The organism is Actinoplanes campanulatus (assembly GCF_014647795.1).
In the GTDB taxonomy this organism is placed as follows: Bacteria; Actinomycetota; Actinomycetes; order Mycobacteriales; family Micromonosporaceae; genus Actinoplanes; species Actinoplanes campanulatus.
Genome location: NZ_BMPW01000028.1, coordinates 56,697 through 105,510 on the forward strand (window position 1 = coordinate 56,697; position 48,814 = coordinate 105,510).

General features: G+C 70.0%; 51 protein-coding genes and 1 riboswitch (1 of these 52 running past the window's edge). Of the genes, 31 read left to right on the forward strand and 20 right to left on the reverse strand.

The window, feature by feature from the left end; all coding sequences use genetic code 11:
• Positions 1-1,699 carry the 3' portion of a glycogen debranching protein gene (locus IEZ13_RS39575; protein WP_183226699.1) on the forward strand. 626 nt of this gene lie to the left of the window's left edge, so only the last 1,699 of its 2,325 coding nucleotides appear in the window; its start codon lies beyond the left edge, outside the window; it ends in the stop codon at positions 1,697-1,699.
• A 58-nt stretch (positions 1,700-1,757) separates the two neighbouring features.
• Here IEZ13_RS39575 and IEZ13_RS39580 read toward each other — a convergent pair whose 3' ends face one another.
• Positions 1,758-2,045: a chorismate mutase gene (locus IEZ13_RS39580; RefSeq protein WP_203834069.1), complete on the reverse strand. Its 288-nt coding sequence runs from the start codon at positions 2,043-2,045 to the stop codon at positions 1,758-1,760.
• Positions 2,046-2,155: 110 nt separating this feature from the next.
• Here IEZ13_RS39580 and IEZ13_RS39585 point away from each other — a divergent pair, with 110 nt between their 5' ends.
• On the forward strand, positions 2,156-2,665 hold the full coding sequence (locus tag IEZ13_RS39585) for a flavodoxin family protein (protein WP_183226697.1): 510 nt from the start codon (positions 2,156-2,158) through the stop codon (positions 2,663-2,665).
• Here IEZ13_RS39585 and IEZ13_RS39590 read toward each other — a convergent pair.
• Genes IEZ13_RS39590 through IEZ13_RS39610 form a run of 5 tightly spaced genes read right to left on the reverse strand, consistent with a single transcriptional unit; the run spans position 2,654 to position 7,921 of the window.
• Positions 2,654-3,460 (reverse strand): ABC transporter ATP-binding protein, encoded by an 807-nt coding sequence (locus tag IEZ13_RS39590; RefSeq protein WP_183226696.1) that lies wholly within the window; start codon positions 3,458-3,460, stop codon positions 2,654-2,656. The two genes, IEZ13_RS39585 and IEZ13_RS39590, sit on opposite strands and share 12 nt — an antisense overlap.
• On the reverse strand, positions 3,457-4,290 hold the full coding sequence (locus IEZ13_RS39595; protein WP_183226695.1) for an ABC transporter ATP-binding protein: 834 nt from the start codon (positions 4,288-4,290) through the stop codon (positions 3,457-3,459). Before IEZ13_RS39595 ends, IEZ13_RS39590 begins: the two co-directional genes overlap by 4 nt.
• A complete protein-coding gene (locus tag IEZ13_RS39600) occupies positions 4,287-5,231 on the reverse strand; it encodes an ABC transporter permease (protein ID WP_183226694.1) in 945 nt (314 codons plus the stop codon). The genes IEZ13_RS39595 and IEZ13_RS39600 overlap by 4 nt, the downstream gene beginning before the upstream one ends.
• Positions 5,232-5,243: 12 nt before the next feature.
• Complete coding sequence (locus IEZ13_RS39605) at positions 5,244-6,233, reverse strand: ABC transporter permease (RefSeq protein ID WP_183226693.1); 990 nt, start codon at positions 6,231-6,233, stop codon at positions 5,244-5,246.
• Positions 6,234-6,241: 8 nt separating this feature from the next.
• The gene (locus IEZ13_RS39610; RefSeq protein ID WP_183226692.1) at positions 6,242-7,921 is read right to left on the reverse strand and encodes an ABC transporter substrate-binding protein; all 1,680 of its coding nucleotides are present in this window, start codon (positions 7,919-7,921) and stop codon (positions 6,242-6,244) included.
• A gap of 227 nt (positions 7,922-8,148) precedes the next feature.
• Between IEZ13_RS39610 and IEZ13_RS39615 the strand changes: the two genes are divergently transcribed.
• Genes IEZ13_RS39615 through IEZ13_RS39625 form a run of 3 tightly spaced genes read left to right on the forward strand, consistent with a single transcriptional unit; the run spans position 8,149 to position 12,911 of the window.
• Complete coding sequence (locus IEZ13_RS39615; RefSeq protein WP_183226691.1) at positions 8,149-9,522, forward strand: cellulase family glycosylhydrolase; 1,374 nt, start codon at positions 8,149-8,151, stop codon at positions 9,520-9,522.
• A 33-nt stretch (positions 9,523-9,555) separates the two neighbouring features.
• Positions 9,556-11,490, forward strand: coding sequence for a hypothetical protein (locus IEZ13_RS39620; protein ID WP_183226690.1), 1,935 nt, complete (start codon positions 9,556-9,558; stop codon positions 11,488-11,490).
• A 38-nt stretch (positions 11,491-11,528) separates the two neighbouring features.
• On the forward strand, positions 11,529-12,911 hold the full coding sequence (locus tag IEZ13_RS39625; protein WP_183226689.1) for a glycosyl hydrolase family 18 protein: 1,383 nt from the start codon (positions 11,529-11,531) through the stop codon (positions 12,909-12,911).
• Between the two features lie 4 nt (positions 12,912-12,915).
• Here the strand turns inward: IEZ13_RS39625 and IEZ13_RS39630 are convergent, their stop codons facing one another.
• Positions 12,916-13,329: a hypothetical protein gene (locus tag IEZ13_RS39630; RefSeq protein WP_183226688.1), complete on the reverse strand. Its 414-nt coding sequence runs from the start codon at positions 13,327-13,329 to the stop codon at positions 12,916-12,918.
• Between the two features lie 114 nt (positions 13,330-13,443).
• On the opposite strand from IEZ13_RS39630, the gene IEZ13_RS39635 reads away from it, so the two are divergent.
• Entirely contained in the window at positions 13,444-13,782 is a 339-nt protein-coding gene (locus IEZ13_RS39635) for a hypothetical protein (RefSeq protein WP_183226687.1), read from the forward strand.
• 368 nt (positions 13,783-14,150) lie between these two features.
• On the opposite strand, the gene IEZ13_RS39640 is transcribed toward IEZ13_RS39635, so the two are convergent.
• Together IEZ13_RS39640 and IEZ13_RS39645 are read right to left on the reverse strand one after the other, a co-directional pair.
• Entirely contained in the window at positions 14,151-15,137 is a 987-nt protein-coding gene (locus tag IEZ13_RS39640; RefSeq protein ID WP_183226686.1) for an aldo/keto reductase, read from the reverse strand.
• Positions 15,138-15,158: 21 nt separating this feature from the next.
• On the reverse strand, positions 15,159-16,013 hold the full coding sequence (locus IEZ13_RS39645; protein WP_183226685.1) for a helix-turn-helix transcriptional regulator: 855 nt from the start codon (positions 16,011-16,013) through the stop codon (positions 15,159-15,161).
• 211 nt (positions 16,014-16,224) lie between these two features.
• On the opposite strand from IEZ13_RS39645, the gene IEZ13_RS47135 reads away from it, so the two are divergent.
• Together IEZ13_RS47135 and IEZ13_RS47140 are read left to right on the forward strand one after the other, a co-directional pair.
• Positions 16,225-16,374: a hypothetical protein gene (locus tag IEZ13_RS47135; RefSeq protein ID WP_203834068.1), complete on the forward strand. Its 150-nt coding sequence runs from the start codon at positions 16,225-16,227 to the stop codon at positions 16,372-16,374.
• A complete protein-coding gene (locus tag IEZ13_RS47140) occupies positions 16,332-16,526 on the forward strand; it encodes an Lrp/AsnC ligand binding domain-containing protein (RefSeq protein ID WP_203834067.1) in 195 nt (64 codons plus the stop codon). Before IEZ13_RS47135 ends, IEZ13_RS47140 begins: the two co-directional genes overlap by 43 nt.
• 195 nt (positions 16,527-16,721) lie before the next feature.
• On the opposite strand, the gene IEZ13_RS39655 is transcribed toward IEZ13_RS47140, so the two are convergent.
• Positions 16,722-17,675, reverse strand: coding sequence for a GlxA family transcriptional regulator (locus tag IEZ13_RS39655; protein ID WP_183226684.1), 954 nt, complete (start codon positions 17,673-17,675; stop codon positions 16,722-16,724).
• 169 nt (positions 17,676-17,844) lie between these two features.
• Between IEZ13_RS39655 and IEZ13_RS39660 the strand changes: the two genes are divergently transcribed.
• Genes IEZ13_RS39660 through IEZ13_RS39675 form a run of 4 tightly spaced genes read left to right on the forward strand, consistent with a single transcriptional unit; the run spans position 17,845 to position 20,356 of the window.
• The gene (locus IEZ13_RS39660; protein ID WP_183226683.1) at positions 17,845-18,471 is read left to right on the forward strand and encodes a DJ-1/PfpI family protein; all 627 of its coding nucleotides are present in this window, start codon (positions 17,845-17,847) and stop codon (positions 18,469-18,471) included.
• Complete coding sequence (locus tag IEZ13_RS39665; protein ID WP_183226682.1) at positions 18,468-18,911, forward strand: hypothetical protein; 444 nt, start codon at positions 18,468-18,470, stop codon at positions 18,909-18,911. The genes IEZ13_RS39660 and IEZ13_RS39665 overlap by 4 nt, the downstream gene beginning before the upstream one ends.
• A gap of 5 nt (positions 18,912-18,916) precedes the next feature.
• A complete protein-coding gene (locus IEZ13_RS39670) occupies positions 18,917-19,174 on the forward strand; it encodes a DUF3817 domain-containing protein (RefSeq protein ID WP_183226681.1) in 258 nt (85 codons plus the stop codon).
• Between the two features lie 30 nt (positions 19,175-19,204).
• Entirely contained in the window at positions 19,205-20,356 is a 1,152-nt protein-coding gene (locus IEZ13_RS39675) for a tetratricopeptide repeat protein (protein ID WP_183226680.1), read from the forward strand.
• 25 nt (positions 20,357-20,381) lie between these two features.
• Here the strand turns inward: IEZ13_RS39675 and IEZ13_RS39680 are convergent, their stop codons facing one another.
• Complete coding sequence (locus tag IEZ13_RS39680) at positions 20,382-21,578, reverse strand: benzoate/H(+) symporter BenE family transporter (protein WP_183226679.1); 1,197 nt, start codon at positions 21,576-21,578, stop codon at positions 20,382-20,384.
• Positions 21,579-21,599: 21 nt separating this feature from the next.
• Positions 21,600-21,685, reverse strand: a riboswitch (ZMP/ZTP riboswitch).
• A 34-nt stretch (positions 21,686-21,719) separates the two neighbouring features.
• Here IEZ13_RS39680 and IEZ13_RS39685 point away from each other — a divergent pair.
• Positions 21,720-22,721: a DUF4037 domain-containing protein gene (locus IEZ13_RS39685; RefSeq protein ID WP_183226678.1), complete on the forward strand. Its 1,002-nt coding sequence runs from the start codon at positions 21,720-21,722 to the stop codon at positions 22,719-22,721.
• On the opposite strand, the gene IEZ13_RS39690 is transcribed toward IEZ13_RS39685, so the two are convergent.
• From IEZ13_RS39690 to IEZ13_RS39715, 6 genes are all read right to left on the reverse strand, one after another.
• Positions 22,714-23,526 (reverse strand): carbohydrate ABC transporter permease, encoded by an 813-nt coding sequence (locus tag IEZ13_RS39690; protein WP_183226677.1) that lies wholly within the window; start codon positions 23,524-23,526, stop codon positions 22,714-22,716. The two genes, IEZ13_RS39685 and IEZ13_RS39690, sit on opposite strands and share 8 nt — an antisense overlap.
• Entirely contained in the window at positions 23,523-24,401 is an 879-nt protein-coding gene (locus IEZ13_RS39695) for a carbohydrate ABC transporter permease (protein ID WP_203834066.1), read from the reverse strand. The genes IEZ13_RS39690 and IEZ13_RS39695 overlap by 4 nt, the downstream gene beginning before the upstream one ends.
• Complete coding sequence (locus IEZ13_RS39700; RefSeq protein WP_183226676.1) at positions 24,398-25,699, reverse strand: ABC transporter substrate-binding protein; 1,302 nt, start codon at positions 25,697-25,699, stop codon at positions 24,398-24,400. Before IEZ13_RS39700 ends, IEZ13_RS39695 begins: the two co-directional genes overlap by 4 nt.
• Positions 25,700-25,712: 13 nt before the next feature.
• Complete coding sequence (locus tag IEZ13_RS39705; protein ID WP_229795613.1) at positions 25,713-27,728, reverse strand: alpha-galactosidase; 2,016 nt, start codon at positions 27,726-27,728, stop codon at positions 25,713-25,715.
• A gap of 13 nt (positions 27,729-27,741) precedes the next feature.
• Complete coding sequence (locus IEZ13_RS39710) at positions 27,742-29,898, reverse strand: CBM35 domain-containing protein (RefSeq protein WP_183226675.1); 2,157 nt, start codon at positions 29,896-29,898, stop codon at positions 27,742-27,744.
• Positions 29,899-30,088: 190 nt separating this feature from the next.
• Positions 30,089-31,102: a LacI family DNA-binding transcriptional regulator gene (locus IEZ13_RS39715; RefSeq protein ID WP_229795615.1), complete on the reverse strand. Its 1,014-nt coding sequence runs from the start codon at positions 31,100-31,102 to the stop codon at positions 30,089-30,091.
• Positions 31,103-31,152: 50 nt separating this feature from the next.
• Here IEZ13_RS39715 and IEZ13_RS39720 point away from each other — a divergent pair, with 50 nt between their 5' ends.
• Positions 31,153-31,446: a hypothetical protein gene (locus tag IEZ13_RS39720; protein WP_183226674.1), complete on the forward strand. Its 294-nt coding sequence runs from the start codon at positions 31,153-31,155 to the stop codon at positions 31,444-31,446.
• A gap of 112 nt (positions 31,447-31,558) precedes the next feature.
• On the forward strand, positions 31,559-32,134 hold the full coding sequence (locus IEZ13_RS39725; RefSeq protein WP_183226673.1) for a hypothetical protein: 576 nt from the start codon (positions 31,559-31,561) through the stop codon (positions 32,132-32,134).
• A 150-nt stretch (positions 32,135-32,284) separates the two neighbouring features.
• Here the strand turns inward: IEZ13_RS39725 and IEZ13_RS39730 are convergent, their stop codons facing one another.
• Positions 32,285-32,701, reverse strand: a complete 417-nt coding sequence (locus tag IEZ13_RS39730) for a PRC-barrel domain-containing protein (protein WP_183226672.1) — start codon at positions 32,699-32,701, stop codon at positions 32,285-32,287.
• Between the two features lie 738 nt (positions 32,702-33,439).
• On the opposite strand from IEZ13_RS39730, the gene IEZ13_RS39735 reads away from it, so the two are divergent.
• A complete protein-coding gene (locus IEZ13_RS39735; protein WP_229795617.1) occupies positions 33,440-35,212 on the forward strand; it encodes a diguanylate cyclase in 1,773 nt (590 codons plus the stop codon).
• A gap of 83 nt (positions 35,213-35,295) precedes the next feature.
• Here IEZ13_RS39735 and IEZ13_RS39740 read toward each other — a convergent pair whose 3' ends face one another.
• Positions 35,296-35,622 (reverse strand): STAS domain-containing protein, encoded by a 327-nt coding sequence (locus tag IEZ13_RS39740; protein ID WP_183226670.1) that lies wholly within the window; start codon positions 35,620-35,622, stop codon positions 35,296-35,298.
• 354 nt (positions 35,623-35,976) lie between these two features.
• On the opposite strand from IEZ13_RS39740, the gene IEZ13_RS39745 reads away from it, so the two are divergent.
• The 14 genes from IEZ13_RS39745 (at position 35,977) to IEZ13_RS39810 (ending at position 46,060) form a co-directional block, all read left to right on the forward strand.
• A complete protein-coding gene (locus IEZ13_RS39745; protein WP_203834065.1) occupies positions 35,977-36,870 on the forward strand; it encodes a carbohydrate ABC transporter permease in 894 nt (297 codons plus the stop codon).
• A complete protein-coding gene (locus IEZ13_RS39750) occupies positions 36,863-37,753 on the forward strand; it encodes a carbohydrate ABC transporter permease (RefSeq protein WP_183226669.1) in 891 nt (296 codons plus the stop codon). The genes IEZ13_RS39745 and IEZ13_RS39750 overlap by 8 nt, the downstream gene beginning before the upstream one ends.
• 14 nt (positions 37,754-37,767) lie before the next feature.
• Positions 37,768-39,081, forward strand: a complete 1,314-nt coding sequence (locus IEZ13_RS39755) for an ABC transporter substrate-binding protein (RefSeq protein ID WP_183226668.1) — start codon at positions 37,768-37,770, stop codon at positions 39,079-39,081.
• A 34-nt stretch (positions 39,082-39,115) separates the two neighbouring features.
• On the forward strand, positions 39,116-41,317 hold the full coding sequence (locus IEZ13_RS47780) for a rhamnogalacturonan lyase (RefSeq protein ID WP_183226667.1): 2,202 nt from the start codon (positions 39,116-39,118) through the stop codon (positions 41,315-41,317).
• 63 nt (positions 41,318-41,380) lie between these two features.
• Complete coding sequence (locus tag IEZ13_RS39765) at positions 41,381-42,049, forward strand: ribonuclease FAU-1 family protein (protein ID WP_183226666.1); 669 nt, start codon at positions 41,381-41,383, stop codon at positions 42,047-42,049.
• A complete protein-coding gene (locus tag IEZ13_RS39770; RefSeq protein WP_183226665.1) occupies positions 42,046-42,792 on the forward strand; it encodes a maleylpyruvate isomerase family mycothiol-dependent enzyme in 747 nt (248 codons plus the stop codon). Before IEZ13_RS39765 ends, IEZ13_RS39770 begins: the two co-directional genes overlap by 4 nt.
• A gap of 61 nt (positions 42,793-42,853) precedes the next feature.
• Positions 42,854-43,021 (forward strand): hypothetical protein, encoded by a 168-nt coding sequence (locus IEZ13_RS39775; protein WP_183226664.1) that lies wholly within the window; start codon positions 42,854-42,856, stop codon positions 43,019-43,021.
• Positions 43,022-43,031: 10 nt separating this feature from the next.
• Positions 43,032-43,409 carry a tetratricopeptide repeat protein gene (locus IEZ13_RS39780; protein WP_268240195.1) on the forward strand — a complete coding sequence of 126 codons (378 nt, stop codon included), beginning with the start codon at positions 43,032-43,034 and terminating at the stop codon, positions 43,407-43,409.
• Positions 43,410-43,454: 45 nt separating this feature from the next.
• Positions 43,455-43,841, forward strand: a complete 387-nt coding sequence (locus tag IEZ13_RS39785) for a hypothetical protein (RefSeq protein ID WP_183226663.1) — start codon at positions 43,455-43,457, stop codon at positions 43,839-43,841.
• A gap of 36 nt (positions 43,842-43,877) precedes the next feature.
• Positions 43,878-44,333: a hypothetical protein gene (locus tag IEZ13_RS39790; protein ID WP_183226662.1), complete on the forward strand. Its 456-nt coding sequence runs from the start codon at positions 43,878-43,880 to the stop codon at positions 44,331-44,333.
• Positions 44,321-44,740, forward strand: coding sequence for a hypothetical protein (locus IEZ13_RS39795; protein WP_183226661.1), 420 nt, complete (start codon positions 44,321-44,323; stop codon positions 44,738-44,740). Before IEZ13_RS39790 ends, IEZ13_RS39795 begins: the two co-directional genes overlap by 13 nt.
• A 129-nt stretch (positions 44,741-44,869) precedes the next feature.
• The gene (locus tag IEZ13_RS39800; protein WP_183226660.1) at positions 44,870-45,058 is read left to right on the forward strand and encodes a (2Fe-2S)-binding protein; all 189 of its coding nucleotides are present in this window, start codon (positions 44,870-44,872) and stop codon (positions 45,056-45,058) included.
• A gap of 54 nt (positions 45,059-45,112) precedes the next feature.
• The gene (gene bfr / locus IEZ13_RS39805; protein ID WP_183226659.1) at positions 45,113-45,595 is read left to right on the forward strand and encodes a bacterioferritin; all 483 of its coding nucleotides are present in this window, start codon (positions 45,113-45,115) and stop codon (positions 45,593-45,595) included.
• A gap of 78 nt (positions 45,596-45,673) precedes the next feature.
• Positions 45,674-46,060: a hypothetical protein gene (locus tag IEZ13_RS39810; protein WP_183226658.1), complete on the forward strand. Its 387-nt coding sequence runs from the start codon at positions 45,674-45,676 to the stop codon at positions 46,058-46,060.
• Positions 46,061-46,102: 42 nt separating this feature from the next.
• Here IEZ13_RS39810 and IEZ13_RS39815 read toward each other — a convergent pair whose 3' ends face one another.
• Complete coding sequence (locus IEZ13_RS39815) at positions 46,103-47,176, reverse strand: rhamnogalacturonan acetylesterase (RefSeq protein WP_203834064.1); 1,074 nt, start codon at positions 47,174-47,176, stop codon at positions 46,103-46,105.
• Between the two features lie 644 nt (positions 47,177-47,820).
• Between IEZ13_RS39815 and IEZ13_RS39820 the strand changes: the two genes are divergently transcribed.
• Positions 47,821-48,711, forward strand: a complete 891-nt coding sequence (locus tag IEZ13_RS39820) for a hypothetical protein (RefSeq protein ID WP_183226656.1) — start codon at positions 47,821-47,823, stop codon at positions 48,709-48,711.
• Positions 48,712-48,814: the final 103 nt, after the last annotated feature.

The following is a 48,814-nucleotide window of genomic DNA, read 5'->3' on the forward strand; positions in this document are numbered from 1 at the left end:
CTTCAAGGACGACATCGTGTACGAGGTGCACCTGCGTGGCCTGACCAGGAACGACCCCTCGATCACCTCGGCCTATCGAGGCACCTACCGGGGCGCCGGGCTCAAGGCCGCGTACCTCGCGTCGCTGGGTGTGACAGCGGTGGAGTTCCTGCCGGTTCAGGAGACACAGAACGACACGAACGACGTCGACGCCACCGGCACCTCCGGTGACAACTACTGGGGGTACATGACCCTCAACTACTTCGCCCCCGACCGTCGCTACGCCTACGACAAGTCCCCCGGCGGGCCCACCGCGGAGTTCCAGGCCATGGTGAAGGCGTACCACGACGCCGGTATCAAGGTCCTCGTCGACGTGGTGTACAACCACACCGCCGAAGAGGGGCCGCAGGGCGACAAGAACACCTACAACCTGTTCTCGTGGCGCGGCCTCGACAACCCCACCTACTACTCACTGACCGGCGACCGGCAGAGTCCGTGGGACAACACCGGTGTCGGCGGCAACTACAACACCGCCAACCCGGTCGCGCAGAACCTCATCGTCGACTCGGTGGCCTACTGGAAGAACACGCTCGGCATCGACGGTTTCCGGTTCGACCTGGCGTCCGTCCTCGGCAACACCTGCCAGCACGGATGCTTCAACTACGACCGCACCAACGCCGGCACGGCCCTCAACCGCCTCGTCGCCGAAATGCCCGCCCGCCCGGCGGGCGGAGGCTCCGGCGTCGACTGGATCGCTGAGCCGTGGGCCATCGGCGGCAACAGCTACCAGGTCGGCAACTTCCCGGCCGGCTGGTCGGAGTGGAACGGCATCTACCGCGACACCGTGCGCCGCGACCAGAACAAGCTGGGTGTGGACGCGGTCACGCCGGGCGAGCTCGCCAACCGCCTGGCCGGATCGTCCGATCTCTACGGCGACGACGGCCGCCGACCATGGAACTCGGTCAACTTCATGGTCGCCCACGACGGGTTCACCCTCAAAGACCTGTACTCCTGTGCGGCGAAGAACAACAACCAACCCTGGCCGTACGGGCCGTCGGACGGCGGTTCCGACGACAACATCTCCTGGGATCAGGGCGGAGCGGCTGCCGACCAGCGAAAGGCGGCACGCAACGGTCAAGCGTTGCTCCTGCTGTCGGGCGGCACGCCGATGATGACCGGCGGCGACGAGTATCTGCGCGGCGTCAACTGCAACAACAACCCTTACAACCTCGACTCCAGCGCCAACTGGCTCAACTGGGCGCCCGGCACCGACCAGACGAACTTCGCCACCTTCACCAGCCGGCTGCTCGCGTTCCGCAAGGCACATCCCGCCCTGCGGCCGGTGAACTTCTACGCCGCCACCGACACCAACGGGAACGGACTCGGCCAGTTGAACTGGTTCACCCCGGCCGGCACCGCTCCGGACGCCGCGTACTGGGGGAATGCGAACAACCACGCACTGGCCTGGCGCATCGACGGCAGTGAGTTCGGTGACTCCGCGCCGGGCATCTACGTCGCCTACAACGGCTGGTCCGGCGACGTCGATTTCACCCTGCCCCCACCACCCGCCGGCAAGCAGTGGTACCGGGTCACCGACACCTCCACCTGGGCCGAAGGGCCCAACCAGGTGGCCGGCCCCGGTGCGGAGGCCCTCATCGGCGGCGCCTCCACCACATACGCGCTGCGCGCCCGAGCCGTACTTCTCCTCGTCGCCAAGTAGCCCGGTGGCACCGCGGGACGGACGCCTCGACGCCCCGCGGTGCCACCGGCGCCCGCCGCTACTCGTCGGCGAGGTCCCGGTGTTCGGCGAGCTCCAGGTCGATGAAAGCGCCGATCATCGCCCGGTAGACCCGCTCGACCACCTCCGGTGACCCGCCGGCCGCGACGGCCAGGCCGCGCACCTTGGCGATGACCTCCTCGACCCGGGCGGGCGCCCGGACCGCCTGCTCGTCGGTCTTCAGCGCGGCGGCCCGCCGGACCAGCCGCTCCCGGGCGGCGAGCCGCTGCACCACCTCGGCGTCGATCGCGTCGATGGCCCGGCGGACTTCGGTGAGGTCGGCATCCATGCCGGCCATCGTGCCAGCGGGTGTCCACGCCAGGGTCGTCCGGCCCTGCCGTGGCCCACCGGGCCCGGTGTCTACTGGCTGCGATGGCACACCAACGGGAGGGATCGGCGATGAGAGCGCTCGTTGTCTACGAATCCATGTTCGGTAACACCGCCGCGGTGGCGCAGGCGGTGGCCGACGGGCTCACCGCCGGTTTCGAGGTGACGCTCACCGACGTGCACGAGCGGCCGCCGGTCGCGGGCGTGGATCTGTTGGTGGTCGGCGCACCGACCCACGCCTTCGGGTTGAGCCGGGTGTCGACCAGGGCGGACGCGGTCAAGCACGGTGAGGTGCGGGCCGGGGCGCAGGAGGCCGGCATCCGGGAGTACCTGGACGCCGCTCCCCCGCTGGCCGGCCTGCCGGTGGCGGCCTTCGACACCCGGATGGACACCCGGTTCCCGACCGGCTCGGCGGCCCGCAAGGCGATGCGGCGGCTGCACGGTCTGGGTGGCAAGCCGGTCCTGCCGGCCGAGAACTTCCGGGTCGGCGGCATGACCGGCCCGCTGGTCGACGGTGAGATCGAGCGCGCCCGTCACTGGGCACGGCAGGTCGCGGACCGGCACACCGCCTCAGCGGCGTAGTTCGCCGAGACGGCGTTCCGGGTTGGGTGCGGCGTCGGCGAGCGTACGCGTGTACTCGTGCCGTGGATGGAGGATGACCTCGTCGGCCGGCCCGCGTTCGACGACCCGGCCCTGGTGGAGGACGAGGATCTCGTCGGAGAAGTGGCGGGCGGTGGCCAGGTCGTGGGTGATGTAGAGGACGCCCAGGTCCTCCTCCCGTTGCAGGGTGGCGAGCAGGTTGAGCACGCCGAGCCGGATCGACACGTCGAGCATGGAGACGGGTTCGTCGGCGATCAGGACGCCGGGTGAGGGTGCGAGGGCGCGGGCGATGGCGACGCGCTGCCGCTGGCCGCCGGAGAGTTCGTGTGGGCGGCGGCGGGCGAAGCCGGCGGCCGGGGTGAGGCGGACCCGTTCGAGCAGGCGCAGCACCCGCTGGTGGACTTCGGCGTCGCTGAGCCCGCGCTGGTGCAGCCGGACCGGCCGGGTGAGGTGGTGTTCGACGTCGTGGAACGGGTTCAGCGACGCGAACGGATCTTGAAAGACCATTTGCACGGTACGCCGGTAGCGCGCGAGTGCGGAGCCACGGCGGGCCACCGGTTCGCCGTCGAGCAGGATGTGCCCGGAGGTGGGCTGTTCGAGCTGTAGCAGCAGGCGGGCGATGGTGGACTTGCCGCTGCCGCTCTGCCCGACCAGTGCCACGGTGCGCCCGTGGTCGAGGGTGAAGCTGACGTCGTCGACGGCGCGCAGCGTACGCGTACGCATGCCGTTTCGAAGTCGATAGTCCTTGCGGAGCCCGCGCACTTCGAGTGTCGTCATGCTGATTCCCTGAGAAAGGAGCCGCGGTCGCCGGTGAGGCTGGGAAACGACGCGAGCAGCTGTTTCGTGTAGTCGTGGCGCGGTTGGGTGTAGAGCTGGTAGGCGTCGCCGAGTTCGGCGATCGCCCCGTCGCGCATGACCGCGATCCGGTCACTGATCTCCAGCAGCAGCGGCAGGTCGTGGGTGATGAAGACGACGGCGAAGCCGTGTTCGTCGCGTAGCCGGGTGAGTTCGCGGAGGATCTCGCGTTGCACGACGACGTCGAGGGCGGTGGTCGGCTCGTCCATGATCATGATCTGTGGTTCCAGGGCCATGGCCATCGCGATCATGACGCGCTGCCGCATGCCGCCGGACAGCTCATGGGGGTACGAGGTGAGCCGCCCCCGGTCCACGCCGACGGATTCGAGCAGGTCGCCGCAGCGCAGGCGGCGGTCGCGGCGGGACATGGCGGGCCGGTGGGTGGTGAAGATGTCCTCGAATTGGTCGCGGATCGAGATGACCGGGTTGAGGGAGTTCATGGCGCCCTGGAACACCATGGAGATCTTGTCCCAGCGGGCGGCCCGCAGATCCTCCGGGCCGAGATCACCCCAGTCGATGTCGCCGCCGCCACGGGCGTGGAAGACCGCCCGCCCCGACGTGATCATGGCGGGTGGTTTGAGCAGGCGCACGATCGCGTAGGCGAGGGTGCTCTTGCCGCAGCCGCTCTCCCCGGCGAGGCCGAGCACCTCGCCGCGCCGCAGGGTCAGCGACACGTCCCGGACGGCGTGCACGACCGGGTCGACCAGGTAGTCGACGCTGAGGTTCTCGATGGTCAGGACCGGTTCGCTCACAGCGTCGACTCCTTGGCCCTACGGATCTGCTCGCGCGACATCCGCCAGCCGCGGCGGGCGCCCCGGGTCTGGTTGCGCAGCTTGGGGTTGATGATCTCGTCGATCGAGAAGTTGATCAGGGACAGGGCCGCGCCGAAGAGGGCGAGCATCAGCCCCGGGGGCACGAACCACCACCACGCGCCGAGCCGCAGGGCGAGCCCGTTCTGCGCGTAGTACAGCATGGTGCCCCAGGTGAACGACTCGGTGGCGCCCAGCCCGAGGTAGGAGAGGCCGGCCTCGCCCAGGATGGCGAAGATGACCGCGAAGACCACCTGGGAGGCGAGCAGCGGGATGAGGTTGGGCAGGATCTCGACCAGCAGGATCCGCCATCGTCGTTCCCCGGCGACCCGGCTGGCCAGCACGTAGTCGCGGCTGCGCAGGCTGAGGGTGGAGCCGCGCAGCACCCGCGCGGACCCGGCCCAGCTGGTGATCGCCAGGACGAGCGCGACGAGCAGGAGGCTGCGCTCGGCGACGTAGGCCGAGATGACGATCACCACGGGCAGTCCGGGGATGACCAGGACGACGTTGGTGAACAGGGAGAACGCCTCGTCGAGCCAGCCGCCCGCATACGCCCCGACGATGCCGAAGAAGCCGGACAGGATCAGGGTGAGCAGCCCGACGACGGCGCCGACGATCAGCGAGCCGCGGGTGGCGTAGGCGAGTTGGGCGAGCACGTCCTGCCCGGTCTGGGTGGTGCCGAGGAGGTGGTCGGCGCTGGGTGGGGTGAGGCCGATGTCGTCGATCTTGGCCGGGTCCTGGACGAGCAGCGGCCCGATCAGCCCGAACAGGGTGATGAGCCCGGCGATGATCAGGCCGGTGGCCAGTTTGCCGGTCATCGGCGGCAGGGTGGGGCGGCGGCGTGGGACGGCGAGGTTCACGGTGACGGTGTCGGCGGCGGCCATGGCGTCCCTTTCTCAGCCCCGCGCCCGGATGCGCGGGTCGATGACCGAGTACAGGAGGTCGACCAGCAGGTTGGCGCCCAGTACCGACAGCGTGATGATCAGGAGGATGCCCTGCATGAGGGCGTAGTCGTTGCCGCCGACCGCCTGGAGCAGCGCCGACCCGATGCCCGGGTAGGAGAACACCGCCTCGGTGATGATCGATCCGGCGACCACGAAGCCGAGCGAGATGGCGAACCCGGAGATGGACGGGAGGACGGCGTTGCGGGCCGCGTACCGCATCATGATCCGCCGGGAGCGCAGGCCCTTGGCCTCCGCCGTGACCATGTAGTCGTCGGACAGGGTGGAGACCATCATGTTGCGCATGCCCAGCATCCACCCGCCGATCGACGACAGGATGATGGTGAGCGCCGGCAGGGTGCCGTAGTAGACGACCGAGGCGAGGAACGGCCCGTTCCAGCCCGGGGTGACGTTGTAGACGTCGTAGCCGCCGTTGAGCGGGAAGACCGGCCAGACGCTGCCGAGCAGGAAGAGCAGGATCAGGGCCAGCCAGAAGTAGGGCACGGACTGGAACATCGTGGTGACCGGGATCAGGTTGTCCATCCACGAGCCCCGCTTCCAGCCGGCGAGGGTGCCCAGGCCCACGCCGGTCAGGAAGGAGATGATCGTGGCCAGCCCGATCAGCCCGATCGTCCAGGGCAGGGTCTGCGCGATGATCGAGCTGACCGGGGCCGGGAAGAAGACCAGGGAGACGCCCAGGTCCCCGTTGGCCAATCCCGCAAGGTAGTCGCCGTACTGGGCCCACAGCGGCCGGCTCGAGTCGGTGCCCAGCATCGCCTCGATCGCCTCCCGGGACTCCGGCGTGACCGGCCCCTTCTGCCCCAGCTTGGCCAGCATGATCTCGACGGGGTCGCCGGGCATCATGCGGGGGATGAGGAAGTTGAGGGTCAGCGCCGCCCAGAGGGCGACCAGGTAGAACCCGAGCTTGCGGGACAGGTAGCGCATCGGCCGGGCTACTTCGCCGGCGTGATGTTGGCCAGGACGATGCCGTTGTCCCAGATCTTCCAGGAGGCGGGCAGCGCGTACTTGTTGTCGTTGCTGGGCCAGCCGGTGGCACGGCTCGTGTTGAACTCGGTGAGCAGCGAGTTCACATAGATCGGGATGTACGGCAGGTCCCGTACGATCTCGGTTTGAATGGCCTTGTATTGCTCTTTCTGGGCGGCCTCGTCGTTGGTGCCGGCCGCCACCGCGATCGCCTTGTCCACCGTGTCGTTGTGGTAGCGGGCGAAGTTGCCGCTGGTCCGGGCGCTCTCACCGACCTTGGCGGTGGTTCCGCTGGCGTATTTCGGCTGGTAGATGTGGTACGGGTTGGAGTTGGCGCCCAGCCCGATCGAGTCCAGTGAGAGCTGGTAGCGGCCCTGCACCTGGTTGTTGTTCCACTCGTTCCAGGACAGCTGGGTCGGCTTGAGCTCGATGCCGACCTCCTTGAGCTGCTGGGCCATCGTGTCGTTGAGCGAGATGTAGTCGCTCCAGCCGCTCACCGTCTGGATGGTCATCGACAGCCGCTCGCCGCCCTTGGCGCGGATGCCGTCGGCGCCCTTGGCCCAGCCGGCCGCGTCGAGGATCTGGTTGGCCTTCGCGGCGTCGCCGGTGCCCGGGATGGCCTGCTGGGACGGATCGGCGATCCACTTCTGGTCGCGCTCGGGCAGCAGCATGGTGGGCGAGGCGGTGGCCGCGTAACCGCCGCCGGCCAGCTTGTTGAGCTGGTCGCGGTTGATGGCGTGGTAGATGGCCTGGCGCACGGCGGGGTCGGTCTGCGGGCCCTTGCAGCCGTACTCGGCGCCGGCGCAGGTGAAGATCGACGTCGTCATGGTGGGCGTGTTCACATACGACAGGTCCTTGTGGTTCTTCAGCAGCTGGTCGAGGCCGGGCAGGTAGGAGCTCATCCAGTCGACCTGGCCGGCGGTCAGCGCGGCGCTGGCGGCGTCGGCGGTGGCCAACGAGATGTAACGCACGTTCTGGATCTGCGGCTTGCCCGGCTGCCAGTAGTTCGGGTTCTTCTCGATGACGAAGCTCTGCGCCGAGAAGGACTTGAGCTTGAACGGGCCGGTGCCGACCGGGTTCTGGTTGATCGTCTTCTCGGGGTCGGGGATCTTGCTCCAGATGTGTTCGGGGATCATCGGGGTGTGGCCGATGATGGCCGCCTCGTCGGTGAACGACTTGGTCCCGAAGGTGATCACCGCGGTCTTGTCGTCCTTGGCCACCGAACTCGTGATGTCCAGGTTGGTGGCGTTGATCGCCTTGGTGCGCTTGATCAGGTCGAAGGTGAAGGCCACGTCCTTGGCGGTGAACGGCTGCCCGTCGGACCACTTGACACCCTCGCGGGCGGTGACGGTCAGCTCGGTGCCGTCGGTGTTCCACGAGTAGCCCGTGGCGAGCATCGGCTGGGGCGGCGCGTCGTTGGCCAGGTTGTACCAGAACAGGGCCTCGTACATGGTGCCGTTGGTGGGTTGCAGCTGAGTCGGTGAGAACGGGTTCCAGTTCTCCACGATGGCGCCGTTCGCGCCGTTGAACACGGTTATCGAGCTGTCGGCGGTGCCGGACTTCTCCTCGCCGTCGGCGCCGGTGCAGCCGGCCAGCAGGAGTGCCGCGGCGGTCGCGGCGAGGATCCGGCGTGCGCTGGGGATGGACATCGTCGAGTTCCTCCGCGAGTGGGGGTGCGCGGGCCACCCGCCTCCCGAGCCGGGAAGCAGGGATCTTCTTCGATGCTGATCATTATTAAGCGGCTTAAGTTTGCGGTGTCAAGGCCGACTTGCATCGATCATGATCGACTGAGATTCTGGCTTGACCCACTTAGTTAAGTCCTTTTAGATTCTCCCCCGCAAGCCCCGTCCCCACCCCCGTCCCCCGGAGGATCCCCATGAGAGCGAAATGGTGGGGCGGCCTCGCGGCCGTCCTGACCACCGCCGCGGCAGTCCTGACCCTGGCCCAGCCCGCCCAGGCCGCCGCCGGCTTCACCGTCTCGGGCACCCGCATCCTGGATGCCAACGGCAACACGTTCCTGATGCGTGGCGTCAACCACGCGCACACGTGGTACGCGGGCCAGACCAGCACCTCGCTGGCGAACATCAAGGCCCTCGGCGCCAACACGGTCCGCGTCGTGCTGGCCAGCGGCCAGCGCTGGACGGCCAACCCCGCCTCGGACGTCACCACCGTGATCAGCCAGTGCAAGGCCAACCGGCTGATCTGCGTGCTGGAGGTGCACGACACGACGGGTTACGGCGAACAGTCCGGCGCCGCCACCCTGGCCCAGGCCGTCGACTACTGGATCTCCATCAAGAGCGCCCTGACCGGCCAGGAGAACTTCGTCATCCTCAACATCGGCAACGAGCCGTACGGCAACGGCACCGCGTCCGCCAACTGGACCGCCGACACCAAGTCCGCCATCACCCGCCTGCGCGCCGCCGGCTTCCAGCACCAGATCATGGTGGACGCGCCGAACTGGGGACAGGACTGGCAGTTCATCATGCGCGACAACGCCGCCTCGGTGTTCGCCGCCGACCCGCAGCGCAACACCGTCTTCTCGATCCACATGTACGGCGTCTTCGACACCGCCGCCGAGATCAACGACTACCTGGGCCGGTTCCAGACGGCGAACCTGCCGATCGTGGTCGGTGAGTTCGGGCACGACCACTCCGACGGCAACCCCGACGAGGACACCATCCTGGCCACCGCCCAGCAGCGGGGCATCGGCTACCTCGGCTGGTCCTGGTCCGGCAACGGCGGCGGCGTCGAGTACCTGGACATGGTCACCAACTTCAACCCGGCGCAGCTGACCAGCTGGGGCCAGCGGATCTTCAACGGCGCCAACGGGATCAAGGCCACGTCGAAGGAGGCCACGGTGTTCGGCGGCGTCTCGCCGTCACCGTCCAGCAGTTCCGCGAGCCCGTCCCCGAGCGTGTCGCCGAGCACCAGCACCCCGCCGCCGGCCGGCGGCTGCACCGCCACCTACGCGATCAGCAACCAGTGGGGCGGCGGCTTCCAGGGCACGGTCACCGTCAAGGCCGGCAGCAGCGCCATCACCGGCTGGACCGTGACCTGGACCTGGCCCAACGGGCAGCGCTTCACCAACACCTGGAACACCACGGCCGCCACCTCCGGGGAGACGGTCACCGCCCGCAACGCGCCGTACAACGGCACGCTCGCCGCGGGGGCCACGACCAGCTTCGGGTTCACCGCCTCCAGCGGGGCGACCAACGCCGTACCGTCCCCGGTGAGCTGCGCCGCCTCGTAGACTGACGGGCGCCGATGTGGAGGTGCCGCCCGGGTGGAAGCCGTCGCTGTCGGGGTCCGGAGAGGCCCGAGTTCCTACCTGGCCCGGCTGCGCCTCGACCGGGCCACGGTGGAGACCAGGTTCGGGCTCCGGTTCGAAACCGTCGACGACGATCTCGGCCCGGCGGCACTCGCCCTCATCCGCCTGGCCGGCGGCGACCTGATCGGTTTCGGTCGCCTGCAATACGACGCCGAGCCGGGGGTCGAGGTCGTGCACTACACGGCCCGGCCCCCGCGCGAGGTGGTCGCCGAGTTGCTCGCCGAGTCCGGCCTCACCCACCAGGACCTGAGCTGGATGAGCGGCGGGCTGCCCGGCGCCGAGTTCGAGCCGGTCGCCCGGTCGGTCACCGAGGCGGTCCTCTACCTCACCGGCGATCCGGACGGCGAGGTTCAGGTAACGACCGACCGGACGGAAGTCCGGCGGGGCGAGCGCACGGTCCTGGTCGACCCCGCCTCGGACGGGCTGCTCGACGCCGCCCAGTGGCAGGAGCACTCCCGCCGGTGCGCCCGCCTGGCCGCCGAGTTGCTGCGGGTGTTCGGGGAGCGCCGGCCCACCGCCGCCGAGCACGAGCGGGCCCGCCACCTGCTGGAGTGCGCCGTCGACTGCGCCGCCGAGGTGACCCGGCTGGTGCCCGCCGGGACCGGGCAGGTGCCGGTGCGCCATCTCTGGACGGCCGACGGGCTCCGGGCCCTACGACAGCGGGCGGCGGACTTCGGCGTACCCCGCATTGATCGTGAGCTGGCGCGGCGCCGCCTGGATCTCGCCGAGTTCGTGGCGGTCTTCGGACCGCCGCCGGTGGACCGCACCGCCCCGATGGAACCGCCGCTGGCCCGGTCCGGCTCCGACGCCAGCATGTTCCTGGATTTCCAGGAGTGCCGCTGCGGCGGCAAACTGCTGTCCTTCGGCGAGCGCAGCCTGCCGGTCGGCGACCACGAGGTGCTGACCGTCAAGGCCCGCTGCACCCGCCGGGTCTGGCACCGCTTCCGGTTCCGGTTCACCGTCCGTCCCGGCACGCTGGGCACCGCCCACTGGCAGATGTCACTGCGCGGCGAGCCGTCGCACCTGGTCGATCCCGGTCAGTGGTTGGTCATGGCGACGGTGTACTCGGCCGGCGACGAGCAGGCGCACGCGATGAACATGAAACTGGCCGCCTCCTCGGTCGAAGAGGCGATGCTGTTCGTGCCGCCCGGCGCCGACGTCGTCCCGGAGGAGGAGATCCGCAGCCGGCACGGACAGGAGATGCTCGCCGCCGGGCCCGACCTGTTCCGGTGGCCGCGGTTGCTCGCCGCCCGCGACGACTACCTGGCGGCGTCCGGCCCGGAGGATCCCGGCCCGGAGCTTCACCCGCTTCCGGCCCGCGGCGTCACCGAGGCGCTGATGTTCATGGATCTGCACCGGTGCGAGTGCGGGACGGCCGAGTTCCACCGGCAGGCGCCGGAGCGCGGCGGCGACCCGGCCCGGCTCACGCTGCGCTACCACGGGGTCTGCCTGGCCTGCCGGCACGAGCGCGCGTTCGTCTTCACGGTGCCGCGCGACGACCCCGACCCGGACCCTCTGGGGTACGGGCTGAGCATGCCCGGCGACGGGCCGTCCGCTCTGCTCGACGCCGGTCAGCTGTGGATGATCGGCGAGATGAACGCGGAGCGGGCGAACCAGCTCGAGCACGCGGCCACCGGCGACTGGGACGACGACAGCTGGGAGGCGATGCTGGCCGCGCTGGCCACGTCGGTCGCCGTCTACGACGAGTTGCTGGCCCTGCTGCCGCCGGGAGCGGGCGCGATGCCGGACGGCGAGTTCCGCACCCCGGCCGGCCGCTCGCGGCTGCGCCACCTTCCGGAGTCGTTCACCCGCGACCATCTGTCCGCCGAGCGCGCCCGCCGCCGCCACCGGCTCGACGAATTCCTGGCAGGCGTCCCGGAACCAGACTGACTCTTTACATCTTCAGTAAACAGTCTTAATAATTGCGCATGCGTCGATCCGTGGTTCTCTCCGTGGCGGCTGTCGTGGCCGCCGCGTGCTCTGCCGTATATGTGGCCTCCACCGCCAGCGCCGCCGCCGCGTGCGCGCCCGCCTGGAGCGCCTCCGCCGTCTACGTCAAGGACAACGTCGCGTCCAAGGGCGGCAACAACTACACCGCCAAGTGGTGGACCCAGGGCGAGGATCCGGCCGTCAAGAGCGGCCAGTGGGACGTCTGGATCAACAACGGCGCCTGCGGCGGCGTCGTGAACCCGTCCCCGTCGCCGTCATCCGCCTCGCCGTCCCCGTCCCCGTCCACATCTCCGTCTCCTTCGACGTCCCCCAGCACCCCCATCCCGGTCGGCGGGCTGCCCAAACACGCCCTCATCGGCTACCTGCACGCCAGCTTCGCCAACGGGGCCGGCTACCTGCGGATGGCCGACGTGCCGGCCGAATGGGACATCATCAACCTGTCCTTCGGCGAGCCGACCAGCGCCACCTCCGGCGACATCCGGTTCACCCTCTGCCCCGCCACCGAGTGCCCGGGCGTCGAGACCGAGGCCGAGTTCATCGCCGCGATCAAGGCGAAGCGGACGGCCGGCAAGAAGGTGCTGCTCTCCATCGGCGGCGCCAACGGCCAGGTCCAGCTCACCACCACGGCGGCCCGCGACAGGTTCGTCAGCTCGGTCAGCGCGATCATCGACAAATACGGGCTGGACGGCGTCGACATCGACTTCGAGGGCCACTCGCTCTCGCTCAACACCGGCGACACCGACTTCAAGAACCCCACCACACCGGTCATCGTCAATCTGATCAGCGCGATCAAAACCCTCAAGACACGGTACGGAGCGGGCTTCGTCCTCACGATGGCGCCCGAGACGTTCTTCGTCCAGCTCGGCTACCAGTACTACGGCTCAGGACCGTGGGGCGGCCAGGACCCGCGGGCCGGCTCCTACCTGCCGGTCATCTACGCGCTCCGCAACGACCTCACGGTCCTGCACGTCCAGGACTACAACTCCGGCTCGATCATGGGCCTGGACAACCAGTACCACTCGATGGGCGGCGCCGACTTCCACATCGCCATGACCGACATGATGCTGGCCGGGTTCCCGGTGGCCGGCAACACCGCGAACATGTTCCCGGCGCTGCGCGAGGACCAGATCGCGTTCGGCGCGCCCAGCTCGGTCAGCGCCGGCAACGGCTACGTCACGCCGGCCGGCGTCCAGCAGGCCGTCAACTGCCTGGTCAAGGGCGCCAACTGCGGTGGCTACACGCCGCGCAGCGGGCTCAACCCGAACTTCCGCGGCCTGATGACCTGGTCGATCAACTGGGACCGGTTCTACAGCTGGGAGTTCAAGAACAGCCACGAGCCGTTCCTGAACGCCCTGGGCTGACGCCTCACCGGGGCTTGAGGGCGTACGCCTGGATGGCGGCGAAGGCGGCGACGACCGCTGCCTGCGCCGCCATCCACACCCGGCCCAGCGTGGTCGCCTCCACCGCGCCGGCGCCGAGCACGACGACGCTGAGCAGCACCCAGGCGACGTTGACCGCGATCACCGTCCGGACGGCGGCGCGGCCGGCCACCGGGCGGGTCGCGATCACCCCGACCGCAATGGCGAAGACCACCAGGAACGCGCCAACCGCGTGCTGCACGGAAACCCGATAGCCGAGAACGTCGGTCAGGACACCGGCCAAAGCCAGGTAGGCGATCCCGTTGGCACCGGTGACCAGGGCATCCGCTTTCAGCACCCACCGCAGCAGTGCCTCGCTGTTCGTTCTCGCCGGGGCCGGAATCTGGTCGGAGACCCGCATCGGTCCTCCCCTTTCACCGTTCGGATTTCGATGAAAGGGACGTTAACGACGCCGTGCCGGACACACGATTACCTCGGAGGTAACGCTGTTGCGGCACACCTCTACCGTGGCCCGGTGATCAAACCGTCCCCGCTCAGCGGTTTCCGGGTGCTGATCGGCGGCGCCATCGGGTTCGTGGTTCTGCTGCTGGTCCTCGACCCGGTGACCCGGCAGGAGGACTGCCAGAACTACCACGCCGCCGGCAACGCCAGCGTCTTCGACGACGAGCGGTGGGACCTGTTCTTCCTGGCCGCGCCGTTGCTCTGGATTCTACTGATCATCGTGGAGCAGCTGCTGCCGTGGACCTGGCGGGGCCGCGGCGGATGGGTGGTCGCCGCCCGGGGGCTCGGCGCCGTCCTGATCGCGATGCTGCTCTCCTGCGCGGACCTGATGATGGTGTCGCTCTGCCACTGACGTCGCGCCGGTGACCGGCCGGGCCACCGAGGTCCCCGGCGGGCGCACACGTTCAGGCGGTCGAAGGCCTGGCGGCCGCACACGGAAGACATCGCGTGCGCGGCCACCACGGCCATATGCCGCGTGCGCGACCACGACACCACCACCGTGCGCGCCCACCCACCCCACCAAACGGCCGTGAGCGGCGGCAGATGAGGAAGTGGCGGTCGCCCGGCCTGCCCCAGCACCGATCTACGCCCGGAGGGCGCGGCACAGGCCGGAGCGGGCAGCGACATCGCGCCGACCGGACGGGACGGCCCTGAAAAGGCGGGGACGAGGTCGCGCGTACCGGAAAAGTGCCGACGGCGAAACGACGACCTCGACCACCTCTAACGGTTGGTCATGCGTTCCATGTGCTCGGGGTAACGGGCGCCGTGCACCTCGATGGCGGCGGCCGCGGTATCGATCTCCTCGACGTCGGCCGTGGTCAGGTCGACCTCGGCGGCGCCCAGGTTCTCGTCGAGGCGTTCCAGGCGGCGGGTGCCGGGAATCGGCACGATCCACGGCTGCCGGGCGAGCAGCCAGGCCAGCGCGATCTGGGCTACCGAGGCGCCCTTGTGGGCGGCGACCGAGGTCAGCAGGTCGACCAGCGCCCGGTTGGCCCGCCGCGCCTCGGCGTCGAAACGGGGCAGACCGGCACGCATGTCGCCTGGCGCGAATTCGGTTTCCGCGTCCATCTTGCCGGTGAGGAAGCCCCGGCCGAGCGGGCTGAACGGGACCAGGCCGATGCCGAGTTCGGCGCAGAGGGGGATGAGCTCCGCCTCCGGGCCACGCCACCACAGCGAGTACTCGTTCTGCACCGCGGCGACCGGCTGGACGGCGTGTGCCCGCCGGACCGTGGCGGCGGCGGCCTCGGACATGCCGAAATGGCCGACCTTGCCGGCCTCGATCAGCTCCTTGACCGCCCCGGCGACGTCCTCGATCGGCACCTGCGGGTCGACGCGGTGCTGGTAGAACAGGTCGATCCGGTCGGTGCGCAGCCGCTTGAGCGACGCGTCGGCCACCTGCCGGATGTGCTCGGGACGGCTGTCCACCCCGTTCCGGCCACCCTGGCCGTCGATGTCGAAACCGAACTTGGTGGCGATGACGACCTGGTCGCGGACGGGTGCGAGGGCTTCGCCGACGAGTTCCTCGTTGACGTACGGTCCGTAGACCTCGGCGGTGTCGAACAGCGTGACGCCCCGGTCGACGGCGGCCCGCAGCAGGGCGATGTTGGCGTCCCGGTCGGGGCCGGGTCCGTATCCGTGGCTCATCCCCATGGCGCCGAAGCCCAGGGCGGACACTTCGAGGCCCTGGCCGAGGGTGCGTTTCTGCACGGTTCTCTCTCCTTGACGAAGTCAGCCGATCTCCTGGGCCGTGACGGCCCAGGAGGCGAGCAGGGCGAGCGCGTGATCGGTCGATGACTGCGGCTCGGCAGTGTAGATCGTCAGCGTCAGGTCGGGTTCGGCCTGCAGGTCCATGGTCTCGTAGTTCAGGATCAGGTCCCCGACGATGTGGTGCCGGAAGTGCTTGACCCCGGTGCCGTGGATCCGCACGTTGTGCGCCGCCCACCGGCGACGGAAGTCGTCGCTGCGGGTGGACAGCTCACCGACCAGGTCGTGCAGGCCCTTGTCGTGCGGGTCCTTGCCCGCCGCGGTCCGCAGGTTCGCCACCGTGATGTCGGCCGCACCGTCCCAGTCCGGGAAGAACCGGTGGGCCGCCGAGTCCAGGAAGGTGAACCTGGCGAAATTCGGGTGCCCGCCCGCGAACGCGTCGCTGTACATGGCGCGGCCCAGCAGGTTCGCGGCGAGCAGATCACCCCGCATGTTGGACAGGATCGCCGGCGCGCTGATCGAGTCGAGCGACCATTGCAGACTGGGCCGGACCGTCCACTGCTTCGGCCGGCGCCGGGGTCGCAGCACCGCGCTGCTGCCGTCCGCCTCGTGGGCGAGCCGCAGCAGGTGGGCCCGCTCGGCCTCGTCCAGTTGCAGGGCCCGGGAGATCGCCTCCAGCACCCCGGCGGACACCCCGGCCAGCGTGCCGCGTTCCAGCTTCGCGTAGTACTCGACACTCATCCCGGCCAGTGCGGCGACCTCGCTGCGGCGCAGCCCGGGAACCCGGCGCTGCCCGGCGGCGGGGAGCCCGGCCCGCTCCGGGGTGATCTTGGCGCGTCGGGAGGTGAGGAAGTCGCGTGCCTCGGCTCGGTTGTCCACGACACGACCGTACGACGCGGTCCGCCCACCTGGGATGTACTGCCGATACACGCATCACCGGCACTCGCCGTGATCATCACATCGATCACGCGCTACGGCGGACGCCGCGCTCGAGGAAGATCCGGGCCGGTCCCCACAGGGTCACCGGACCGGTCGACACGTCTCCCAGCCGGCGGCCGGCGCCCGCATCCAGCGTCTGGAGAAGGCCGGCGTGATCACCGGTTACCGTGCCGTCGTGGACCCGACGGCTCTGGGCCTGAACATCCACGCGGTCGTCCGGCTGCGCACCACCCACGCCCAGCTCGGCCGGGCGCTGGAGTGGCGTCCCGGACCCCGGAGATCGTCTCCACGCTCCGGGTGACCGGCGAGGACTGCCTGATCTTCGAGGTCCACTGCCCACGGTCCGGCCGCCTCGAACAGGTCGTCGACGCGCTGGCCCGTTTCGGCCCGGTCACGACGTCGCTGGTGCTGCGCGCCTATCCGCCCGAACCGCTGACCACCCCGGCCCCGTGACCACCGCGCCGCGACATCCCGCCGCCGGCCCATCCGCAACCGGATCGCCCGCTGTTTCCCGGAGCCTCCGCCCGTTCTGGCCACCCACCTCCTGCATCGGGCGGTCGGGCCGGCCGAAGACCATCGACCGGATCTACGACTCCAGCGCCGCCACCGCCGCCTTCGGCTACCGCCCCCGCTACGGCATCCAGCAGTTCACCGGGCTTCCGAGGTCTGAAACGCCGCACGATACGCGTGCGGGCTGGTGCCGACGATCTTCTTGAACCGATCGCGGAAAGCCGTCGACGACCCGAATCCGGCCTGACCGGCGATCCGCTCGACGGAGTGGTCGGTGGCCTCCAGCAGGTACTGCGCCTGACGGATCCGGGCACGCAGCAGCCATTGCAGCGGCGTGGTCCCGGTCTGTTCCCGGAACCGGCGGTTCAGGGTGCGGCAACTCATCCCCGCCTGCTCGGCGATGTCGTAGAGCGTCAGGGCCCGGTCCGCGTTGTCCTGCATCCATTTCAGCACCGGCTCCAGCTCGGACCCGCGGGGAGTCGGTGGCTGATCATGAACGATGAACTGCGCCTGGCCACCCTCGCGCTCCAACGGCATGACCGAGAGCCGGGCGGCGTCGGCCGCGACCGCCGACCCGTGATCGCGCCGGATCAGATGCAGGCACAGATCGAGCCCGGCCGCCGCTCCGGCCGAGGTGAGGAACTGCCCGTTGTCGACATAGAGAACATCGGGATCGACTTCCACTTCCGGGTACGCCTCCGCGAGCCGCTTCGTGGCCAGCCAGTGTGTGGTCGCACGCTGCCCGTCGAGCAGCCCGGTGGCGGCGAGGACGAACGCGCCCGCGCAGATCGACGCGATCCTGGTGCCGTCGGCCGCGGCCGAACGCAGGGCGTCGAGCACCCGCGGTGGGACCGGGGCGGCCGGATCGGCACAGCCCGGAATGATGATCGTGTCCGCGTCGGCCAGGGCGTCCAGCCCCCATGGTGGCGTCAGATGGAAGGCGCCGGAGTCGACGGGTCCGCCGAGCCCGCAGACGCGGACCCGGTAGGCGGGCCGGCCGTCCGGCAGGCGGGTCCGGTTGAACACCTCGATCGGGGTGGACAGGTCGAAGGGGATGACGCCGTCCAGGGCGAGCACGGCCACGGTGAGCATGGCGCGAAGGTACTGCCCGGGCGGGCCCCCACCAAGCCGCGGACCAGCGCGCCTGTGGATAACTCGTCACTGGCGAGAACCCGTTGATACTCGGCAATCTAGCCACTTCTCGCGGGGACGACCGCTTCCTAGGGTCATCTCGTTCCCCGACGAGAAGGACTGATTCGCGTTGCTTGCACAGATCGTGTTGTTCGACGGTTTCGACCCGCTGGACGCCATCGCGCCGTACGAGGCTCTGATGGCCGGCGGGATCCCGCGGGTCGAGCTGGTCTCCGCCGAGGGGCCGCGTGCCGTCCCCAGCGGGATCGGCCCCCTGGCTCTGAACGCGACCGCCCGCCTGGACCCCGGGCAGGCGGACCTGGTCGTCGTCCCCGGCGCGGCCGCCGCGGCTCTGGACGAGATCCCGGCGGTGCTGGCCCGCGCGCTGGAGACCCCGCTGCCCGGGATGCTCGCCGTCGTCCTGAACCGGCCGGGCGCGATCACGGCCACGGTCTGCGGCGGCTCGCTGTTGCTGGCCATGGCCGGGCTGATCACCGGCCGTCCCGCCACCACCCACCAGCTCGGCCTGGACGCCCTCACCGCGGCCGGCGTCGTGGCGATCGACGCCCGCATCGTCGAGGACGGTGACCTGATCACCGCCTCGAGCGTCACCTCCGGCCTGGACCTGGGTCTCTACCTGCTCGAACGAACCCTGGGCGCCCCGTCCGCCCACGCCGTCGAACGCCTCTTCCACCACGAACGCCGAGGCACCGTCTGGCGCCCCGCCCCCACCGCTTCCCAGCCGGTCACCCGATGACGAAGTTCCTGTTGTCCGTGCACGTTCTCGCCGCGATCATCGCGATCGGGCCGGTCACCGTCGCCGCCAGCATGTTCCCGGCCGCGATCCGGCACGCCGGAACCGGCGCCGGCCGGGATCTCGCCGTGCCTCGCTCGCTGCACCGGATCTGCCGGGTCTACGCCGCGCTCGGCATCGTGGTCCCGGTGTTCGGCCTCGCCACCGCGAACAGTCTCGGCGTCCTCGGCGACCCGTGGCTGCTCACGTCGATCGCGCTGACCGCGGCCGCGGCGGCCGTGCTGGTGCTGGCGGTCCTTCCCCGTCAGAGGCTGCTGCTGGCCACCGCGGACGACACGAGGGCACCGGCCCGGCTGGCCATGTTCACGGGGCTCTTCAACATCCTGTGGGCGGTGGTCACCGTGCTGATGATCGTGCGGCCCGGCTCGACCACCGGAGCGTGACACCGATGCTCCTCCGTATCGCGGCCACGGCCGAGCTGGGGACTCTACTGGTCCTGTTCTCGAATCTGGCCACCGTCCACTCGCCGGTGGTGTCCTCGGCGATCGGCCCCGTGCACGGCTGCTCGTACCTGTTCGTGATCGTCCTCGCCATCCGGGAGGCCAGATCCGCCGGCACCCGCCTGGCAGCCCTGGTCCCGGGCATCGGCGGCCTTCTGGTCCTGCGCCGCCTGGCCACCGAACGGCAGCACGGCCGGGCGTCCTGATCCTGGGTGGGGCGGGCATAATCGCCAGCCGTGAGTGGAGTGGCGTCGTATCAGCGGGCGAGCGCCCTGCTCGACGTCGGCCGCGACGCCCAGGCCGTCGAGACGCTGCGGGCGGCGCTGGCCGAAACCCCGGACGACGCCGCCCTTCTCACCCTGCTCTCCTTCGCGCTGCGCCGCCGGCGTGACCTGCCGGGAGCACTGGCGGCCGCCGAGGCCGCACTCGCTGCCGAGCCCGGCCGCCCGGAAGCACACGTCGAACGCGCCGAAACCCTTCTCGCCCTGCTACGCGACGGCGACGCACGTGCCGCCGCGGAGCAGGCCGTCCGCCTGGCCCCGGACCGGCCGTCCGGGCATCTGGTCCTGGCCCGCGCCCTGGCCGCCGACCGCCACTTCGCCGAGGCCCGGGCCGCCGCCGCACGCGGGCTGGCCCTGGCGCCCCGCTCGGTCGAGGCCCTGCTCACGGTGGCCGACGTGGCCCGCGACGCCGGCCGCCGTGACGAGGCCGAGGAGGCGGCCCGCACCGCTCTGCGTATCGATCCGGACAGCGAGTACGGCCGCTGGGTGCTGGCGATGCTCGACGCCGAGCGCCTCCGCGTCCGCCGCTCTCTACGCACTCTGCGTGATGTCGCGCGGGACAACCCCGGCCGCCCGAACGTGCTGTCGATGACGTGGCCGATCCGCCGGCTGGTGTCCGGTCTGCGCCGCTGGCTCACCGTGGCCGTCGTGCTGACATGCGCGGCCGCCCTGATCGCCGTCCGGTTCCCGCCGATGCTGCTGCCCAGCCGCGCGATGGCAGCCACGTTCGTGCTGTTCGCGGCCGGTTTCAGCGTTCGTCTGCTGCTGCCGGCCGGTGCTCTTCCCTGGCGCAGCCTCCGGCTGACGCCGCCGCTGCTGCGCCGGTCGCTCTACGCCCGCATGGTCACGGCGGTCGTTCAGACAGGGCTCCTCATCGGGTACGCCGTAAACTCGACGACCCTACTGACAGTGATCGCGGTCGTCCTCGTACCCGTGCAATTGCTCTTGGGTCTGACCGCTGCCATCGGCGCCCATCTCGACGATCCGGGCCACCTGCACGCGCTTCGCGACATCGCCCGCCAGCTCCGCGAGTTGCGTGCCGAGCTGCGCCGATGGTGGGCCGACACCCGCCGCGACCTGCGCGACGCCTGGCGCGACGAGCCGTGACCACCACACCGGGCTGACGATCGGCTCAGACCGTCACCTTCGCCTCGCGGCGGAACGCTCCGGTGGCCGCCGCGGTGAGCAGGCCGGCGATCAGTCCCCAGAACGCCGAACCGACGCCGAGCAGTTCGATGCCGGAGGCGGTGGCCAGGAGCGTCACCACGGCGGCCTCGCGCCACCGGTCGTCGCGCAGGCCGGTGGTCAGCGAGCTGCCGATCGTCCCGAGCAGGCCGATCCCGGCGATCCCGAGCACGAGCACCGCGGGCAGCGCGGCCAGCAGTGAGGTGATGGTCGCCCCGAGCGCGGCCACGCAGAGGTAGAACACGCCCGCCCACACCGAGGCGAGATACCGGCGTCTGGGGTCGGGATGCGCGTGCGGGCCGGTGCAGATCGCCGCGGTGATCGCGGCCACGTTGAGGCCGAACGCGCCGAACGGGGCGAGCACCAGGTTCACCGCCCCGGTCCAGGTGATCAGCGGCGACACCGGCACCTGGTAGCCGTCGTTGCGCAGCACGGCGACGCCGGGCAGGTTCTGCGACGCCATGGTGACCACGAACAGCGGCAGCGCCACCCCGATGATGGCCTGCCAGGTGAACGACGGCATCGTGAACACCGGCGACGCCCAGCCGAAACGCACCTCGCCCGGCCGGAACGAGCCGGTCGCCGCGGCCACCGCGATCCCGGCGGCCAGCGCGGTGAGAACCGCGTACCGGGGAAGGAACCGCCGGGCCACCAGGTAGGTGCCGAACATGGCGGCGATCAGTGGCAGCTCCTGGTTGGCGGAGGCGAACAGGCCGATGCCGAACTGGATCAGGACACCGGCGAGCAGCGCGGACGTCAGCGACGTCGGCACCCGGTCCATCATCCGCCCGAACCAGCCGGTCACGCCGGTCAGCGTGATCAGCGCGGCGGACACCACGAACGCGCCGATCGCCTCCCGCATGGTGGCGCCTTCGAGGCCGGTGACCAGCAGTGCGGCGCCCGGCGTGGACCAGGCGGTGACGATCGGCGCCCGGAATCGCAGTGACAGTCCGATGCAGGTGACGCCCATGCCGACGGCGAGCGCCAGCATCCAGGAGGCGAGTTCCGCGTCGTCGGCGCCGGCCGCGCGGGCGGCGCTGAACACGATCGCCGCCGAGCTGGTGAAGCCGATCAGGACGGCGAGCAGTCCGGCGTTGACCGCGGACGGTGGGGCGTAGTCGAGAATTCTGCGCTGGTCGGGCAAGGCTCACTCCGCGGGGGTGGGACGGATCGCCCAGGCGCGCGGCACGGCCGTGTCGGCGGGCCGCTTCCCGGTGGTGCCCCACCTCAGCGCCAGTCACGGCCCACCGGCAGCCTACGCGACGCCGGTGGCACCATGCCTGACATGTCCCCTGCGTTTGTGTCCGGTGTGGAACTGTCCCGCCGCTTCTACCAGTCAGTACGCCCGCTGCTGCCGACGGTGGCCCACACCGCCGCCCTGATCGGGCCCGGCTCGGAGGTCCTCGGCCTCGACACCGAGCGTTCCACCGACCACGACTGGGGGCCTCGCCTGCAACTGTTCCTGAGCGCTGCGGACCTGGCCGCCCATGGTGACGCGATCCGTGCCCGGCTGGACGCGGACCTGCCGGACACGGTCGCCGGGCACGCCACCACCGTGCTGCCGGGCCGTGGTGTGGTGGTCGCCGAGCTGGGCGCATGGCTGACCGGGCGGCTCGGGTTCGACCCGCGGGACGGTGTCACCGGCCGGGACTGGCTGGCCACCCCGGCGCAGGCGCTGGCCGAGGTCACCGCGGGGGTGGTGCACCACGACGGTCTCGACCGTCTGCACCGGGTCCGCGAATCGCTGGCCTGGTATCCCGACGACGTGTGGCGCTACGTGCTGGCCTGCCAGTGGCAGCGGATCGGCCAGGAGGAGCATTTCGTCGGCCGGTGCGGCGAGGTCGGCGACGAGCTGGGTTCGGCGGTGGTGGCGGCCCGGCTGGCCCGTGACCTGATGCGCCTGGTCCTGCTGATGAATCGCCGCTACCCGCCGTACAGCAAGTGGCTGGGCACCGCGTTCGCCCGGCTGCCCGGGGTGGACGGGCTGCGGACGGCGCTCACCGCGGGCCTGACCGCCGCCAACTGGCACGCCCGCGAGCATCACCTGGTCGTCGCGTACGAGACGGTCGCCCGCATGCACAACGATCTCGGGCTGACCGACCCGCTCGACCCGAAGGTGCGGTTCTTCTTCGACCGCCCGTTCCGGGTGATCGGCGGTGGCCGGTTCGCGCGGGCGCTGGCCGGGGACGCGGTCCGGCCGCTGATCGGGGCGGTCGACCAGTTCGCCGACAACACCGATCTACTCAGTCATGCGGAGCGGGCGCGGGCCGTGGGCACGGTCATTTGACGGCGCCCGAGGTGATGCCGGAGATGATCCGGCGCTGGGCGACGGCGAAGACGACGACCAGCGGCAGGCTCATCAGGATCACGTACGCGAAGATCAGGTGCCAGTTGTTGAGGTAGAGCCCGGCGCTGGCCACCTGGAACAGGTTCAGGGGCAGGGTGTCGATCCGGCCGCCGATGACGAAGAAGGCGTAGAAGACGTCGTTCCAGACGTACAGGCAGATCAGGATGGTGGCGGTGGCGAGAACCGGGCGCAGCAGGGGTAGCACGACACGGCGGAACACCGCGAACGGTCCGGCGCCGTCGATGCGCGCGGCCTCCTCGAGGGATTCCGGGATGGTACGCACGAAGCCCGTCACGAAGAAGACGACCGTGGACAGGTAGATCCCGACGTACACGCCGATCATCCCGACCGCGGTGCCGGCGAGGCCGAGCTGGCGCAGCAGGAGGACCACCGTGACGACCGCCGGAGGCAGGATGATGCCGCTGATGCCGAGGGCGTAGAGCACCGCGGTGAGCCGGGATCCGCGCCGGGCCAGCACCCATGCCGCCATCGAGCCGAGCAGCAGTACGATCGCCACGGTCGGCGCGACGATCAGCAGGCTGCCGAGCAGGGCGGCCGGGATGTCGGCGTCGGTCCACACCTGCCGCAGGTTGTCGAGCAGGTGCCATTCGCTGGGCGGGGTGAGGTCCGGATCGACCGCCTCCCCCTGGCTCTTGCCGGCGGTGGCGATCACCAGCCAGAGCGGCACCCCGATCACCACGGCGACCAGCAGCAGCGCGAACACGGGTTGCAGACGGCGGCTCACAGCACCTCCTCGCGTTTGCGCAGCACGTAGACGACCGGGAACGCCATGAGCGCGACCAGCAGGAACAGCACCAGGCTCATGGTGGTGGCCTGCGCGAACAGCCCCTGGCCGAAGGTCCGGTAGATGAAGATGTTGAGGATCTCGGTGGTCCGCGCGGGCCCGCCGCCGGTGGTGGCCTGCACGATGTCGAAGCCGTTCATCGAGCCGAGCAGCGCGGTGGCGACGTTGAAGGTGACCGCCGGAGCCAGCAGCGGCACCCGAATCCGCCAGAACGTCCGCCACCTCGACGCGCCGTCGATGTGGGCGGCCTCGGTCACCTCGAGTGGAATCGACTTGAGACCGGCAAGGTAGATCAACATTGACAGTCCCATCCACTTCCATGCGTGGATCAATGCGACGACCACGATCGTCCATGTGGTGTCGGCAAGCAGTCCGGACGACTTGAGCAGCGCCTGGAAGATGTAGCCGACGGCGAGCGCGGACATCAGCACCGGGATGAGGAAGAACGTGCGCGCAATCCGGTTGACCGTCGTGTCCCGTTCCAGCAGGACGGCCAGACCGAACCCGAAGACGTTCTGGAAGATCGCGACCAGTACGGCGTACACGACCGTGATCCGCAGTGACCGGAACAGCGTGCCGTCCGACGTGAGCTGGGTGAAGTTCTCCACCCCGACCGGGTTGATCTCCGCCTTGAACCCCGACCAGTCGGTGAACGCGTAGACGAAGTTGAACACGGTCGGCAGGAAGAAGAAGACCAGGAGCAGCCCGTACGCCGGAAGCAGGAACCACAGTGGATGCGTACGGCGCCGGATGGTGCCCGGGCGCGCCGACGGCAGCGCCCGGGCCGGAGCGAGTGTTTCGACTGCCGTGGTCACTTGAGGTAACCGGCGGCCTTGGCGAGCTGGACGAACTGGTCCTGGGTGGCGGTGGCCACCTGGTCGGGCGTCATGGTGCCGGCGATCATGTCGGCCAGATTGATGTACAGGTCCGGATTCGCGACGGCCAGGGCCTGCATGGAACCGACCGACGTGGGCAGTGACGCGTGCACGTCCTGGAGCGCCTTCGGCACGCCGGCCGGGCTGGCCACCGCGGTCTGCAGCGACACGGTGTTGCGGTCGGTGACGAAGTCGCTGTAGCCGGGGCCCATCCAGTAGGCGAGAAGCTGGCGGGCCGCCGATTCCCGCTTGGCGTCACCGGTCTTGAAGGCGACGAGAGCGTTCGACTGGTCCGGGATGAACGTGCCGACGTTTCCGGACGGCGAGATCGGGAAGAAGCCGATCTTCCGGTCCAGCGTGGCGGTGTCCGCTTTGGCCTGCAACTGCCCGAAGAACGAGTTCACCTGCACGACCATGGCCGCCTTGCCGTCCAGCAGCGCCGTACCCTGGTCCTCGAATTTGGCGGTCTTGATGTCGCTGTTGAACAGCCCTTCCTTGATCAGCGCGTCGTAGCGCTTGATGGTGTCGACCACCGCCGGCGAGGTGAATTTGTCCTGACCGGTGTTGATCCGATCCCACAGCCCGGCCTTCGCGGCGTCGGCGAGCTGCACCTGCACCCACCACTGGGTGGCCCACCGGTCCGCGCCCATCTCGTGGAACGGTGTGACGCCCTTGGCCTTGAGATCGCGGGCCAGCTTGATCATCTCGTCGAAGCTCTTCGGCGTCGCGGTGATCCCGTTCGCCGCGAAGACCTCCTTGTTGTAGTAGACGCCCTCGACGGCCGGGCTGGTCACCAGCGCCGCGTAGCGGGTTCCGTCGAGCAGGCCGGTGATGTCGCGCAGCGCCGGATCCATCGACGGTAGCCACGGCGCCTCGCCGAGCGGCTGGAGGTTGGTCTTGGCGTTGATGGCGGTCAGCATCGAGGCGGTGGGCTGCCAGAACGCCAGGTCCGGTTTGTCGCCGGTGGCCACCTTGGTCTGCACGCTCTGCTCGTACGGGTCCGGAACCGTGACGATCTCCACGGTGGCGCCGGTGGCCTGCTGGAAGCCCTCGACCACCTTCTTCGGGACGGTGTTGCTGTTCTGCGCGGCCCAGATGGTGAGCTTCACACCGTCCAGCTCGGCGGTCGGATCGGCCCAGGTGGCGACGGTGTCACCGCTGGTCGTGGAGGCGGACGGGTCGGTGCAGGCGGCGAGCCCCAGGGTGAGGGCGGCGCCGATGGCTATCCAGCGTTTCATCGGTGATCCTTCGTTATCGGGAGGGACGGATCCGCAGGATCCGCGCGGCATACGGGTCGGTGTCGGCGGTGGTCACGGTGAGCGAGCCGGTGGCGCTTTCCCAGCGGTACGCCCACGCGTGCAGCCGCCGCGGATAGAGCACCTCGACCGTCACCGGCTGCCCACGCAGGTGCCGGAGGTCGAGCGTCAGGTCGGTTCCGGCGCCGGCCCGCCGCCAGATCCCCAGGTAGGTGGTGTCGTGGTGGTGCAGCCCGAGGCTCAGCCACGGGTCGTCCCAGCCGGGCAACCCGAGCGGCCACACCGGTACGGTCGTGGCGAGATCGGCGCGGATGCTCCGGAAGGCCGCCACGCCCTCGCGCACCAGCGCCCGCTGCCCGTCGCTCATGGCGTCGAGCCGCCCGGACAGATAGAGCCGCCCGAGCATCCCGGTGCACATCGTGTAGGCGATCTGTTCGTCGCTCATCTCCGGCTGCGGGTAGGCCCAGCTGGCGGCCTGCTCGGGCAGGATGGACAACGGCGCGGCGACGGCGATCGGCGGATACCGGCGGAAGTCCTGCTGGTCGCTGGTGGACTGCACCTGCATCCGGCTGAGCATCGCGTAGTCGGCCCGCATCCCGCCGGACGCGCAGTTCTCCAGGATCAGGCCGGGGTGCCGGTCCAGGATCCCGTCGAGCCACCGCAGGTGGGCGCGGTTGTGGTCGAGCAGCCCGGCCCCGGCGGCGGGCGCGTCCAGGTCGGTTCCGGCGCCCGGGTCGATGTTGTAGTCGAGTTTGAGATAGCCCACCCCGAACTGCTCGACCAGCCGGTCCACCACCTCGTCCAGGTGCGCGACCGCGGCCGGATGCCGCAGGTCGAGGTGGTAGCGGCCGTGCTCGACCAGCCGGGTCCCGCCGCGCTGGAGGAACGCCTCGACGGGCAGTTTGTCGGCCATCGGGCTGCGCACGCCGATGACCTCCGGTTCCAGCCACAGCCCGGGGACCATGCCGTGTGACCGGATCCGGTCGACCACCTCGATCAGGCCGCCGGGGAAGCGGCTCGCCGACGGCTGCCACTCCCCCACGCTGTCCCACCAGGTGGTGTCGTTGTCGTACCAGCCGGCGTCGACGCAGAACACCTCGGCGCCGGCCGCGGCCGCCGCGTCGATGAGCGGCAGCAGCTTCGCCGTGGTCGGGTCGCCCATCAGCGTGTTCATGTAGTCGTTGAACACCACCGGCAGCGCGGCCCGGTCCGGGTGCGGCCGCAGCAGCCCGCGCCGGTGGGCGGTGAGCGCGGCGACCGCCCCGTCCAGGCCGTCGCCGACCGCGATCGACGCCGGGACGGTGGTGAACGACTCGCCCGGTCCGAGCGGCCGCTGCCACTGGTGATCGATGTCGGTCGGGCCGGTCAACGCCAGGTAGCCGCCGTCGAGCCGTTCGCCGGTCTCCCACCGCCACGGCCCGTTGTGCTCGACCTGCCAGGCGACCGCCGTCCCGGTGACCCGGTCGACCAGGACGCCGGTGGGCTGGCGTGCTCCGGTCGACCAGGTTCCGGTGCTGGTCACGGCGTACCGGCCGCGCCCGTCCTGACCATGGATCCGCAGGTTGAGGTCGGGCGCGTGGTCCCGCAGCGGCCGCCGGGTCCAGCGGCCCTCGCCGAGCCACTCCCCGTCCCCGCTGACCAGATCCAGGTTGTCGACGGGGCCCAGCCCGATCGCGCACGTGGTGACGCCGAGCAGCAGGACCGGCTCGGGCCCCTCGTTGGTGATCGTGGTCCGGACCTGGGTTCCGCCCGTCAGCACCACCTCGGCGGCCAGCCCGCTCTCGCCGTCCCGCAGCCGGATCCGCAGCTGGTCGCTGCCGGAAAACGAGCTGCCGGCGAAGCGGAACCGGCGGCCGATCGTCGTCTCGGAGAACCGCGCCGAGACGTGCCCGCGCCCGCTCCCGGCGGTCAGCACCTCGACCAGCGGCTGTGCCGCCCCACCGTCGAGACGCATGGTCACCGGTCCGTCCGCGGGGGTGTCGATGACGAACCGTCCCCAGGCCAAGCTCACGAAGACTCCCTACTCAGCCGAGAACGGCGGCGATCTGGATGCGGTCGATGTTCGGCGCGTAGCCGGAGGAGGCGTTGCTGAACGTGATGGTGTTGGCCCCGGCGGCCAGATCCACGTCGACCACCCTGGTCCGGTACGTGTTCCAGGCCAGCGTGTTGCGGAAGACGACCTTCTTCGCGGCGCCGCCGTTGACGCTGATGTCGGCGTACCGGTCGACGATGTTGTTGTTGTAGGCGTGGTCGCCGACCACCTCGGCGTTGGCGTAGCTCACCACCAGCCGGTAGCGGCCCGCCGACGGCACGGTCACGCCGTTGAAGCGCAGCGTGTTGGCGGCGCCGGCGCCGAGCCAGCCGACGTACCGGCCGCCCGAGGCGGCGCTGTCGGACACCACGACGGCGGTCCCGCTGAGCGTGTTGGCCGCGCTCTCGCTCTCGTACGCGCTGACGGTTCCACTCGTGGCCGCGACGTCCAGATAGTCGACATTGACGGCGTCACGGTCGTCGGTGGCGTAGGCGTTGTACTCGATCCGGTTGATCCCGGCCGGCAGGTACACCTTGGTGGTGACGGTGCGCCACGTGTTCCAGTCGGCGGTGGCGGGAAGTGCCACGTCGGTCAGGTTCGAGCCGTTCACCCGCAGCCGGATCGACCGGTCGGCCGGGGCGCCGGTGTAGGGCCCGGCGCTGTAGCGCAGGCTGAGGTTGTAGTAGCCGTCGGCGGGCGCCGTCACGACGAACTTCGTGCTCGCGGTGCTGCTCGCCCCGTACCCCTCGGTGAAGTAGGTCCCGGAGTAGCCGGTGCCGGTGCCGTAGGTGATCCGCGCGCTGCCGCCGAGTGCGGCGTATTCCGCCTCGTAGCGGCTGGTCAAGGCCGCGGTCAGGTCCTTGTTGGGGGTCAGGATGATCTGGTACGCGGAAGCGCCCTTCAGCCCGGTGAGCGGAACCGTGAGTTGCCCGCCGCTGGTGGTGAAGTCGCCCTCCCTGACCACATAGGGCCCGGTCGACGGGTTCAGGCCGGAGTTGTCGATGCCCCAGACGGTCGCGTGCACGGTCGTGCCCAGATAGCTGGGCACCCCTCGGACCTGAACGTTCGTGTCATAGGTGCCGGAGGACGGGTTGTTGCCGCCGAGGATGATCCGGGCCTGCTTCTTGCCGGAGTCCACGGCCGCGAGCCCCTGGAGGGAGCCGCCCGGCGAGGGCGGGGTGACCGCCACGGTGTTGCCGGTCAGTTCGCCGTACCACTTGTGCAGCCACCAGCCGCCGGTCGCCTGGTTGTTACGGGTGACCAGGTCGTTCAGCCCGCCGGCCGTGGTCCAGTAGGCGAGGCAGCCGTCCACCTTGCTGTTCTCGAACTTGGCGACGAACTGCACCAGGTTTCCCGGCACGCCGAGGTCGCCGGAGATCCGGCCGTACTCGTTGATGGTGATCGGCCGCGCGCTGATGCCGAGGCTCGTCTCGATCGCCCGGTAGTCGGCGTAGTGCAGGTGCCAGCTGGTGAAGAAGTCGTCGCCGAGTTCGTGCCAGGCCATCACGTCGGGCAGCACGCCGTTGTCGCGGGCGTAGGTGAGGAAGGTCCGCAGGTCGGCGGAACGGTAGGAGGCGAAGTTGGGCCCGGCGATGCGGGCACCCGGGTCGATGGAGCGGATCCGCTGGAAGACGGTCTTCCAGTCGGCGAGCAGGCCGTTGAGGTTCCCGCCGTACCAGATGGCGTCGGGCTCGTTGAACGGCACGTACACGTAGGAGCTGCGGTAGGGGTCGGCGACCACCTTGCGGGTCATCGTGTCGACCTTGGCGAGATAGTCGGCGATGCCCAGGTTCTCGTACGGCCACTGCTGGTAGATGTCCTGCATGTAGATCTGGATGTCGCGGCCGCCGGCGCGCTTGAACATCGGCGCGATCTTGAGCGCGTCGCCGTTCGGGTGCTGGAGCCCGTCCGGCGCCTTCTGGGCGGCGACCTGTGGTTTGAGGGCGGCGAGCATGGTCTCGTCGGGGATGCCCTCGTCGCCGAGGCCGTAGAGGAAGCCGGTCGCGCCGTAGCGCAACGCGCCGGTGCCGGTGGCCAGATCGACCACGAAGGTGGACGGGGCGGCATGCGCCGCGGGTGCGGTGAGCAGGGCGGCGGTCGTGGTGGCGACGACCGCGGTGGTCAGGGTCTTGCCGATTCTTCGTCTCATGGGGGTTCCACTCCGAATTCGACAGCAATCCATGTGACCGGTCACACGATGGAGGACTGCGGCTAGTGTGACCGGTCACACGTCGCAACCGGAAGACGCCGTTACGGTTTCGTTACCGATCGATTGCCGTCTGCCGCCGCCCCGTTCCGCTCCCCCGACGGCGTTCCGGCACGCGGCCTTTCGGCGCCGCCTACGGCGCGCCGGGCGCCGCCGTCGACTCGCGGATCACCAGGTGCGGAACCTCCGGCTCGGTCATCAGCGCGCCCACCAGCCGGTTCACGCACGCACGGCCCAGGCCGATGAAGTCCATCCGCACGGTGGTGAGCGCCGGCGTCCAGAACGCCGCGCCCGGCACGTCGTCGAACCCGACGATGCTCACCTCGCCGGGCACGTCACGGCCTGCCTCGTAAAGTGCCCGGCGCACCGCCAGCGCCGTGTCGTCGTTGCCGCACAGGATCGCCGTCACGTCACCGTCCGACGCCAGGTCTCGCACCGCGCGGTAGGCCGATTCCACATCCCAGCCGGCCGCCACCACCGGCGGAAGCTCGGCCCCGGCCGCCGCCAGCGCCTCCCGCCACCCGCTCTGCCTGGCGCTCGCCCGGGCTTCCGACGGGATGGCGACATGGTGGACGGTCCGGTGCCCCAGCCCCAGCAGATGCCGGGTGGCCTCGGCCGCGGCCTGCCGCTCGTCCAGGAACAGCATCGGCCGTGCCACGTCCGGCAGCCCGCCCGCCTCGGTCGCCGCCACCACCGGCACCCCGGCCGGCAACGCGCGCACCACCGCGGCCCCGGCCGGATCGAACGCCACCACCACGACACTGCCGGCGCTCGGATCGCTGAGGTGGTCGACGGCCTGACGGACGTCCGCGGCCGCCTCCGACTCGACGACCCGCACCCCGACCGCCAGGCCGAGCTGCCGTCCCGCCTCCTCCACGCCCTGGAGCACGGCGGCGTACCCGTAGAGGGTCGTGTTCGCGGTGATCACGGTGACCGCGTTCGCCCGGCCCGAGCCCAGCGTCTGCGCCGCCCGGTTCGGGCGGTAGCGCAGCCGGTCCATGGCGTCCAGAACCAGGCGACGGGTCTCCGGCCGCACCCGGGGCGAGTTGTTCAGCACCCGCGACACCGTCTGGTAGGAGACCCCCGCCGCGGCCGCCACGTCCCGGATCTGCGGCCGGTCGCCGGTCCCGCCCTCACTGTTGTCCACGCAGATACTTGTATCGCGCCGGGCACAGCCGCCACAGGTAGGGTCGGCCGGTGACGATCCAACTGTGTGTGTTGCTGTGGGCGCGCCCCGGCTCCGTCGAAGCCCTGACCGCGTACGAGGACAAGGTCCTCGCCCTGCTCCCGGAGCATGACGGCCGTCTGCTCCAGCGCGCGCACACCGCCGACGGCGCCGCCCCGGACGCCCCGGCCGAGGTGCAGCTGATCGCATTCGGCTCGCAATCCGGCTACGACGGTTTCCTGACCGACCCCCGCCGAACCGCCATGAGCGCCGAGCGGGACGCCGCGATCGCCCGCACCGACCTCTTCCCGGTCACCCTCACCTGAAGCCGGTGAGTGACCGCTACCGGCTTCGTGCCAAGCGCCGCCGGGAAGCGCCCCGGCACGGTCACGCCCCGCATAGTCTGCCGCGAAACGCCCGTTCCACCAGGGAGGACATGTGGCGGCCCAGAGTTCGGCGGCGGGGCGCCGGTGGTTCATAGCGGTCCTGCTGGTCATGGTCACGCTCGCGGTGATGACCGGCCAGATCCTGAACCGGATGGCACGGATCGGCGCCGGCCAGAACCTCAGCGGCGGGATTCCGGTGTCGAGCACCCCGTCGACGGAATCCGTACCCTCCACGCCGATCTCGCCGAAGGCGGCGGCCACCTCTCCCAGCCCGATCAAGACCCGCAAGCTGACCGAGCCGACCGCGTCCGGTCCCGCCATCGACTATTTCCGGGTGGCGTCGGAGCCGACCTGCCCGTCCGGAACCGATCAGGCCCGGCAGGAGGGCCTGCCGGTGGTCCTGGAGTGGAAGGTCACCGGCGCGCCGGCGACCACACTGGCCGTCGACGGCCCGGGCGTCTACGGCACCTATGAGGCCGTGGGCTCGGAGAAGCTGAACTTCCCGTGCGACGGCGAGGCGGGCGACTACCAGGCGCACACCTACACCCTGGTCGCGACCGGCGAGAACGGCAGCACCTCGAAGGAGCTGACGGTCAAGGCGCAGATCCACGAGATCGCCACCACCTGAGGGCACATCCTCCGCGAGCGTCACCGTCACACACGGTGACGCTCGCGGCCTCACCGTCGTTCGCCGCCCCGGCCTGGTTGCCCGCCTCGCGCCAGGAGACCCCGGAGAGGGTACGGCCGAAGCGCCCTCGATCCTCCGTCCGCCGGGTGGTCAGCGGATGCCGGGGAACGGCGGGTACATGTATCCGGGCGCCCAGTACGGCGGGTAGCCGTAGTGGCCGTAGATCTTCTCGTAGTAGTCGTTCTGGTCGACAAGGTCCGGGTCGTACGGTGGCGCGCCCGCGATCCGGTCCTTGGCCGAGTCGATGAGCACCTCGTCGTCGGTGACCCGGCGGACGGCGTCGACCGGGATGAACGACGAGACGGCGCCGATCCCGAGGATGCCCCCGTGTGCCACGCGCAGGAACCGCACATGGTTCTCGGCGGTGTCCACCAGCAGGTCCGCGACGGTGCCGACCTTCTCACCGTTGCTGTCGATCACGGCGCGGCCCCGCACGTCCTGCTCCGGGTCGGCGATCATCTGGTCGGTGTCGCTCAGCGGTGTCAGGGTGCCGATCGGTTCTTCCATCACCGCCACCTCCTTCCCGCCGTGCATACCCAACCGCGCCGCTGTTCATGTGACCATCCGAACCCGCCACACCGCAGCCGATCACGCGCTGTCGCCGAACGGTCCCGGCTGGCGCCCAGCGCTGACCACGCTGGTCGATTGCCCCACTGCCGTCCGCCGCCCGCGCTGTCCGGCCCGGCGGCCGCTCACGTCGCGCCGTCCGTGTGCCCGGCCTGCCGCCATGACGCGGGCGGGCGACCACGCAAACCGTTACGTGTGCGCTGGTCGGCGCAACGAGCCGGGGGGACGGACAGAGGACCGACTGACCAGCAGAGTCAGCACCGACGACCAGCCGGACAAGATCACCACCCCGCACGCCCGGCGGGCGCGGCACGGTCTGGAGTGGCAGCAGGCTCGCGTGCCACCCACTCACGCCCGGCGGGCGCGGCACGGTCTGGAGTGGCAGCAGGCTCGCGTGCCACCCACTCACGCCCGGCGGGCGCGGCACGGTCTGGAGTGGCAGCGGCTCGCGGGAACACACGGGTTCGGCCGCTGTTGCCGGGGGCCGCTACGCCGTACCGATGACGGGTTTTCTCTTCAGTCGCCCTCGGCCGCGCCGACAAGGCGGGAAGGCCGGGGAGGTGGACATTGGGCATGCTGCACGACAGAGGTTGGCGTCGCACGGCCGGTGGCCGGGTGCCGGATGCCGCGTCGCGGTGGATTCGCGGTGCTGTGGCGGCGGTCTACCTGTTGCTCTCGGTGACGAATTTTCTCACGCTGGACGGTTCGGCACGGACCGTGATGACGGTGCTCTACGGGGCGACGGCTGCGCTGCTGTGCCTGGCCGCCATGCCGGTGACGGCTCGCAGGTGGCGGATGCTGGCTCGCGGGCGTGGCGAGTGGCTGGCGTTCCTGCCTGTGGCCGACAGCGTGGTCCAGGTGGCCATGACCGGCCGGCTGCACTACACGACCTCCCTGATGTTGACGCTGCTCGGGCTCGGCGCGGCGGTGACGTCCCGGCGGCTCGCCGCGGTGGCGAGCCTGGCGGGCCTGACCGGCTGGGTCGCGACGGTGGTCGCTCTGCCCGAGTTGCGTGGCTCCGAGCTGGGGCATTACAGCCTGCAACTGGCCTTCGCGGTGGTTCTCGGCGCGCTGATGCACGAGGCGCTGCGCCGGCGTCAGCGGCAGCTGCGATCGGTGCACGAGCGCGCGGTGACGGTCGCGGACGGCTTCGAGCGGCTCTTCCACGCGTCGCCGTCCGGCGTGGCGATCGCGGATGACGAGGGGCAGGTGATCGCTGCGAATCCGGCCTTCTGCGAGCTGGTGGGTCAGCCCGCGGACGACGTAGTGGGCGGGAGCATGCGGCGTTACCTGCTCGAAGACGGCGCCGACGAGGGCCAGCGCGAGATCACCCGGCCGGACGGCAGCGTGCGGTGGGCCTATCTGACGATCGGGCGCAGCAACGTCGGCAAGGAAGTGAAGGACGTCCGGCGGCAGCAGTCGTGGACGCTGATCCAGCTCCAGGACATCACGGAGCGTCATCTGGCTGAGGAAGCTGTGCGTGACTCTCACCGACTGGTGGCGGCGGTGGGCGCGGCGGCCCGGCGGATTCGCACCGGGGAGGACGCGCGGACCACGATCATCGCGGCGATCCGGGATCTGGCGTACGCCGACAACGTGACGCTGTTGGAGCCGGCCGACTGCGGATCCGTGCTGGTGGCGACCGGGGCCGACGGTGCCGACGTGATCGGTACGCGGGTGCCGCTGGACGGCTCGTCGATGATCGCCCGGGTCTACCACAGCGGGGAGCCGATCTTCCTGGCCGATCCGGCCAAGGATCCGCGGGTCTCGACGGCGCTGCTCAGCATGGTCGACGGTAAGTCGATGCTGTGGCAGCCGGTCGTGGTGAACGGCATGATCATGGCGGTGCTCGTGGTCGGCTGGACGCGACGGGTCGAGTCGGTGAGCGACAACCGGTTCCTGGCGGTCGGGCTGCTGGCCGACGAGACGGCGCTGGCTCTGGACCATGATCGGCTGTTGCGACGGCTGGAGCGGATGGCGTTCACGGACACGCTGACCGGGGTGCCGAACCGGCGGGCCTGGCAGGAGAACATGATCCGGCTCTGCGGCGAGGCGCGGGCCACGGGTGCGCCGCTGACGGTGGCGATCGCCGATCTCGATCATTTCAAGCGATACAACGACACGTACGGGCACGCCGCCGGCGACGACCTGTTGCAGCGGGCCGCGGGTGCGTTCGGCGGCGAGTTGCGCGAGGACGACTTCCTGGCGCGCTGGGGTGGCGAAGAGTTCGTGATCGCGCTGCCGGGCGCCGGCGCGGCCGAGGCGGTGGCCGTGCTGGAGAGGTTGCGGACGGCGATGCCGGACGGGCAGACGTGCAGCATCGGTTGTGCCACCTGGAACACCACCGAGTCGGTCGAGCAACTGTTGCAGCGCGCCGACGACGCCCTCTACGTGGCGAAGAACGACGGCCGCAACCGAATCCGGACATCCGAGGTGGCGCTCACCGCGTGATGTCGCGAAGCCGGTGATGTACGACCGAGGTGGCACTCACCGCGTGATGTCGCGAAGCCGGTGATGTACGACCGAGGTGGCGCTCACCGCGTGATGTCGCGAAGCCGGTGATGGGCGACGCCGGCCGCGGCCAGTTGTCTGGCCACCGGTTCCGGTGAGTGGTCGAGGTAGACGGCGACGTGCTGGACGTCGCCGAGGTGGCAGGCGGCCGCCAGGGCACCGAGGCTGATCGCGTCGATCTCCCGAACTCCGGCCAGGTCGAGGATCAGGCAGGACGGCCGGGTGTGCCGGATGGCGTGGATGAGGGTGTGGCGTAGATCAGCCGCATGTTCGGCGTTGAGCACGCCACGGAGCTGGATGACAAGGGTTCCGTCGGGGCCGGTGTTGACGGCGACCGTGGTAGCGGTCATCGCTTTTGCCTTCCGTTACCCGGCGTTCGCCGGGGCTCAAGGTTAGAACCTTCGACGGGCCTGGTCGAGGTGTGACCGGGAATTTCACCTGGTGACGGGAACATCGTCCGGAGGGCGTGGGCCGGGTGGCCGGCGCACCGGTTGAATCATTCAAAGATGATCTTGCGAGCGAGGCGGACGGCCCGCGCTTGCGACATCTGAAACGATCCAGAATTTACAGCGGTGAAACCGTTGACGTGTTCGTCGCACCCATGCAGACTCCGTGGAAAGCGCTTTCCTCCTGCTGAAATCACCGGCCGGGAGGTGAGCGCTTCGTTCTAGCTGCTCACTGGGTTCGACGAGAAGGAGGGTCATGTGAGCACCCTCGGCTCTGCGCGTAAACGTGACAACAAGGCCGCGTATCTGTTCCTGTTGCCCTGGTTCGCCGGGCTGGTTCTGATCACTGCTGGGCCGGTGACGGCGTCGTTGGTGCTCGGGTTCACCGACTACAACCTGATCCAGCCGCCGGAGTTCAACGGTTTGGAGAACATCACCCGGATGCTCGGCGATCAGCGGCTGCATCACGCGCTCGGCGTCACGTTCAAATACGTGCTGATCTCGGTGCCGTTGCAGCTGGCGGCGGCGTTGGGGTTGGCGATGCTGCTGGATCGGGGGATGCGCGGGCTGGCGTTCTACCGCTCGGCGTTCTACCTGCCGTCGCTGCTGGGGTCGAGTGTCGCGATCGCGGTGTTGTGGCGGCAGATCTTCGGCGCCGAAGGCTTGTTCAACCAGTTGCTCAACCTGTTCGGAATAACCGGACGCGGCTGGATCTCGGATCCCGATACCGCACTGTCCACGTTGATCGTGTTGAACGTGTGGACGTTCGGCGCCCCCATGGTGATCTTCCTGGCCGGGTTGCGGCAGATCCCGGTCATGTACTACGAAGCCGCCCAGGTCGACGGCGCCAGCCGATGGCTGCAGTTTCGCCGGATCACGGTGCCGCTGCTGTCACCGATCATCTTCTTCAACCTGGTGCTCCAGATCATCCACGCGTTCCAGTCGTTCACCCAGGCATTCGTCGTCTCCGGCGGCACCGGCGGCCCCTCCGACTCGACCATGTTCTACACCCTCTACCTCTACCAGCGCGGCTTCCACAACTTCGACATGGGCTACGCCTCCGCCCTGGCCTGGCTCCTGCTGATCATCATCGCCGCGTTCACCGCCATCAATTTCTGGGCCGCGAAGAAGTGGGTCTTCTACGATGACTGACCTCAAAGAACGCCCCACCCCCGCACTGGCCGCCGCACCAGCACCGGCCCGCATCCGCAGCCGGGGACACAGCCTGCTCAAACACACCGGCCTCGGCCTGCTCACCCTGATCATGCTGTACCCGGTGCTGTGGATGGTGGTCAGCTCCCTACGCCCGAACAACGTCATCTTCCGCTCCCCAGGCCTGGTCCTGGACGGCCTGGAAACCCAGAACTACGGCGAAGGCTGGAACGCGCTGGCCTCCCCGTTCGGCCACTACCTGCTCAACTCCGCGATCGTCGTGCTCGGCTGCATCATCGGCAACCTGGTCTCCTGCTCGATGGCCGCCTACGCCTTCGCCCGCCTCGACTTCACCGGCAAGAAACTGTGGTTCGCGGTCATGCTCGGCACCATCATGCTGCCGATCCACGTACTGATCGTGCCGCAGTACATCGCCTTCTCGAACCTCGGCTGGATCAACACGTTCCTCCCGCTGATCGTCCCCAAACTGCTGGCCACCGACGCGTTCTTCGTGTTCCTGATGGTCCAGTTCATCCGCGGCCTGCCCACCGAACTCGACGAGGCCGCCCGCATCGACGGCGCCGGCCACCCCCGCATCTTCGCCCAGGTCATCCTGCCGCTCATGCTGCCCGCCCTGGCCACCACCACGATCTTCACGTTCATCTGGACCTGGAACGACTTCTTCAGCCAGCTCATCTACCTGACCGACCCGGACATGTACACCGTCCCGGTCGCCCTGCGCTCCTTCGTCGACGCCACCGTGTCCACCTCGTGGGGCTCCATGTTCGCGATGAGCGTCGTCTCCCTGCTCCCGATCTTCCTCGCCTTCCTTCTCGGCCAGCGCTACCTGGTCAAAGGCATAGCCACCACCGGAATCAAATAACAGGAGGAATCGACATGCATAACGGTCTTTCCCGGCGCTCCCTGCTCTCCCTCGGTGCCGGCGCCGCCGCCGCGTCCGCTCTGGCCGCCTGCGGCGGTGGCGGTGGCGACGCCGGCGGAGAGATCTCCAAGGACGCGGTGAAGCTGCGTTTCACCTGGTGGGGATCGGACGCCCGGCACAAGCGGACGCAGCAGGCCATCGACATGTTCACGAAGAAGTACCCGAACATCACCGTCTCCGGTGAGTTCAAGGAGTGGAACGGCTACTGGGACAGCCTCGCCACCACGGTCGCCGCCAACGACGCCCCCGACATCATCCAGATGGACGAGCTCTACCTCGCCTCCTACGCCGAACGCGGCGCCCTGCTCGACCTCGGCACCGCCACGAAGCACCTGAAGGTTGACGGCATCGACCCGGCGGCCCTCGACACCGGCAAGGTCGACGGGAAGCAGTACGCCGTGCCGACCGGTGTGGCCGCGTACTCGATCGTCGCCAACACCACCCTGCTGGAGCAGTACAAGATCCCGGTGCCCGACGACTCCACCTGGACCTGGGACGACCTCAAGCGCATCGGCCTCGAAGTGTCGAAGGCCAGCGGCGGCAAGGTCACCGGCGTACAGTCCTGGGGCTTCGATGCCGGTGGCGTGAACATCTGGGCCCGCCAGGCCGGCGCCACCCTCTACGACGCGTCCGGCAAGGTGTCCATCCCGCCCGCCGTGCTGGCCGGATACTGGCAGTACCTGCTGGATCTCGCCAAGCAGGGCATCGCCCCGGCGCCGTCGGTGACGGTCGAGCGGGCCGGCGCGTCACTGGACCAGTCCGGCACCGCCACCAACACCTCCGCGTTCGGCACCTGGTGGAACACCCAGCTCACCTCGCTGTCGGCGGCCAGCGGCCAGCAGCTCAAGCTCCTCAAGCTGCCCACCAACGGCCAGGCCGCCGCCGCGGAGAGCCCGTACTACAAGCCGTCGATGTTCTGGTCGGTCTCGTCCCGGTCGAAGCACCCGGCCGAGGCCGCCCTGTTCGTCGACTTCCTGCTGAACACCACCGAGGCCGGCGAGGTGCTGCTCACCGACCGCGGTGTGCCCTCGAACAGCACGGTCCGGTCGGCGATCACCGGAAAACTGGCCGACACCGACAAGGCCGCCGCCGAGTACCTGGCCGCCCTCAAGGTCGGCGCCGCCCCGCGCGTCACCCCCAACGGCGCGAGCGGCATCGAGGCGATCCTCAAGCGGCACACCGAAGAGGTGCTCTTCGAGCGGCAGACCCCGCAGGCCGCGGCCGAGTCGTTCATCAAGGAACTCCAGACCGAGATCGACGCCGCCTGACGCTCCACCCCATCCCCCATTTCCAGGAGAGAGCATGGACGCTCGTACCGGAAAGTTGTTGAAAGCCTGCACGGCGGCCATGCTCCTGGCCGCCGCCATCCCCTCGTCCGCCGCGGCGCACCCACCGCGCGGACCGCAGCTGGAACGCCTGGACCGCGGCCTGGTGGCCACCACGACCGGCGAAGGCGTCTTCCTGAGCTGGCGGCTGCTCGGCACCGAGGCCACCGGTTCCTCGCCGACCGGGCTGACCGGCCGGAACTTCGACGTCTACCGCGACGGCCGGAAGATCGCGACCGTCACCGACAGCACCAACTATCTAGACAAAGAGGGCACCGCGACCTCGAAGTACCGGGTCGCGGGCGCCACCGCCACACCGTGGGCCACCAACTACCGTGACCTGCCGTTGCAGAAGCCGGCGGACGGCGTGACGCCCGCCGGGGAGACCTACACGTATTCGGCCAACGACATGAGCGTCGGCGATGTGGACGGGGACGGGAGATACGAATACATCGTCAAGTGGGACCCGTCCAACTCGAAGGACGTGTCCCAGGTCGGCTGGACCGGACCGGTCTACGTCGACACGTACCGGGCCGACGGCACCCTGCTGCACCGCATCGACCTGGGCGTGAACATCCGGGCCGGAGCGCACTACACGCAGTTCCTGGTCTACGACTTCGACGGCGACGGCCGCGCCGAGATGATGATGAAGACCGCGCCGGGCACGAAGACCATCCGCAACGGCCGGGAACACTACATCACCACGCCGGGTCACTCGCCCACCGAGGACTACCGGATGAGCGCCGCCGACTACTACCAGCACATCGTGGACATGTTCCTCGGCTGGCACGTACATCCGGAGGTGGTCGCCGGGAACTGGCCGGCCACCCTGGAGCAGGCGTTCGGCATCGAGCCGCGGTATCAGTACCCGCTCAGCCGGGCCGACGCCGAGGCGCTGACCGACTACTTCATGGACGTCTACGCGCCGTCCCGCAGCACCCGCAACAACCTGCGCACCTTCGAGGGTTTCATCGTTGACGGGCCCGAGTACCTGACCGTCTTCGACGGGGCCACCGGCCGTGAGTTGCAGACCATCGACTACAAGCCGGGCCGCCACGACGACGGCCTGATGTGGGGCGACTACGCGATGGCGCGGATCGAGCCGGGCAACCGGGTCGACCGGTTCCTGTCCGGAGTGGCCTACCTCGACGGGAAACGGCCGTCGGCGGTGTTCGCCCGGGGCTACTACACCCGCACCACGCTGGTCGCCTACCACTGGAACGGGCGGCGGCTGGTCGAGAACTGGTACGTCGACTCCGGCTGGACGCCGATGACGAACCCGTTCAACGACTCGCCGCACGGCCGGGACGGCACCGATCCCGAGTACGGCAGGCTCACCACGCAGGGCTTCCACTCGCTCAGCGCCGCCGACGTCGACCTCGACGGAAAGCAGGAGATCGTCTACGGTTCCGCCACGATCGACCACGACGGCGACGTCCTGTACTCGTCGTTCGGCACCCTTCCGGCCGGCGGGCAGGCGCGACTCGGCCACGGCGACGCGATGCACGTGACCGACATCGATCCGGACCGGCCCGGCCAGGAGATCTTCACCGTGCACGAGGGCGCGACGTCGGCGCCCTACGGCATGGCGATGCGCGACGCGGCCACCGGCGAGGTGCTCTTCGGCACCTACTCCGGGCGCGACACCGGGCGCGGCATGATCGGCGACGTGCTGTCCGGCACCCGGGGCATCGAGTCGTGGGCGAGCATGCCCGGCGGGTCCGAGGCGCTCGGCCTGCACAGCGCCAAGGGCGAGATCCTGACAAACACCATTCCCGGTACGAATCAGAGCATCCGCTGGTCGGCCGACCTCACCACACAGATCGTCAACGGGGCGCAGACCGTCACGCCGACGATCGACGACTGGAACCGTGGCCGCCTGCTGACCGCCGAGGGGACGCTCGCCAACAACGGGACGAAGGGCAACCCGAGCCTGGTCGCCGACATCCTCGGTGACTGGCGTGAGGAGTTGCTGGTCCGGACCGCCGACTCGTCGGCGATCCGGATCTACCTGAGCACCGAGGTGACGAACCACAAGCTGTACACGCTCATGCACGACCCGCAGTACCGGGTCGAGGTGGCGCGCCAGCAGACCACGTACAACCAGCCGTCGTACCCGAGCTTCTATCTGGCCTCGGACACCGACTGGTCGACGGTGCCGCTGCCCGGCCGTCGCTGATCCACCCGCCGCGGGCGGCCCGGTCCGGGCCGTCCGCGGCGGCGGCTCGATAGCCTCGACCCCATGTCGAAGGAGAACGTCGAGTTCGTGCCCGGTGAGACCGTCTACCTGCGGCACGCCCAGCGGGAGCAGGTGGGGATGGTGTTCCCGCTGCGGGTGGTCGAGGAGCGCGGCGACGCGGTCGTGCTGTGGGCGCCGGCCGGAACGCGGGGCTGGCACACCAACATGCCGGACGGCCGGAGCATGGGGCAGACGCCGCTGCCGGAGTGGTCGGCGACCCGACGGGTCCCGGCGCCGCACACCATCGACCACGGGGTGCTCAGCTGGCATCCGCGCGGGCGGGACTACTCGATCCGATGGTTCTTCCGGCCGGACGGCACCTTTTACCGGTGGTACGCGAACCTGGAGGCCCCGTCGGTCCTCTGGCGCGACGGCGGGCTGGCCGGATTGGACACCGCCGACTGGGATCTGGACGTGGTGATCGAACCGGACCGCAGCTGGGCCTGGAAGGACGAGGAGCTGTTCGCGGAGCGGCTCACGATGCCGGAGGCGTACTGGGTGGACGACGAGGACCGGGTCCGCCGGGCCGGCAAGGAGGTCATCGCGCTGGTCGAGGCGGGCGCGTTCCCGTTCGACGGCACCTGGTGCGGCTTCCGCCCGGATCCCGCCTGGCCGCCGCTGTCGCCGGAGCTGCCGGCGGGTTGGGACCGCCCCGTACAGTGGCCGGCATGAACAGCCGTCCCGGCGTGATCGACGATCTCGCGGCCGAGCAGGACCAACTGGAATCGGTGCTGGCCCGGCTCACACCCGCCGACTGGCTGTCCCCGTCGGCGGCCGCCGGCTGGACCGTCGCCGACGTCGTGCTGCACCTGGCCCAGACCGAGGAGGCGGTGCCGGTCGCGCTGAGCGGCGCGCCGGACGCCATCGGCTGGCGGGATCTCGGCGACAACGTCGATGACGCCATGAACGCGCTGGTCCGGGCCGAGCCGGCCGCGCCCGCCGAGGTGTTCGCACGGTGGCGGGCGGCGCGGCGCGCATCGGTCGCGGCGCTGCGGACGGCCGATCCGAAGCAGCCGGTGCAGTGGGTGGCGTCGTCGCTGAAGCCGCCGACGCTGGCCACCACCCGGCTGGCCGAGCACTGGGCGCACGCCCTGGACATCACCGGGCCGCTCGGCATCGGCTACCCGGACAGCATGCGCCTGCGGCACATCGCCTGGCTGGGCTTCCACACGCTGCCGTACGCGTACCGCCTGGCCGGGCAGCCGGCCCCCGATCTGTTCTGCGAGCTGACCGCGCCCGACGGCGCCACCTGGCGGTTCGGCGATCCGGTGGCCGAGTCGGCGATCACCGGTCCGGCCGGGGCGTTCTGCCGGGTCGGGGCTCTGCGGCTGGCCCCGGCCGACTCCGGGCTCACGACGCGCGGGCCGCACGCCGAGGCGGCCCTGCACGCCCTACGCAACTACGCCGCCACCTGAGCGATCCGTCCGGCCGTCCGGCGTAGATTGGTGCCATGTCGGGCGGCCGGCCACCGCGCGGTTGCGGAGGGCGGGCGACCTGCTGGAAGCGGCGACGCCACTCGGCGACCCGGGACCGCTGGACGAGTCCATCGACTTCGCCCGGGCCGTCCTGGCCGCCGTCCCCGCGGATCATCCCCACCGGACCCGTGCCCTGATCAACCTCGGCGTCGCTCTGCGGCACCGGTGATGCCACACCGATCGGTTACCCCGCTCGCGTCAGCTACGCCGCCGATCTCGGCAGGGCGCTCTACATGCGATTCGAGCGGCACGGCGACCCGTCCGATCTCGAGGAGGCGATCGCCACCGGACGGCGGGTGGTGGCGGATTCGCCCGTGGACCATCCGGATCGCGCCACGATCCTCGCCAACCTGGGTTGCGCGCTGCACAGCCACGCCGAGCTGGACGAGGCCGTCACGGTGCACGAGCAGGCGGTTCGCGCCACTCCCCCGGACGATCCCGATCTCGCGGGACGCCTCACCGACCTCGGTGGCGCGTTCATCGCCCGGTTCCAGCTCACCGGGGCGCGTGGCGATCTGCGCACCGCCGTCCGGGTGCTCCGGAAGGCCACCCGGTGAACGCTCGCGCCGATCGTCAACCGGGTCGACGCCGCGACCGGCCGGGTGCGGGTGGTCACCGGCTCCACCGTGCCGCACACGGCCGTCACCGCGTACACCGCGGCGATCCGGCTGCTGCCGCTGCTGGCGTGGTGGGGAATCGACGGCCACGACCAGTGGAGTCTGCTGCACGCCTATGCCGGTGACCTGGTGCCCAACGGCGCCGCTGCGGCGCTGGCGAAGCGGCCGGGGCCGGCCACCGAACTGCTGGAGACGGGCCGGGGTGTGTATTGGAGTCAACTGTTGAACACACGTACCGATCTGCGGGCTCTTGCCGAGCGGGCCCCGGAGCCGGCGGCGCGGCTCGCCGCCTGCCGCGCCCGTCTGGAGGGCGTTCCAAACCTGGATCAAAACCCGGCGACGGTACGGCGGACGCGCTCCGATCGAGGATGACATCTACGATCGTGAACCGATCCGGGAGGTGCACCCATGGCGGAACTGGCGCCGACCGCGGCGGAGACCGTGGCCGTCACCGTCTGGGTGATCGCCCAGGTGGTGGCGACGCTGGGGCTGCTCGGCGGTCTGGCCCTGCTGCACCGGAGCCGGGCGCCCGCCGCGAAACGCGCCACTCCCGGCCTCTACGTCCTGGCCGCCGCCGGGACGGTGGCCCTGACGCTCGCCACCCGCGCCGACTTCGCTGGCACCGTCTCCGGTACCCGCGTCACCCTGTCCGAGCTGCGGATCTACTGGGTGGCGTACCTGATCGGCTCGGGGCTGCTCACCGTGCTGACCTGGGCGCCGCTGGTGCGGCGGCACGTCCTGCGCCTGGTCGCCGGACCGTCCGCGCTGGTGGCCGGAACGCTGCTGCCGGGTCTGCTGCTGACCCTCTACACCCGGATCCAGCAGGCCGACGCCCGGCGGGCGGCGGCGGTTTGCCCACGCTGAAACCGACCGGGGACGTGTCCGTCGGCGACTTCGGCGTACAGGCGAAGCTCGGCTGGATGCTCGCCTTCACCGGTACGGTCCTGCTGATGCTGGTGGCCGCACTGCTGGTGGCGGGCCGGTACGAGCTGCTGGTCGCGGGGATCCTGGCGGTCGCGGTGACCCTGCCGGCCATGCCGGCGCCGATCTGGATCGCGGTGGCGTGGTTGCTGGCCTCGATCGACTTCGACGTCAACCTCGCCCGTGCGCTCAGCCGTGACGGGTTCACCCTCACCTCGCGCCGGCTCGGGCTGTTCGCGTACCTGTTCCTGGTCGCCGGCATGGTGGCGGTTCCGGTGGTTTCGGTGCGCGCCTGGTGGACGGCCGCGTTGCGGAACGAGCCACGACCGTGGCGGCGCCACCCTGAGTGACCTGCGTTAATGGCCGATTCTGATCACAGTCCCTGGAGGGCCAAACTCGGCGGCCTCATCTTGCAGGTCTTCGATTTTTAGGGCAGCCTAACCAACGTAAGGCTAGGCTTCTCGAAGGATCGGCGCTCGATGTACGTCTGCATCTGTTATCACGTTCGCGAGCGTGAGGTCCGAGCTGTCATTCAAGACGGTGCGAGGACGGAGGAAGAGGTCGGGGACGCCTGTGGCGCCGGTACGGGCTGCGGCAGCTGTCTTGACCGAATTTGTGAGCTGATCAAGGAGGAATCCGCGGACACACGCCTGCCCATGGTCGCTTAGCGTCACGGGACGCGTACGATTGACCCCAGTTAGCCATAACTGGGGGTATTTGGCATGCAAGGCGACGCCCGCGTCATCGAATTCCTGAACGAGCAGCTCACCGCGGAACTCACCGCGATCAACCAGTACTTCCTGCACTACAAGATGCAGGAGAACTGGGGACACGGTGTGCTGGCGAAGCACACCCGGCACGAGTCCATCGACGAGATGCGCCATGCCGAGATCCTGACCGACCGGATCCTCTTCCTCGAGGGCCTGCCCAACTACCAGAAGCTGGGCGTGCTGCGGATCGGCGAGTCGGTCAAGGAGCAGTTCGAGTGCGACATGAAGATCGAGGTCGAGGCCGTGGACCGGCTGCGCCGCGGCCTGGAGTACATGCGCTCGATCGGTGATGTCACCTCGGCACGAATCTTCGAGGACATTCTCGCCGACGAGGAACACCACGTCGACTACCTGGAGACCCAGCTCGGTCTGATCGAGAAGCTGGGCGAGCAGCTCTACCTCCAGAACGTCACGGAGCACCCCGAGCCGGCGTGACCGTCAGGCCGCCGCCCGGCTCACCACGAGCGCGGCCGGGGCGGCGGCCACTACCGTGGACGCCTGGAAATCGCCGGGGTGGTCGTCGTCGCCGTGGTCGCGGCCTACTTCAACTACATCCCGATGCGCGGCAAGCTTCGGCCGGTCCGCAAGGATCCCGCCACTGTCCAGGCCGACGTGCTGAACCGGCCCTACGACGCGTTCCTCTACCGCGTCCCGGAGGACTCCGCGCTCGCCGAACAGATCGCCCGGCATCTGCGCGGTCGCGGCCTCCGGGTCTTCCTGGCCCCGTGGATCGACCTCGGCGCGGTCCAGACCGCGGCGAAGGAGGCCGCGACCCTTGCGACCCGCTCAACCCTTGCGGCCCGCTCCGGATGGGCACCGGGCCGTGCGGACCGGGGACAGTGGCGTCGATCATGGCGGAGCCGTCGTCTCGTGACGATGCGTCGGGTCGCCCCGCGTTGATCACAGTGCAACCCGACACAGATCGCGTTTCTATGAAACGTTTTAACCCTCAAGGGGCACACTGGGCCCACGCAAAGAGGCATGCGGCAACAAACGCAGTTCCGCGAGCCGGGCGAGCACGAGCAGGCCGATCCGATCGGCCCCGTACTCGGAGAAGTGGGTGTTGTCGCGTAGCTCGTTGTAGAGGTAGATCGGCTTGGACCCCTCGACGCCGAGGCCCTCGACGAGCGCCGCGCTGTCCGCGGTCAGGTCGATGTAGGGCACGGCCTGCTCGCCTGCGACAGCGGCCATCTCCGCCGGCAGGTCCACGCCGAGACCGTTCGTGTGCCGGGCCACCGCGTCCAGATGCCCGCTCGCGTCGAAGCGGCGCCGCACCGGCGGGCTCACCAGCACCGGCTTCGCATGCAGGGCACGCAGCTCGGTAATCATCCGGGTGAGGTTGGCGCGATAATCCTCGGCGGTCGTGGTCTTGTCGTTGTGGCCGAATTGCAGCAGCACCACGTCGCCCCGCCCGACCCGCGGCAGCATGGCGGCCCAGAGCAGCGGTTCGGCGAGGAAGGACCCGGTGCTCTCGCCGGAGTCGGCGTAGTTCGCCACGGTCACACCTCGCCGCAGGTGCTGCGGGATCGCCTGCCCCCAGCCGGTGTAGGGGAAGGTGTCCTGGTCGCAGACCGTCGAGTCGCCGGCCAGGAACAGCGTCGGGCCGTGGCGCCGGGCCGGGCGCACCGTGACCCGCTCGACCCGCGGCGCGGAGCCGGTGAAGGTCAGCGTCAGGCCGGGAGTGCCGGAGGTGACCTTGGTCGGTTCACCCTCGGGTTCGCGGACGTCGACGGCGAAGGAGCGGTGGGCGTACCGGCCGGCCTCGGTGGCGATCTCGCCGAGCATCATCCGGCGGGCCTCGGCCCGGACTCCGGTGACGGCGGCCTCGTCGGCGCTGCCGAGGACGACCGAGACGTCGTACACACCGGGGACGACATCGAAGTGGCAGACGATCGGCGCGGCGCCGGAGCAATCCCCCGGAATGCCGCGGGGGCCGCCGGCGTGGGCCGGGCCGGCTACACCGCCGACAGCGGTGACGGCGGTCAGCGCCAGGTCGAGCGATCGTGATCTCCGCACCGGTTCTCCTCTTGACGGATGACACAGGCAGTGAATCGTTTTACCGCGCTGCCATGCAAGCAGGCACATCGACATCCGTCAACAGATGCACCGGGACGTGGGCCGGCCGCCGCTCAGTTGATCAACGAAGGCGGTCACTGGGGGATTTCGGGCGACCGCCGGTCTTTTGCCACCGGACCCGGATGAGCGAACCGGAATCGGCGGGCCGGCCCGCGCGGAGGCACGCGTGGCGTGCACAACGGCAGCGCGGGGCCGCGGGGACGGGCAGCGCGGGGCCGCGGGGACGGGCAGCGCGGAGCCGCGGGGACGGGCAGCGCGGAGCCGCGGGGACGGGCAAGCGCAAAGGCATGCGGAATGGCAGTACGGGGCCATGCGGACGGGGGCAGAGGCGTGTGGAACGGCAGTGCGGCGCGCGCGCACGGACAGCGCGGGGGCGCCCGGAACGGTAGCGCGGGGCGGCGGGGCCGGACGGGCGTAGATATGATTCATGGCAGGCGGTGCGCCCGCCCGAGCCCACGGGTGGCCGGCCCACGCCCGGTCGCCCATCAAGGGCCAAGAGTCCGCGACTCAGCGCCGTTCGATCCTGCCCCGGCGCCGTTATGTCGCCCGTCCGTGCAGGGCGTGGGACTGCTCCGGAGACGACCATGGTTGAGAAGCATCCCCGGCGGGCTCCCCGGCAGGGCCGGGCCCGCAAACGAGCCATCCGTGCCCAGGCCGCCCTGACCGGTGTGCGGTATTCGGTGGCCGCCCGCCAACTGGAGGCGACCGGCCTGCGGCCGGGCGAGACCGTGGCCGGCAGCGGCCGCACGATCTATCCGTTCACCGGTGACGAGCAGCGGCACCGTCTCATCGAGGCCCGCGCCCGGTGGGCTTTTGAGGAGCGGCTGGCCGACAGCCGGCGGGCCGCGTTGCTGCCGGACGGCCGCGCGCAGCATCTGGTCGAGCGGTTCCCGACGACCGGGTCGCTTTACCACGGCGAGGACCGCGCAGAACTGCTGTCGATGCTGTACATGGCGGTCGTCTTCGAGTCGCCCGCGCTGCTGCCGGAGCCCGGTTTCCTGGCCTGGGTGGCCGAGATGGGCGAGGAGACCACTGTCGACATGGAGTGCGCCGCTCTCGACCGGGCGGCCCGTGCGCTGCTCGACCGGAAGCCGGGCGAGCTGTGGCCGGTCCTGGAGCACGCGGTGGCCGCCAGCCGTGACGGCGCCGACTGGCACATGCGGCAGGTCGGCATCCGGCTGGCCGCGTTGAGCCAGGTCCTGTGGGCGACCCACCCGGAGGCGCCGGTCACCGGCGTGGCGCAGACGCTCGACGCGGTGCTGATGGTCGCCGACGACGGCCACGCCCCCGGCACCCGGGTGCGGCTGCAGACCGGGCCCTACCAGGGGCTGCGTGCCATGATCGTCGGCGCGGTGTGGGGCGCCGCCGGTCCGCCGGTGGCCTACCGGGTCCGCCGGGAGCGGTCCGGCCACACGCTGACGATGGCACCCGACGACCTGGTGGTGTTAGCCGGGCAGGAGCTCCTCCCCCACTGACTCGATGGGGGCCGCGCAGCGGAAGACGAGCCCGGCCCGATCGTCGTCGCAGTCCACGACGACGATCTGGCCGGGGCGCAGCTCGTTGAAGAGGATCTGCTCG

Bases quoted from the DNA above. Each gene is read 5' to 3' on its own strand.
- IEZ13_RS39580 (WP_203834069.1), bottom strand. From the start codon at position 2,045: ATGGATGCCGACCTCACCGAAGTCCGCCGGGCCATCGACGCGATCGAC.
- IEZ13_RS39750 (WP_183226669.1), top strand. From the start codon at position 36,863: ATGACTGACCTCAAAGAACGCCCCACCCCCGCACTGGCCGCCGCACCA.
- IEZ13_RS39600 (WP_183226694.1), bottom strand. From the start codon at position 5,231: ATGGCCGCCGCCGACACCGTCACCGTGAACCTCGCCGTCCCACGCCGC.
- IEZ13_RS39740 (WP_183226670.1), bottom strand. From the start codon at position 35,622: ATGACCGCTACCACGGTCGCCGTCAACACCGGCCCCGACGGAACCCTT.
- IEZ13_RS39770 (WP_183226665.1), top strand. From the start codon at position 42,046: ATGAACAGCCGTCCCGGCGTGATCGACGATCTCGCGGCCGAGCAGGAC.
- IEZ13_RS39670 (WP_183226681.1), top strand. From the start codon at position 18,917: ATGCTCCTCCGTATCGCGGCCACGGCCGAGCTGGGGACTCTACTGGTC.
- IEZ13_RS39625 (WP_183226689.1), top strand. From the start codon at position 11,529: ATGCGTCGATCCGTGGTTCTCTCCGTGGCGGCTGTCGTGGCCGCCGCG.
- IEZ13_RS39630 (WP_183226688.1), bottom strand. From the start codon at position 13,329: ATGCGGGTCTCCGACCAGATTCCGGCCCCGGCGAGAACGAACAGCGAG.
- IEZ13_RS39605 (WP_183226693.1), bottom strand. From the start codon at position 6,233: ATGCGCTACCTGTCCCGCAAGCTCGGGTTCTACCTGGTCGCCCTCTGG.
- IEZ13_RS39820 (WP_183226656.1), top strand. From the start codon at position 47,821: ATGGTTGAGAAGCATCCCCGGCGGGCTCCCCGGCAGGGCCGGGCCCGC.
- IEZ13_RS39800 (WP_183226660.1), top strand. From the start codon at position 44,870: ATGTACGTCTGCATCTGTTATCACGTTCGCGAGCGTGAGGTCCGAGCT.
- IEZ13_RS39765 (WP_183226666.1), top strand. From the start codon at position 41,381: ATGTCGAAGGAGAACGTCGAGTTCGTGCCCGGTGAGACCGTCTACCTG.
- IEZ13_RS39590 (WP_183226696.1), bottom strand. From the start codon at position 3,460: ATGACGACACTCGAAGTGCGCGGGCTCCGCAAGGACTATCGACTTCGA.
- bfr (WP_183226659.1), top strand. From the start codon at position 45,113: ATGCAAGGCGACGCCCGCGTCATCGAATTCCTGAACGAGCAGCTCACC.
- IEZ13_RS39710 (WP_183226675.1), bottom strand. From the start codon at position 29,898: ATGAGACGAAGAATCGGCAAGACCCTGACCACCGCGGTCGTCGCCACC.
- IEZ13_RS39790 (WP_183226662.1), top strand. From the start codon at position 43,878: ATGGCGGAACTGGCGCCGACCGCGGCGGAGACCGTGGCCGTCACCGTC.
- IEZ13_RS39610 (WP_183226692.1), bottom strand. From the start codon at position 7,921: ATGTCCATCCCCAGCGCACGCCGGATCCTCGCCGCGACCGCCGCGGCA.
- IEZ13_RS39700 (WP_183226676.1), bottom strand. From the start codon at position 25,699: ATGAAACGCTGGATAGCCATCGGCGCCGCCCTCACCCTGGGGCTCGCC.
- IEZ13_RS39615 (WP_183226691.1), top strand. From the start codon at position 8,149: ATGAGAGCGAAATGGTGGGGCGGCCTCGCGGCCGTCCTGACCACCGCC.
- IEZ13_RS39685 (WP_183226678.1), top strand. From the start codon at position 21,720: ATGTCCCCTGCGTTTGTGTCCGGTGTGGAACTGTCCCGCCGCTTCTAC.
- IEZ13_RS39655 (WP_183226684.1), bottom strand. From the start codon at position 17,675: ATGCTCACCGTGGCCGTGCTCGCCCTGGACGGCGTCATCCCCTTCGAC.
- IEZ13_RS39755 (WP_183226668.1), top strand. From the start codon at position 37,768: ATGCATAACGGTCTTTCCCGGCGCTCCCTGCTCTCCCTCGGTGCCGGC.
- IEZ13_RS39665 (WP_183226682.1), top strand. From the start codon at position 18,468: ATGACGAAGTTCCTGTTGTCCGTGCACGTTCTCGCCGCGATCATCGCG.
- IEZ13_RS39585 (WP_183226697.1), top strand. From the start codon at position 2,156: ATGAGAGCGCTCGTTGTCTACGAATCCATGTTCGGTAACACCGCCGCG.
- IEZ13_RS47780 (WP_183226667.1), top strand. From the start codon at position 39,116: ATGGACGCTCGTACCGGAAAGTTGTTGAAAGCCTGCACGGCGGCCATG.
- IEZ13_RS39730 (WP_183226672.1), bottom strand. From the start codon at position 32,701: ATGGAAGAACCGATCGGCACCCTGACACCGCTGAGCGACACCGACCAG.